The sequence below is a fragment of the Lacrimispora amygdalina genome (assembly GCF_003432035.1).
GTDB lineage: Bacteria > Bacillota > Clostridia > Lachnospirales > Lachnospiraceae > Lacrimispora > Lacrimispora amygdalina.
The window spans coordinates 1-57,671 of the sequence record NZ_QOHO01000016.1 but is presented as its reverse complement, the minus strand read 5'-3'; the positions used below and the strand labels follow the sequence as shown (position 1 = coordinate 57,671).

At 40.0% G+C, this 57,671-nt stretch carries 64 protein-coding genes, 1 tRNA gene and 2 pseudogenes (1 of these 67 running past the window's edge); 60 read left to right on the top strand and 7 right to left on the bottom strand.

Translation table 11 applies throughout. The annotated features are described in order from the left end of the window. The 9 genes from DS742_RS05405 to DS742_RS05365 all read left to right on the top strand — a co-directional run. Window positions 1-349 carry the 3' portion of a F0F1 ATP synthase subunit A gene (locus DS742_RS05405; protein ID WP_170313371.1) on the top strand. Its footprint begins 392 nt before the window's first position, so 349 of the gene's 741 nt are visible here — the last part of the coding sequence; its start codon lies beyond the left edge, outside the window; it ends in the stop codon at window positions 347-349. Window positions 350-377: 28 nt separating this feature from the next. Beyond that, window positions 378-596: an ATP synthase F0 subunit C gene (atpE, locus tag DS742_RS05400; RefSeq protein ID WP_097005478.1), complete on the top strand. Its 219-nt coding sequence runs from the start codon at window positions 378-380 to the stop codon at window positions 594-596. A 54-nt stretch (window positions 597-650) separates the two neighbouring features. After that, window positions 651-1,151, top strand: a complete 501-nt coding sequence (gene atpF, locus DS742_RS05395; protein WP_117415994.1) for a F0F1 ATP synthase subunit B — start codon at window positions 651-653, stop codon at window positions 1,149-1,151. Beyond that, a complete protein-coding gene (atpH, locus tag DS742_RS05390) occupies window positions 1,132-1,635 on the top strand; it encodes an ATP synthase F1 subunit delta (protein WP_117415993.1) in 504 nt (167 codons plus the stop codon). The genes atpF and atpH overlap by 20 nt, the downstream gene beginning before the upstream one ends. Window positions 1,636-1,640: 5 nt before the next feature. Then, on the top strand, window positions 1,641-3,149 hold the full coding sequence (atpA, locus tag DS742_RS05385; protein ID WP_117415992.1) for a F0F1 ATP synthase subunit alpha: 1,509 nt from the start codon (window positions 1,641-1,643) through the stop codon (window positions 3,147-3,149). A gap of 3 nt (window positions 3,150-3,152) precedes the next feature. Further along, window positions 3,153-4,049: an ATP synthase F1 subunit gamma gene (gene atpG / locus DS742_RS05380; RefSeq protein ID WP_117415991.1), complete on the top strand. Its 897-nt coding sequence runs from the start codon at window positions 3,153-3,155 to the stop codon at window positions 4,047-4,049. Between the two features lie 61 nt (window positions 4,050-4,110). Beyond that, window positions 4,111-5,505 carry a F0F1 ATP synthase subunit beta gene (atpD, locus tag DS742_RS05375; RefSeq protein WP_117415990.1) on the top strand — a complete coding sequence of 465 codons (1,395 nt, stop codon included), beginning with the start codon at window positions 4,111-4,113 and terminating at the stop codon, window positions 5,503-5,505. A gap of 16 nt (window positions 5,506-5,521) precedes the next feature. Next, window positions 5,522-5,941 carry an ATP synthase F1 subunit epsilon gene (atpC, locus tag DS742_RS05370; protein WP_117415989.1) on the top strand — a complete coding sequence of 140 codons (420 nt, stop codon included), beginning with the start codon at window positions 5,522-5,524 and terminating at the stop codon, window positions 5,939-5,941. A 251-nt stretch (window positions 5,942-6,192) separates the two neighbouring features. Continuing rightward, window positions 6,193-7,914 (top strand): methyl-accepting chemotaxis protein, encoded by a 1,722-nt coding sequence (locus tag DS742_RS05365; RefSeq protein WP_117415988.1) that lies wholly within the window; start codon window positions 6,193-6,195, stop codon window positions 7,912-7,914. 52 nt (window positions 7,915-7,966) lie between these two features. On the opposite strand, the gene DS742_RS05360 is transcribed toward DS742_RS05365, so the two are convergent. Continuing rightward, the gene (locus DS742_RS05360; protein ID WP_117415987.1) at window positions 7,967-8,773 is read right to left on the bottom strand and encodes a ZIP family metal transporter; all 807 of its coding nucleotides are present in this window, start codon (window positions 8,771-8,773) and stop codon (window positions 7,967-7,969) included. Window positions 8,774-8,937: 164 nt separating this feature from the next. On the opposite strand from DS742_RS05360, the gene DS742_RS05355 reads away from it, so the two are divergent. Next, complete coding sequence (locus DS742_RS05355) at window positions 8,938-10,470, top strand: C40 family peptidase (protein ID WP_117415986.1); 1,533 nt, start codon at window positions 8,938-8,940, stop codon at window positions 10,468-10,470. A 15-nt stretch (window positions 10,471-10,485) separates the two neighbouring features. Next, the gene (locus DS742_RS05350) at window positions 10,486-11,847 is read left to right on the top strand and encodes an MATE family efflux transporter (RefSeq protein ID WP_117415985.1); all 1,362 of its coding nucleotides are present in this window, start codon (window positions 10,486-10,488) and stop codon (window positions 11,845-11,847) included. Here the strand turns inward: DS742_RS05350 and DS742_RS05345 are convergent. After that, complete coding sequence (locus tag DS742_RS05345; protein WP_117415984.1) at window positions 11,837-14,107, bottom strand: sensor histidine kinase; 2,271 nt, start codon at window positions 14,105-14,107, stop codon at window positions 11,837-11,839. The genes DS742_RS05350 and DS742_RS05345 overlap by 11 nt on opposite strands. 8 nt (window positions 14,108-14,115) lie before the next feature. Further along, the gene (locus DS742_RS05340) at window positions 14,116-14,811 is read right to left on the bottom strand and encodes a response regulator transcription factor (RefSeq protein ID WP_117415983.1); all 696 of its coding nucleotides are present in this window, start codon (window positions 14,809-14,811) and stop codon (window positions 14,116-14,118) included. Window positions 14,812-14,960: 149 nt separating this feature from the next. Between DS742_RS05340 and DS742_RS05335 the strand changes: the two are divergent. Then, window positions 14,961-15,686 (top strand): annotated as a pseudogene (locus DS742_RS05335) (LysM peptidoglycan-binding domain-containing protein); the annotation flags it as partial. 42 nt (window positions 15,687-15,728) lie between these two features. Here the strand turns inward: DS742_RS05335 and DS742_RS05330 are convergent. The 4 genes from DS742_RS05330 to DS742_RS05315 all read right to left on the bottom strand — a co-directional run bounded on the left by DS742_RS05330 (window position 15,729) and on the right by DS742_RS05315 (window position 19,290). After that, on the bottom strand, window positions 15,729-17,312 hold the full coding sequence (locus DS742_RS05330; RefSeq protein WP_117415981.1) for a recombinase family protein: 1,584 nt from the start codon (window positions 17,310-17,312) through the stop codon (window positions 15,729-15,731). 211 nt (window positions 17,313-17,523) lie between these two features. After that, window positions 17,524-17,964: a DUF3862 domain-containing protein gene (locus tag DS742_RS29175; RefSeq protein ID WP_205692733.1), complete on the bottom strand. Its 441-nt coding sequence runs from the start codon at window positions 17,962-17,964 to the stop codon at window positions 17,524-17,526. Between the two features lie 20 nt (window positions 17,965-17,984). Beyond that, window positions 17,985-18,467 (bottom strand): hypothetical protein, encoded by a 483-nt coding sequence (locus DS742_RS05320; RefSeq protein ID WP_117415980.1) that lies wholly within the window; start codon window positions 18,465-18,467, stop codon window positions 17,985-17,987. A gap of 445 nt (window positions 18,468-18,912) precedes the next feature. After that, a complete protein-coding gene (locus DS742_RS05315) occupies window positions 18,913-19,290 on the bottom strand; it encodes a helix-turn-helix domain-containing protein (protein ID WP_117415979.1) in 378 nt (125 codons plus the stop codon). Window positions 19,291-19,437: 147 nt separating this feature from the next. Between DS742_RS05315 and DS742_RS05310 the strand changes: the two genes are divergently transcribed. The 48 genes and pseudogenes from DS742_RS05310 (at window position 19,438) to DS742_RS05090 (ending at window position 57,577) form a co-directional block, all read left to right on the top strand. After that, window positions 19,438-19,617, top strand: coding sequence for a hypothetical protein (locus DS742_RS05310; RefSeq protein WP_117415978.1), 180 nt, complete (start codon window positions 19,438-19,440; stop codon window positions 19,615-19,617). Window positions 19,618-19,707: 90 nt separating this feature from the next. Beyond that, the gene (locus DS742_RS28740; protein WP_170313370.1) at window positions 19,708-19,875 is read left to right on the top strand and encodes a hypothetical protein; all 168 of its coding nucleotides are present in this window, start codon (window positions 19,708-19,710) and stop codon (window positions 19,873-19,875) included. A gap of 257 nt (window positions 19,876-20,132) precedes the next feature. Continuing rightward, a complete protein-coding gene (locus tag DS742_RS05305) occupies window positions 20,133-20,924 on the top strand; it encodes a rolling circle replication-associated protein (RefSeq protein ID WP_117415977.1) in 792 nt (263 codons plus the stop codon). A 15-nt stretch (window positions 20,925-20,939) separates the two neighbouring features. Next, window positions 20,940-21,158, top strand: a complete 219-nt coding sequence (locus DS742_RS05300; protein WP_117415976.1) for a hypothetical protein — start codon at window positions 20,940-20,942, stop codon at window positions 21,156-21,158. Window positions 21,159-21,326: 168 nt separating this feature from the next. Then, window positions 21,327-22,553, top strand: a complete 1,227-nt coding sequence (locus tag DS742_RS05295; protein WP_117415975.1) for an SEC-C domain-containing protein — start codon at window positions 21,327-21,329, stop codon at window positions 22,551-22,553. 202 nt (window positions 22,554-22,755) lie between these two features. Further along, entirely contained in the window at window positions 22,756-23,172 is a 417-nt protein-coding gene (locus tag DS742_RS05290) for a VRR-NUC domain-containing protein (RefSeq protein ID WP_117415974.1), read from the top strand. A 45-nt stretch (window positions 23,173-23,217) separates the two neighbouring features. Then, the gene (locus DS742_RS05285) at window positions 23,218-23,679 is read left to right on the top strand and encodes a Cas9 inhibitor AcrIIA9 family protein (protein ID WP_117415973.1); all 462 of its coding nucleotides are present in this window, start codon (window positions 23,218-23,220) and stop codon (window positions 23,677-23,679) included. Then, window positions 23,676-25,583, top strand: coding sequence for a PcfJ domain-containing protein (locus DS742_RS05280; RefSeq protein ID WP_117415972.1), 1,908 nt, complete (start codon window positions 23,676-23,678; stop codon window positions 25,581-25,583). The genes DS742_RS05285 and DS742_RS05280 overlap by 4 nt, the downstream gene beginning before the upstream one ends. Before the next feature lie 11 nt (window positions 25,584-25,594). After that, the gene (locus DS742_RS05275) at window positions 25,595-26,923 is read left to right on the top strand and encodes a hypothetical protein (protein WP_117415971.1); all 1,329 of its coding nucleotides are present in this window, start codon (window positions 25,595-25,597) and stop codon (window positions 26,921-26,923) included. A gap of 842 nt (window positions 26,924-27,765) precedes the next feature. Further along, on the top strand, window positions 27,766-28,218 hold the full coding sequence (locus DS742_RS05270) for a hypothetical protein (RefSeq protein ID WP_117415970.1): 453 nt from the start codon (window positions 27,766-27,768) through the stop codon (window positions 28,216-28,218). Window positions 28,219-28,351: 133 nt separating this feature from the next. Continuing rightward, window positions 28,352-29,107 carry a DNA adenine methylase gene (locus DS742_RS05265; RefSeq protein WP_117415969.1) on the top strand — a complete coding sequence of 252 codons (756 nt, stop codon included), beginning with the start codon at window positions 28,352-28,354 and terminating at the stop codon, window positions 29,105-29,107. A 162-nt stretch (window positions 29,108-29,269) separates the two neighbouring features. Beyond that, a complete protein-coding gene (locus tag DS742_RS05260; RefSeq protein WP_117415968.1) occupies window positions 29,270-30,193 on the top strand; it encodes a hypothetical protein in 924 nt (307 codons plus the stop codon). A gap of 222 nt (window positions 30,194-30,415) precedes the next feature. Then, a tRNA-Arg gene (locus DS742_RS05255) sits at window positions 30,416-30,489 on the top strand. Window positions 30,490-30,505: 16 nt separating this feature from the next. Continuing rightward, complete coding sequence (locus tag DS742_RS28590; RefSeq protein ID WP_147325722.1) at window positions 30,506-30,889, top strand: HNH endonuclease; 384 nt, start codon at window positions 30,506-30,508, stop codon at window positions 30,887-30,889. Window positions 30,890-31,057: 168 nt separating this feature from the next. After that, window positions 31,058-31,474 (top strand): phage terminase small subunit P27 family, encoded by a 417-nt coding sequence (locus DS742_RS05245; RefSeq protein ID WP_117415966.1) that lies wholly within the window; start codon window positions 31,058-31,060, stop codon window positions 31,472-31,474. Further along, window positions 31,474-33,228 (top strand): terminase large subunit, encoded by a 1,755-nt coding sequence (locus tag DS742_RS05240; RefSeq protein ID WP_117415965.1) that lies wholly within the window; start codon window positions 31,474-31,476, stop codon window positions 33,226-33,228. Before DS742_RS05245 ends, DS742_RS05240 begins: the two co-directional genes overlap by 1 nt. Continuing rightward, complete coding sequence (locus tag DS742_RS05235; RefSeq protein ID WP_205692735.1) at window positions 33,186-34,478, top strand: phage portal protein; 1,293 nt, start codon at window positions 33,186-33,188, stop codon at window positions 34,476-34,478. The genes DS742_RS05240 and DS742_RS05235 overlap by 43 nt, the downstream gene beginning before the upstream one ends. Then, entirely contained in the window at window positions 34,479-35,144 is a 666-nt protein-coding gene (locus DS742_RS05230; protein WP_117415963.1) for a head maturation protease, ClpP-related, read from the top strand. A gap of 12 nt (window positions 35,145-35,156) precedes the next feature. Continuing rightward, window positions 35,157-36,329, top strand: a complete 1,173-nt coding sequence (locus tag DS742_RS05225) for a phage major capsid protein (RefSeq protein WP_117415962.1) — start codon at window positions 35,157-35,159, stop codon at window positions 36,327-36,329. 20 nt (window positions 36,330-36,349) lie between these two features. Beyond that, window positions 36,350-36,640 (top strand): head-tail connector protein, encoded by a 291-nt coding sequence (locus DS742_RS05220; protein WP_117415961.1) that lies wholly within the window; start codon window positions 36,350-36,352, stop codon window positions 36,638-36,640. Beyond that, window positions 36,637-36,987 (top strand): phage head closure protein, encoded by a 351-nt coding sequence (locus tag DS742_RS05215; RefSeq protein WP_341457612.1) that lies wholly within the window; start codon window positions 36,637-36,639, stop codon window positions 36,985-36,987. Before DS742_RS05220 ends, DS742_RS05215 begins: the two co-directional genes overlap by 4 nt. Beyond that, a complete protein-coding gene (locus DS742_RS05210; RefSeq protein WP_117415959.1) occupies window positions 36,977-37,390 on the top strand; it encodes an HK97 gp10 family phage protein in 414 nt (137 codons plus the stop codon). Before DS742_RS05215 ends, DS742_RS05210 begins: the two co-directional genes overlap by 11 nt. Further along, window positions 37,387-37,830 carry a phage tail terminator family protein gene (locus tag DS742_RS05205; protein ID WP_117415958.1) on the top strand — a complete coding sequence of 148 codons (444 nt, stop codon included), beginning with the start codon at window positions 37,387-37,389 and terminating at the stop codon, window positions 37,828-37,830. The genes DS742_RS05210 and DS742_RS05205 overlap by 4 nt, the downstream gene beginning before the upstream one ends. A 50-nt stretch (window positions 37,831-37,880) precedes the next feature. Continuing rightward, window positions 37,881-38,894, top strand: a complete 1,014-nt coding sequence (locus tag DS742_RS05200; protein ID WP_117415957.1) for a phage tail sheath C-terminal domain-containing protein — start codon at window positions 37,881-37,883, stop codon at window positions 38,892-38,894. 17 nt (window positions 38,895-38,911) lie between these two features. Then, entirely contained in the window at window positions 38,912-39,340 is a 429-nt protein-coding gene (locus tag DS742_RS05195) for a phage tail tube protein (RefSeq protein ID WP_117415956.1), read from the top strand. A 12-nt stretch (window positions 39,341-39,352) separates the two neighbouring features. Beyond that, window positions 39,353-39,757, top strand: coding sequence for a phage tail assembly chaperone (locus tag DS742_RS05190; RefSeq protein WP_117415955.1), 405 nt, complete (start codon window positions 39,353-39,355; stop codon window positions 39,755-39,757). Between the two features lie 23 nt (window positions 39,758-39,780). Beyond that, window positions 39,781-39,927, top strand: a complete 147-nt coding sequence (locus tag DS742_RS28735) for a hypothetical protein (protein WP_170313369.1) — start codon at window positions 39,781-39,783, stop codon at window positions 39,925-39,927. A gap of 67 nt (window positions 39,928-39,994) precedes the next feature. Continuing rightward, on the top strand, window positions 39,995-42,115 hold the full coding sequence (locus tag DS742_RS05185) for a phage tail tape measure protein (RefSeq protein ID WP_117415954.1): 2,121 nt from the start codon (window positions 39,995-39,997) through the stop codon (window positions 42,113-42,115). 2 nt (window positions 42,116-42,117) lie between these two features. Beyond that, window positions 42,118-42,735 carry a LysM peptidoglycan-binding domain-containing protein gene (locus DS742_RS05180; RefSeq protein ID WP_117415953.1) on the top strand — a complete coding sequence of 206 codons (618 nt, stop codon included), beginning with the start codon at window positions 42,118-42,120 and terminating at the stop codon, window positions 42,733-42,735. Then, window positions 42,732-43,712, top strand: coding sequence for an XkdQ/YqbQ family protein (locus DS742_RS05175; protein WP_117415952.1), 981 nt, complete (start codon window positions 42,732-42,734; stop codon window positions 43,710-43,712). Before DS742_RS05180 ends, DS742_RS05175 begins: the two co-directional genes overlap by 4 nt. 23 nt (window positions 43,713-43,735) lie before the next feature. After that, window positions 43,736-44,011, top strand: coding sequence for a DUF2577 family protein (locus DS742_RS05170; protein WP_117415951.1), 276 nt, complete (start codon window positions 43,736-43,738; stop codon window positions 44,009-44,011). Continuing rightward, window positions 44,008-44,418 (top strand): DUF2634 domain-containing protein, encoded by a 411-nt coding sequence (locus tag DS742_RS05165; protein WP_117415950.1) that lies wholly within the window; start codon window positions 44,008-44,010, stop codon window positions 44,416-44,418. Before DS742_RS05170 ends, DS742_RS05165 begins: the two co-directional genes overlap by 4 nt. After that, window positions 44,390-45,466 (top strand): baseplate J/gp47 family protein, encoded by a 1,077-nt coding sequence (locus DS742_RS05160; RefSeq protein WP_341457611.1) that lies wholly within the window; start codon window positions 44,390-44,392, stop codon window positions 45,464-45,466. The genes DS742_RS05165 and DS742_RS05160 overlap by 29 nt, the downstream gene beginning before the upstream one ends. Beyond that, window positions 45,459-46,376: a putative phage tail protein gene (locus DS742_RS05155; RefSeq protein ID WP_117415948.1), complete on the top strand. Its 918-nt coding sequence runs from the start codon at window positions 45,459-45,461 to the stop codon at window positions 46,374-46,376. The genes DS742_RS05160 and DS742_RS05155 overlap by 8 nt, the downstream gene beginning before the upstream one ends. A gap of 15 nt (window positions 46,377-46,391) precedes the next feature. Next, on the top strand, window positions 46,392-46,787 hold the full coding sequence (locus DS742_RS05150) for a phage tail-collar fiber domain-containing protein (RefSeq protein ID WP_117415947.1): 396 nt from the start codon (window positions 46,392-46,394) through the stop codon (window positions 46,785-46,787). Window positions 46,788-46,799: 12 nt separating this feature from the next. Continuing rightward, window positions 46,800-47,234 carry a hypothetical protein gene (locus tag DS742_RS05145; protein ID WP_117415946.1) on the top strand — a complete coding sequence of 145 codons (435 nt, stop codon included), beginning with the start codon at window positions 46,800-46,802 and terminating at the stop codon, window positions 47,232-47,234. Next, complete coding sequence (locus DS742_RS05140) at window positions 47,227-48,252, top strand: hypothetical protein (RefSeq protein WP_117415945.1); 1,026 nt, start codon at window positions 47,227-47,229, stop codon at window positions 48,250-48,252. Before DS742_RS05145 ends, DS742_RS05140 begins: the two co-directional genes overlap by 8 nt. A gap of 11 nt (window positions 48,253-48,263) precedes the next feature. Then, on the top strand, window positions 48,264-48,656 hold the full coding sequence (locus DS742_RS05135) for a hypothetical protein (protein WP_117415944.1): 393 nt from the start codon (window positions 48,264-48,266) through the stop codon (window positions 48,654-48,656). Between the two features lie 3 nt (window positions 48,657-48,659). Beyond that, on the top strand, window positions 48,660-48,800 hold the full coding sequence (locus DS742_RS05130; protein WP_117415943.1) for an XkdX family protein: 141 nt from the start codon (window positions 48,660-48,662) through the stop codon (window positions 48,798-48,800). An 11-nt stretch (window positions 48,801-48,811) separates the two neighbouring features. Then, a complete protein-coding gene (locus DS742_RS05125; RefSeq protein WP_117415942.1) occupies window positions 48,812-49,231 on the top strand; it encodes a phage holin family protein in 420 nt (139 codons plus the stop codon). An 87-nt stretch (window positions 49,232-49,318) separates the two neighbouring features. Then, window positions 49,319-50,305, top strand: coding sequence for an endolysin-like domain-containing protein (locus DS742_RS29390; protein ID WP_117415941.1), 987 nt, complete (start codon window positions 49,319-49,321; stop codon window positions 50,303-50,305). A 235-nt stretch (window positions 50,306-50,540) separates the two neighbouring features. Next, entirely contained in the window at window positions 50,541-51,029 is a 489-nt protein-coding gene (locus DS742_RS05115; protein ID WP_117415940.1) for a Kelch repeat-containing protein, read from the top strand. Between the two features lie 21 nt (window positions 51,030-51,050). Continuing rightward, window positions 51,051-51,104: pseudogene (locus tag DS742_RS29880) on the top strand (Kelch repeat-containing protein); the annotation flags it as partial. Further along, window positions 51,102-52,352, top strand: a complete 1,251-nt coding sequence (locus DS742_RS05110; RefSeq protein ID WP_117415939.1) for an Ig-like domain-containing protein — start codon at window positions 51,102-51,104, stop codon at window positions 52,350-52,352. The pseudogene DS742_RS29880 and the gene DS742_RS05110, both read left to right, overlap by 3 nt. Before the next feature lie 365 nt (window positions 52,353-52,717). Next, entirely contained in the window at window positions 52,718-54,043 is a 1,326-nt protein-coding gene (locus tag DS742_RS05105) for a LamG-like jellyroll fold domain-containing protein (RefSeq protein WP_117415938.1), read from the top strand. Window positions 54,044-54,412: 369 nt separating this feature from the next. After that, window positions 54,413-55,165, top strand: a complete 753-nt coding sequence (locus tag DS742_RS05100) for an HNH endonuclease (RefSeq protein WP_117415937.1) — start codon at window positions 54,413-54,415, stop codon at window positions 55,163-55,165. 84 nt (window positions 55,166-55,249) lie between these two features. Continuing rightward, on the top strand, window positions 55,250-56,728 hold the full coding sequence (locus tag DS742_RS05095; RefSeq protein ID WP_117415936.1) for a hypothetical protein: 1,479 nt from the start codon (window positions 55,250-55,252) through the stop codon (window positions 56,726-56,728). Between the two features lie 15 nt (window positions 56,729-56,743). Beyond that, window positions 56,744-57,577 carry a DNA adenine methylase gene (locus DS742_RS05090; protein WP_117415935.1) on the top strand — a complete coding sequence of 278 codons (834 nt, stop codon included), beginning with the start codon at window positions 56,744-56,746 and terminating at the stop codon, window positions 57,575-57,577. Window positions 57,578-57,671: the final 94 nt, after the last annotated feature.

Here is a 57,671-nt window from a genome sequence, read left to right as displayed (position 1 = left end):
CAAGGATTTAAATGCCACTGCTGCACTTGCGGTTATGAGCATTGTGCTGATAGAATATTCCGGTTTTCATAAAAAAGGGGGAAAAGGTTTTTTTAAGGCATTTGCAGAGCCTATGCCGTTATTAACCCCAATGAATATCATGGAACTGTTTATCAGACCTTTGTCCCTGTGCATGCGGTTATTCGGTAATGTTTTGGGATCATTCGTAGTAATGGAGCTGATCAAGCAGGTGGCGGGTTTCATTGTACCAATTCCGTTTACCATGTATTTTGACATTTTTGACGGATTGATTCAGGCGTATGTATTTGTATTTTTAACAGGTCTATTTATGAAAGAAGCATTAGAATAAAATTTTTGATGAAAAAGGAGAAATAATTATGTTTGCAGCAATTGGAGCAGGAATAGCAGTATTTACAGGTTTAGGAGCAGGAATCGGTATTGGTATCGCAACATCAAAAGCAACAGACGCTATTGCAAGACAGCCGGAAGCAGAAGGCAAGATCAGCAAAATGCTGTTACTTGGCTGTGCACTTGCAGAGGCAACAGCTATTTATGGTTTCGTTGTAGCCATTCTTATCATTTTATTCCTTAAATAATTTATACCGACAGGATGTACATGGAAAAAAATAATAGAAAGGCAGGCGATACAGATGCTTAGACTGGATATGAACTTTGTGTGGAATATCGTGAATCTCATCGTCCTGTATTTTCTGCTGAGGCATTTCCTGATTCAGCCGGTTATGAATGTTATAAATAAACGGCAATCGATGATTGAGCAGAGCATTGGCAATGCAAGGTCTTCTGAAGGGCAGGCAGCAGTTTTGAAAAAGCAGTATGAAGAGAAGCTGGCCGCTTCGGCAGAAGAGGGCGCAAGGCTGATTGAGGAAGCAAAAATTCAGGCGAAAGCCCAGTATGACAGAATCTTAAAGGATGCACAGGAAGATGCGGGGCGCGTGATCAGTGAAGCCCGGAAGAAGACGGAAGCTGATCAGGAAAAAGCAATGCGTGAAGCAAAAGCCCAAATTGCAGGTCTGGTGATTGCGGCAGCAGCCAAGGTAGTTGGTCAGGAAACAAACGCGAAAGCAAATCAGGCGCTTTATGATTCATTTTTAGCAGAAGCAGGTGATTCCCATGACGCAGGCAGCAATTAATTACGGGCAGGTGCTGTATGAGCTCTCTCTTCCCGCGCAGGTGATAGAGGATGCGGCTCTGGCGCTTAAAACAGTGCCGGAGCTTAAGCGTGTGTTAAACAGCCCTGTGGTTCCCAAAACCAGCAAGCACCGGATTATTGACCGGGTATTTGACGAATCTGTCAGAATCTTTTTAAAGGTACTGGTTGATCGCCGTGATATAGATCTTGCAGATGAAATATTTGAGGCGTGGCGTTCCAGGGTATGTAAGGAAGCGGGGATTTTAGAAGCATCGCTTTTTTATGTGACGGAACCGGATGAAGAACAGATCCGTGAGATTAAGGCCATGCTCTGCAGGAAATATGGGAAAAAGGAAGTAAGACTCTGCATGATCGAAGACCCCGGTTTAATCGGTGGTTTCATCCTCCGTGTGGGAGATGTGGAGACTGACTGGAGTTTAAAGGGACGTCTGAGACAATTAGAACAAAATATAATGCGGAGGTGAAAAACGTGGCTTCCATCAATTCAGATGAAATTATTTCTATATTGAGAAGTGAAATTAAGGATTATGACGCTCATGCCAGAGACCAGGAAGTGGGAACTGTCTTAAGCGTAGGCGACGGAATTGCAACGGTTTACGGTATTGACCATGCAATGTACGGCGAAATTGTTATATTTGATAACGGTGTCAAGGGAATGGTTCAGGATATCAGAAGAGAAGATATCGGCTGTATTCTCTTTGGCTCAGACCGCGATATAAAGGAAGGCTGCAAGGTTACAAGGACAAAGAGACGAGCCGGAATTCCGGTTGGAGATCAGTTTGTGGGCAGAGTAGTGAATGCACTGGGAGCTCCCATTGACGGAAAAGGAGAGATTCCTTCGGATGATTTCCGCCCAATTGAAAATGAGGCACCCGGTATCATCGACAGAAAGAGTGTATCTGTTCCCATGGAAACCGGTATTCTTGCAATAGACTCCATGTTTCCCATTGGACGTGGACAGAGAGAGTTAATTATCGGAGACCGCCAGACTGGTAAAACTTCGATTGCAGTAGATGCAATCTTAAACCAGAAAGGGAAAGATGTTATCTGTGTATACGTAGCAGTCGGCCAGAAAGCGTCAACAGTTGCCAAGCTTGTAAATACCCTGACTCATTACGGCGCCCTGGATTACACCATTGTAGTATCCTCCACAGCAAGTGAACCGGCTCCTCTGCAGTATATAGCACCCTATTCTGGAACAGCACTTGCTGAATATTTCATGTATAAAGGGAAAGACGTACTGATCGTATATGATGATCTTTCCAAGCATGCAGTAGCATACCGTGCGTTATCCCTGCTTCTGGAACGTTCTCCGGGACGAGAGGCATACCCGGGTGATGTTTTCTATCTCCATTCAAGGCTTCTGGAACGTTCCAGCCGTTTAAAGGAGGAACTGGGAGGCGGTTCCATCACAGCGCTTCCTATCATCGAGACACAGGCTGGAGACGTATCTGCCTATATCCCAACAAACGTTATTTCTATTACAGACGGACAGATCTTTTTAGAGAGTGACCTCTTTTTCTCCGGTATGAGACCTGCAGTAAACGTTGGTTTGTCCGTATCCCGTGTAGGCGGTGCAGCTCAGACAAAAGCGATGAAAAAAGCAGCAGGAAGCATTCGTATCGATCTGGCCCAGTGCCGTGAGATGGAGGTATTTACCCAGTTCAGTTCTGATCTTGATGCGGCAACCAAGGAGCAGATTCAGTTCGGAAGAGGTTTGACGGAACTGTTAAAGCAGCCATTATGCCATCCATTAAGCCTTCATGAACAGGTGATCAGCCTGATTACAGCCAATAACCGCCTCTTACTTGATGTGGAAGTTCCCAAAATGAAAGAATTTCAGAGAAATTTACTTGATTTCTTTGAAAGCGTTCATCCGGAAATTGTCAAAGAGATTGAGGAAACAAAGGTATTGTCTGATGAACTGAAGCAGAAGATCCTTGATGGGGTAGCAGAATTTAAACAGAAACGGGTGTAAGATATGGCAAATGCGAGAGAGATACAAAGCAGGATGAACAGCATTAAAAGTACCATGAAAATAACCAATGCGATGTATACCATTTCCTCGTCAAAGTTAAAAAGGGCCAGAAAAGCACTGACTGATACGGAGCCTTATTTTTACGGGCTGCAGAGAACTATTGACAGAATCATAAGGCATACGCCCGACATTGATGACCCGTATTTAGATACCCGGCCGGAAATTAAAAAAGAGGACCGTAAAATCGGATATATCGTAGTAACAGCGGATAAAGGTCTTGCAGGTGCTTATAATCACAATGTTTTTAAACTGGCTCAGGAACAGATTGATAAGGGAGGAAACCCAACTCTGTTTGTAGTTGGTGATTTGGGACAGCAGTATTTTTCCAAAAAAGGAATTCCGGTGGAACAGGATTTTCGCTATACAGTGCAGAAACCCAACATGAGCCGTGCAAGAATTATTGAAGAGAAAATCGTTGATTATTTTCTGTCAGGGAAACTTGATGAAGTGTATATGATCTACACCAGAATGGTCAATGCGATGAAAATGGAAGCGGAAATACAGCAGCTTCTGCCTATTCCCAAGAACCGTCCGGGACAGAGTGTTCCTTTAAATGTTCATTTAGAGGAAATTACAATGAAGCCATCTCCACAGGCTGTGATTGACGCGATTGTGCCGAACTATATTGCGGGATTTATTTATGGAGGGCTGGTGGAATCTTATTCCAGTGAGCAGAACTCCAGAATGATGGCAATGCAGGCAGCTACAAAAAGTGCCCAGGAAATGCTTGATAGTCTTGCGATTACCTATAACCGGGTACGGCAGGCCGCGATTACCCAGGAGATAACCGAGGTAATCAGCGGAGCGAAGGCTCAGAAGAAGAAGCAGAAGAAGGCTTAAGTTTATCGTATTTTCCATAAATTGAGAGAGGAGGAGTCCTCACGACTGTGAGTAACAGATTATGAATAAAGGCAAAATTGTTCAGGTCTTAGGACCTGTAGTAGATGTGGAATTTTTAGAGGGCAGCGACCTTCCCCGCATCAAGGACGCCCTTGAGGTGGATAATGACGGGAAACGCTGCGTAATGGAAGTTGCCCAGCATATGGGCAACAGCACAGTCCGTTGTATTATGCTGGCTTCCAGTGAAGGTTTGTGTAAGGATATGGAAGTAACTGCTACGGGAGAAGGTATTAAAGTTCCTGTCGGGGAGCAGACTTTAGGACGTTTATTTAATGTCCTTGGTGATACCATTGATAACGGAGAAGAGTTAAAGGAAGGGCCGAAATGGGTCATTCACAGAGATCCGCCTCCATTTGAAGAGCAGAGTCCGGTTGCAGAAATTCTGGAGACAGGTATTAAGGTAATCGACCTTCTTGCTCCTTATGCAAAGGGAGGCAAGGTAGGTTTGTTCGGAGGTGCCGGTGTTGGTAAGACTGTTTTAATTCAGGAGCTGATTCATAACATCGCGACGGAGCATGGCGGATATTCCATTTTTACCGGTGTCGGAGAGCGTTCCCGTGAAGGAAATGATTTATGGACCGAAATGGGAGAGTCCGGAGTAATTGCAAAAACTGCGCTGGTATTCGGCCAGATGAACGAGCCCCCGGGCGCACGTATGCGTGTAGCTGAAACAGGACTGACCATGGCGGAATATTTCCGTGATGAGGAGCATAAAAATGTGCTTTTATTCATTGATAATATTTTCCGTTTTACACAGGCAGGTTCCGAGGTTTCTGCCCTTCTTGGACGTATGCCGTCAGCGGTCGGATATCAGCCGACTCTGGCAACTGAGATGGGGGAACTGCAGGAAAGAATTACATCAACAAGAAATGGTTCTGTTACATCTGTTCAGGCTGTTTATGTGCCTGCTGATGACCTGACTGATCCAGCTCCCGCAACTACGTTTGCTCATCTGGATGCGACTACGGTATTATCCAGAAAGATTGTGGAACAGGGTATTTATCCGGCTGTTGATCCTCTGGAATCCAACTCCCGTATCTTAGAGCCTGATGTAGTAGGGGAAGAGCATTATGAAGTGGCGCGGAAAGTACAGGAGCTTCTTCAGAAATACAAAGAGCTTCAGGATATCATAGCAATTCTTGGTATGGAAGAATTGGGTGATGACGATAAGACGACAGTATACCGTGCAAGAAAGATACAGAAGTTTTTATCCCAGCCTTTCTCCGTTGCAGAGAACTTTACCGGAATCGCCGGAAAGTATGTTCCTTTAAAGGAGACTGTACGTGGATTTAAAGCAATCGTCGACGGTGAAATGGATCAGTATCCGGAAGCTGCATTCTTTAATGTAGGAACTATTGACGAAGTAATAGAAAAGGCCCGGACATTACAGGCTTAACTTGGAGGTGCAGCCAGTGAGTACAAGTACATTTTTCCTTCAGGTGCTTGCAAGTGATAAGGTTTTTTACAAAGGACTGTGTCAGAAGTTAATCATTCCTCTGGAAGATGGTGAAAAGGCAGTTCTGCCCCATCATGAAGATATGGTAATTGCCGTTGCAGTGGGAGAAATGAGACTGATGAATGATAACGGAGAATGGATCCATGCTGTGGTAGGAAGGGGATTTGTTCAGATTATCAACAACCGTGTGACTCTGCTGGTGGATACGGCAGAACTTCCTGAGGACATTGATGAACGTCGTGCAGAAGAAGCCAGGGAAAGGGCAGAGGAACAGTTAAGACAGGGTAAGAGCCTTCAGGAGCATTCTCATTTTGAGGCATCCTTAGCCAGATCTCTGGCCAGACTGCGCACCAAGCATAAATATGAGATCCGATAGGAAATTAATAATATAATAAAGATACCCGAAAAAAGCAGTATGAAGTGACCCTTATAAGTCAGACCAAACATCTAACATATAGGAGGTCACATCAGTATTCTGCTGACAGGGTATCTTTTTTTGTATAAAAAATAATTAATTTATATGATTTTTATTGGAAGTGCTGCGGTTGACGGTGTAATTGATTGGTGCTATAGTAAACAGTACAAAGCCTGTATACAACAGGGAAAATAGATCATGGAGGAGTTATTGTGTTTAAGAATCTAAAGATAAGAGCAAAAGTATTTGCTGCTTTTGGCATGATTATTGTATTTGGAATTATTGCTTTTTCAGGTCTTTTAATGGGCATGAAAAAGATTGCAGGAAATGCACAGGATTTATACGACAAGCCATATTCTGCCGCACAGAGCACTTGGGAAATCCGCCGCGGAATTTTGGAGAGTCAGATGGCACTTTACCGGCTGACCAGTGCGAAAAAAACGGAATTAAGTTCAGCTACTGAGGAAGCAAAGGCAGTTATGGATCAGGACAGCCAGGATATCCAAAAAGCAGTGGCAGACTTAAACCTGAAGGTAAGAACTCAGGAAGAAAAGGATGTTCTGGGAAAGATACAGACCGGGATCTCAGAGACGGCTCAGATAAGAGAAAATGTGCTCAGTCTTACTTCAGACGGTAAGCTCGATGAAGCGCGGAATCTTGTAAAAAGCGCGTATGAGCCCAAGATTGAAGAGGTCAGAACCCAGGCGGTAAATTTGGGGGACCTTGTGGCAAAAGATGCCCAGGGGTTTGTCCAGTCAGCGAATAAGTCAAGTGATCTGTATTTATTTGCAGGTGTGATAATTATGGTACTGACTATTGTTTTATGTGCTGTTACTGCTGTTCTTTTCTCCAAGTCCATTTTAAAGCCTTTAAAGGAACTGGATCTGGCAGCAAAGGAGATGGCAAACGGAGATTTAAAGGCAGTCCGCTATATTACATATCAATCGGGTGATGAGCTTGGCGGTTTGGCAGAGAACCTCCGTCTTACCATGAAAACACTTGATGCCTATATTTCAGAGATTTCTTCTGTGCTTTTACGGCTTTCTAAGGGAGATTTAACGGTACCGAGAGATCAGATCACTGATTTTGTAGGTGATTTTTCAGAGATAAAGAGCTCTTTTGTTACCATTTTAAAGAGCTTTAACAGTACACTTGGAGATATTCATGAAGCAAGTGCCCAGGTGGATGTCAGTTCTGATCAGGTTTCTGATGCGGCACAGATGCTGTCACAGGGAGCCACTGAACAGGCAACAGCATTGGAGGATTTAACAGAAGCCATTTCCCATATCTCTGAACAGATCCGGGATAATGCAGATCATGCAAAGAAAGCCAATACTCTTACGGAACAGGCACAGGCAGAGGTAGAAGAAAGCAATCATCATATGGTATCCATGAACGATGCCATGAGAGAGATCAGCCAGTCTTCCCAGGAGATTGGAAAGATTATGAAGGCAATCGAGGATATTGCATTTCAGACCAATATTCTTGCCCTGAATGCTGCGGTGGAAGCTGCAAGAGCAGGCGAAGCCGGAAAAGGGTTTGCTGTGGTTGCAGATGAAGTAAGAAACTTAGCAGGAAAGAGTGCGGAAGCAAGCAAGAATACGGCCATTTTAATTGAAAACTCCGTGAGTACAGTAGAAAAGGGTATGGGCATCGCAGAACAGACTTCTCATTCTCTTAATGTGGTAAGAGAAACCATGGATCAGGTGGTAGATACCGTGAATCAGATTACCCGCGCATCAGAAAAACAGGCGGAGTCGGTGGAGAATGTATCCGGCAGAGTCAATCAGATCGCAGCAGTCGTTCATACCAATTCTGCTACTGCTGAGGAAAGTGCAGCTGCCAGTGAGGAACTATCCAGTCAGGCCGCATATTTAGAGCAGCTTGTAAAGCGGTTTCAGCTGTATAATAACAGAAAAGAAACAGAAGATTAAAGTAAATAGGACGGGCCCTGGACAGTGAAAAACATCTGCCGGGGCCCGCTTTTCAGCCTAAAGAAACATCCAGTATCATCATGATAAGAAAACCTGTCATGACTCCTAAAGTTCCTATATTGGAATGCTCACCTAAGTGAGCCTCAGGGATCAGCTCCTCAACTACCACATACATCATGGCGCCCGCTGCAAATGACAAAAGCCAGGGCATTAACGGTGCAATTCCTCCTGCAGCCATGACTGTCAGTATACCAAATACAGGTTCTACAATTCCGGATAAGCTCCCCTTTATAAATGCTTTGCGTGCTGAAAGACCTTCCTGTCTGAGGGGAAGGGATATGGCAGCGCCTTCCGGAAAGTTCTGAATACCAATTCCGATGGCAAGAGCCATGGCTGAGGTATAAAGTGCTGGGTCTCCTCCATGCTGTGCTGCAAGGGCAAAAGCCAGACCTACGGCCATACCTTCCGGTATGTTATGTAGTGTAACTGCCATGACTAACAATGTGGTGCGCTTCCAGGAAGACGAAATGCCTTCTGCTTTATTAAGTCCGGGACTGCTCATATCTGGATGAAGATGGGGCAGACAGGTATCCAGTACAATTAAAAATAAAACTCCCAGTAAAAATCCTCCGGCAGCAGGAATCCAGCCAATTCCCCCCTTTGCTTCAGCTTCTTCTATGGCCGGTATCAGCAGTGACCAGACGGATGCTGCAATCATAACGCCTGCCGCAAATCCCAGAAAAACTCTCTGGACAGATTGGTTTACTTCCCTTCGGAAGAAAAATACAACCGAAGCTCCCAGTGTTGTCATTAAAAATGTAAAACCGGTTCCTCCGGCAGCCCATAATATTGGTGTCATAAGTTTCCTCCTTTCTATAGAAATGTTAGCGTTTCCTAACTTGCATTTCTTACCTTTACTATATCATATCCTGGGAAATGTAGCAATGAAATAAATTCCCTTTCCATTTCCGACAAAATTGTGTTAAAATAGACCTGATTTTACATAGGAAAGGAAATTGATTGATGAACATAGATAAAGACTGGAACAGACGTTTTGCAGGACCGGTTTTACTGGCCGCAGTGACTGCAGCCTGCCTGTCTGCCTGCAATAGTGAAAGCGGAAATCCTAAGGAAACAGGGGCTGCCACACCAGCCGCCGCTGTTGTTTCTGAGACAAAGAAAGAGCAGCCCATTAACATTTTGACACCTGGAGGATTTTTGCTGCCAGGCCTTGATGATGTTCCGGAACTGACGGAAAATCCCATACCTGAGTTTTTAAGAAACGGTGTGGAGCATCCGGTAGTGGCAAGTCTTCAGGAACGGCTGATGAATCTCGGATTTATGGACAATGATGAACCTACCAATTATTTTGGAAACGTGACAGAGGCGGCAGTAAAAACCTACCAGAGGCAGAATGGGCTGGTTCAGGATGGAATTGTTGGACCGGAGACCTTAAATTCCATTATGTCTCCTTCCGCCAAATACTATGCGGTTGCCAAGGGCGTTCAGGGGGATGACATCACCAGGATACAGAATCGTCTTTATGAATTGGGTTATCTTGCAAATGCAGGGCAGGTTTCAGGAACCTTTGGTGATGAGACGGAGATTGCGGTACAAAAGCTCCAGGAAGTCAATGGTCTGAATGTTGACGGAAAGGTAGGACGCCAGACAATCAATCTGCTTTACAGTGAGGAGATCCGTCCTAACTATCTTACCTATGGAGAAAAGAGCGACGTAGTGCTGGCCAGCCAGCAGCGTTTAAAAGCTCTGGGGTATTTGATCACAGAACCGGATGGTGCTTATGGAAATGATACGGTGACAGCTGTTAAACAGTTCCAGTCACGAAATGACCTTGTAGTAGACGGGTATCTGGGACCATCAACAAGAATTGCATTAAACAGTTCTGAAGCCCAGCCCAATGGTATGGGACTTGGTGAGCAGGGAGATTCTGTCACCAGAATCCAGCAGCTCTTAAATAAATACGGATATCTTGCAAAAGGAAATATAACAGGCTATTACGGCGAAGCTACAGAAAAGGCTGTAAAAGCATTCCAGAGCAGAAACGGTCTTTCATCTGATGGTGCCGTAGGCCAGATGACCATGAATAAATTAACTGGGAGCGGTGTAAAATCAGCTGGGGCTTCCGGCGGTTCGGGAAGTGATTCCGGCAAAGGCGGCACTGTAAAAGGCGGTTCCGGTGTCAGCGGACTCCTTTCAATTGCAAGATCCAAGCTTGGGAGTCCCTATGTATGGGGAGCAAAAGGATCAGGTTCCTTTGACTGCTCCGGCTTTATATACTGGTCCTTAAATCAGGCAGGTGTACGTCAGAGTTATCTGACCTCTTCCGGTTGGAGAAATGTCGGGAAATACACAAAGATTTCAAGCTTCGGCAGTCTGCAGGCGGGAGATATTATTGTTGTCAGCGGCCATGTGGGAATTGTGGCAGGCGGCGGCAAGGTAATCGATGCTTCCTCAAGTAACGGACGTGTGGTAGAACGTGCCTTAAGCTCCTGGTGGAGCAACAACTTTATCTGTGGGTGGCGTATATTTGGATAGGAACGGTTCAGAATAATGGATATGAAAAAACAGAAAAAAGAAATTAACATGATCACGGATACGCCGGGAAGGTCACTCCTTCTTTTTGCACTTCCCATGATCCTGGGCAATTTATTTCAGCAGTTTTATAATATTATCGATTCTGTTGTTGTGGGACGTTTTGTTGGAGAAGAAGCCCTTGCTTCAGTGGGGGCATCTTTCTCTATTACCAATGTGTTTATCGCCATAGCTGTAGGCGGAGGAATCGGTAGCTCTGTGGTGGTATCACAGTTTCTTGGAGCGAAGCAGACGGGTAATATGAAAACAGCGATTTCTACCACACTGTTAAATTTCCTGACTATAGGTGTGGTATTGGGCGGACTTGGTCTTATTTTTAATGACCGGATTCTCCTTCTTATGAATACGCCATCCAATGTCTTTGAACAGGCATCGGTTTATTTAAGCATTTATTTTATGGGACTGCCTTTTTTGTTTATGTATAATGTTCAGGCAGCTGTGTTTCAGTCTCTTGGAGATTCTAAAACGCCATTGTATCTTCTGGTTTTCTCCTCTCTGTTAAATATCGTGCTGGATCTTTTGTTTGTTACACAGTTTCACAAAGGAGTATCCGGTGTGGCAGTAGCCACTTTAATTGCCCAGGGGCTGTCAGCAGTTTTATCGTTTCTCATCCTGGTCAGGAGGCTTAGATCGTATGAAACCACAGAATTATTCCATATTTACGACTGGAGGATGACGGTTCACATGATGAGGGTAGCCATTCCCTCCACACTTCAGCAGTCCATCGTACACATTGGAATGCTTTTGGTACAGTCAGTTGTTAACGGGTTCGGGTCTGCCGTCATGGCAGGTTTTGCAGCAGGTACCAGGATTGAATCCATCTGCATTGTACCAATGCTTGCGCTTGGGAATGCCATGTCAACGTACACTGCCCAGAATATGGGGGCTAAAAGAACGGACCGTGTCAGGAAGGGATATGGAGTCTGCTGTATGATGGCAGCGGTGTTCGCAGTGTTAATCTGCGCCATAATGGAGAGTCTTGGAGAAGTGTTTATAAGAAGCTTTTTAAATGAGAGCAGTGCACAGGAAGCGTTTGCGACCGGAATCAGCTATGTGAGGTTCATTTCATTCTTCTTTATCTTTATAGGCTTAAAGGCAATTACTGACGGGCTTTTACGAGGAGCAGGAGATGTGGTGGTATTTACAGCAGCCAATCTGGTGAATCTGGCAATCCGTGTGTCGGGAGCAGCTTTGCTTGCGCCTGTAATCGGGGTCCAGGCCGTCTGGTTTGCAGTGCCAGTCGGCTGGACCGCTAATTACATCATCTCTCTGACCCGTTATCTAACCGGCAAATGGGAAAGAATCCGTCTTATTTCTTAAGAGGAAACGCGAGAGTCGCCTTAAACAAATCTCCGTCAATGTAAAGCCGCAGCTCTCCGCCCTGAAGCTCTGTCAGGCTCTTTGCAATAGAGATGCCCAAACCGCTTCCTTCGGTAGTTCTGGCTACATCTCCGCGGACGAACCGCTCTGTCAGTTCGTCCGCGCGGATATTTAACGGATTTTCTGAAATGTTCTTAATGGTAAATAATATGTTTTTATCTTCTTTTACAATATCTACATAGACGCGGCTGTGCTCCATCGCATATTTAAACGCATTGTTGTAAAGGTTCTCAAGCACTCTCCATAAATATCGTCCATCTGCCTCAATTAACAGTGCTTCATCTGGAAGCTCAGATACCAGTTCCAAATGGCGGAGTGAAAATTTTTCTTCGAATTCACCGTTTGTCTGATGGATCAGTTCAACAAAATCTATGCTTGCCATATCTAACTTTAAGTTGCCGGAGCTGGCCTTGGAAGCTTCTACTAAGTCTTCTGTCAATGTCTTTAAACGCTGGGATTTCTGTTCCAGAACATCCAGATAACCCTGAATCCGCGGGTCCTGAATTTTCTCCCTTTTAATTAAATCCACATAGTTAATGATAGATGTAAGCGGAGTTTTTATGTCGTGGGATACGTTTGTAATAAGATCAGCCTTAAGCCGTTCACTGCGTACCTTTTCCTGAAGTGCAGTTTCAAGTCCTGAGCTTATATGGTTGATATTCTCTGCAAGTTCCCGTTCTTTTCCATAAAACTTTTTAATATCGATCTTATATGTGGTATTTCCATTGGATATGTTTAATAGTGCCTGGTTAATCTGATCGGTCTGCCATGCATTTTTGTACATCTGGTGAAATACCCAAAGATCCAGCATACAGAACAGAACAACCACCGCTCCCATAAGAACTCTGGATTCCAGATCACTGTAGGTGAACAGTAAAAATGCAAATGCCATAATCATTACGACATTAAAAACCAGAAACAGGGAATAGGTTATCATGATTCTTGTAGTAAAACGGTGATCTTTGAAATAGAGGCCGAGAGCCATTAAGCCTTTATGAAAAAGGCTGTTTTTCCATAGTCTTCCGGACTTATACTGCTTTAAAAGGTTTAAGGCCGCAGAGACTCCTGCAGCATAAAAGATCAGGATTTTTAATACCAGTTCTCCATAATACCATTTCTCAGAAGCAAGGAACAGATGAATAATTTTATATATAATCAGGTTAGAAATCACCAGGGCAAAGCCGGCAGCAGCCAGATACAGGACCAGACTGATCTCTGCGGGCAGCTGATCGATTCTCTGAACTATCAGAGACGGGCTCTGTTCTTCCGCCAAACCTGTAAAAAGGACCAGCATATAAAGGGTTGCAGCACATCCTAAGATTCCAAGTGCAAGGCATATCATTCCAAAGATGAAAAGAAGACGCATCTGATCAAAGGATTCAGCTGCCTGATAATAGGCATCATTATACGGGTAGGAGGTATTGACTGCAACAGTCATATGATAATTGCCATTATTATAGGGATTCATCTTCTCAAGCTCAGAGGACACGTTCTTTGGAACGGCTGTTAAGTTGGAGTCTACATAGAGCGCCTCACCCGTTACGTATAAATATTTCCCCATGGATTTAAACTCATCAATGGTTTTTCCTGGGAAATTAGTGTAGAGTTTATAATCGTCTGCTGTATTCTGGTACCGGATTTCGAACTTTAAGTTTCCCGGATTCTGGATAAACCGGTAATAAAACCGGTAATAGTTGCCTAAATGGGAAAGAACCTCATAGGAGAGCTGGTCAATGGACTGAAAGGAGTCTCCCGGCTCAACCGCTTTGAAGTCAGGCTCGTATGCGCGGTAAAGCACCTGGTAATTCATATCTTCACTGGAGCTTTCCTTGGGATGCCCTCCGCTGACCTTAAACTGTTCATTCAGATAATATCCCTGGGACTTGGCGTGCCGGATCATCTCATCTAACGTGTAATCTTTTGTGGTCCCCGGACCGTCAGCTACACGGACGATAAATTTGGAGTAATCCAGTTTTCCGTTTGTTTCAAATACTTCCTTATATTTGACATAATTAAATATATCATCAATGTCAGATTTTAACTGACCTGCAAATTCGGGAGTGTCTTCATAGGTTTCGTCGGCAATCCAGCTGATTCCTTCCCCATAGTGGGTGTTGTTGTACATGATAGTGACGCCGATCACTACCAGAAGGGAGAACAGGAGATTGGCCAGTACAGCCTTTTCTTTTCTTTTTTTCATAATGGCTCCTATTGCTTTTCGATCTTATACCCGACACCCCAGACTACCTTTAAATACCGTGGCTCTCTGGGATTAATCTCAATTTTTTCCCGGATATGACGGATATGAACGGCAACGGTATTGTCAGCACCAATGGCCTCCTCGTTCCAGATCTGTTCATATATTTCATCAATGGAAAACACTTTCCCTGCATTCTTAACCAGAAGTAAAAGGATATTATATTCAATGGGAGTGAGCTTTATAATCTCCTCATCAACCGTAACTTCCTTATTATCATCGTTGATGGCAAGACCGCCGCATTTGTAGATCTGACCGGCAGGCTGCTGGTTCATATTTCCAAGCTGGGTGTAACGGCGCATCTGTGATTTCACTCTGGCTACCAGCTCCAGCGGGTTAAACGGTTTGGTAATATAGTCATCTGCTCCGATATTCAGACCCAGAATTTTATCGGTGTCTTCAGACTTGGCTGAAAGAATGATGATAGGAATGCTGCTGGTCTCCCTTACTTTTAATGTGGTGCGGATTCCATCCAGACCAGGCATCATTACATCCAGAATCATTAAGTCAACTTCATTTTCCTCCAGGAGTTCCAGAGCTTCAAATCCGTCATAGGCTTTAATAATGTGAAATCCTTCTCCGGTTAAATATATATCAATGGCTTCAACAATTTGCTTATCATCGTCACATACTAAGATATTTTGCATTTGATAACCTCCTTTTTTCAATATTATACAACGAAGGCAGTAAAAAAGCACATTACTTTTTTATGAAGAAAAGGAAAATGAACGGGTTTCTATCATGTTTCCACCTGCTTTTTCATATGCTTTACCAATTCAGGTAAAAGGGTGCTGGTATGAACATTTATGTAGTACAGCCGGGAGACAGTGTAGATTCCATTGCCGCGTCCCAAAACGTTTCGGTAGAAGCTTTGACATATGACAATCAGATTTATCCTCCATACCGCCTGGCTGTCGGTCAGGCACTTTATATCAGAGGAGGCAGTCCTCCCGAAGACAGGATTCCACTTTACGTATTTGGTTATGCATACCCCTTCATAGATCCGGATAATCTGGATGAGACACTTCCATTTCTCACGGATCTTTATGTTTTTTCCTATGGAATTACGTTGGAGGGGGATCTGGTTCCGCCTCAGAGTCCAGATGACTGGATGATTGACCGGGCGCTGGAAGCGGGGGTGCGCCCCGTTCTGACCTTAACGCCTTTTGGACCTGATGGAAGGTTTAATAATAGCCTGGTTACAAATTTGGTGCATAATCCTCAGATCCAGCAGCGTCTGATGTGGAATCTGGGCAGAACCATGCAGGAGAAGCGGTTTGGTGGTCTGGATATTGACTTTGAGTACATTCTGGCAGATGACCGTCAGGCTTATGCAGATTTTGTGAAACGAACCACACAGATTATGAATCAGTTCGGCTATCAGGTAACCGTAGCTCTGGCGCCCAAGACATCGGCTGGTCAGGTGGGACTTTTGTATGAGGGTGTGGATTACAGGCTTCTTGGAGAAGCGGCAAACAGGGTTTTGCTTATGACTTATGAATGGGGATATACATATGAGCCGACAAGATATAGGTAATTATTAATCCTTTAAAAACCCAGTATTTTAGCGGTTTTCCGGGATCCTTGGGAAAATGTTTAATGTGAAGTTTGCCGTATTTCCGGCGCCTTTTTTATTTCTTTCAGTCTTTAAGTAGTCTATATGGTCTATCACATTTCTTAACATAAAGTTCCTTGTCATGATATCATCAACTTCCCAATACGCTTCAATCAGATGCTCGATCGCTGGAATAAAGTCGCGGCGGGCCTGCTCTATGGATATGATTCTATTCCGCTCTGTTTCTATGCGGGTGAGTTCTTCCTCCAGTTCGGCTTTTTGCGTATCTAATGTTACGCGGCGATCCTGAAAGGTTTCAAGGTTATAAATTCCTTGCTCCAGAAGGTCAAAGGTTTTATTAAGCTGTTTTATTGTCTGATTTAATTTTTCTTTTATATTGCCTATGGAGTTTTCAAGTACTGTAAGCGTTGTTTCTCCTTCATGTTCTGATTGCTCTGGCCATTCTACGTCATACTCTGGGATCCATTCTTTTAAGCTTTCAATAACCTGTTCTTCAATTAAAGAGAGTGGAGAGGATATATTGCTGCACTTACTGTTTGCACAGCGTAGAACAGCGTAGCGGAGCCGGGTATTGCTGGGCTGCCTGGTCATTAGGTTTCCGCACTTTGCACAGTAGACTAATCCGGAAAGTGGGTTCTGCAGAGCTGTGCTTGTATTAATGGGGAGTGGTTTACCGGCTTTGATCTTTTGTGCCAGGTTAAAGGTATCTTCTGAAATTATAGGATCAAATCGTCCACGAACTTTCTCACAATCTGCATCCTTTGGCCGGGATTCAATAATTTTGCCACCAACCATTTGTTTCTGGACTTTCCGCCATTGCCATCTTTGGTACCCACAATAGGTCGGGTTATTAAGTATATCAACGATGGAGGATGCAGACCAGGGCTTTTCACTTCGAGATGGAATGCTCAGCTCATTAAGCCGATCTCGGATCTGGTAGGATCCAAACTGAGCATAACTACCATCCTCCTGGGGTTCACCGGCGGTGTAGAGCTCAAAGATATATTTGATAATTTTAGCTTCTTCTGGCACGATCTGAAGTGTGTACCCTTTATCGCCTTTATGCTTAACCTTTTCGTATCCGTAGGGTGCTGTTCCGGCTATGTACCAGCCGTCACGAAAAGCTGCGATACGGCCGCGCTGGATCCGTCGATTAATGGTCTTATATTCCCGCCGGCTCATAAATAGATTGAATTCAAAATATTCCTCGTCGAATTCATCAGACGGGTCATATGTTTTCATCGGGGTTATGATACGGGTATTACTAAACTTAAAGGCTTCGGCAACGGTTCCCTGGTCCTTGGTGTCCCCTCTGGCCAGACGTTCCACTTCCATTACAAGGACGCCTTCCCACATGCCCTGCATGACTTCTACAAGGAGCTGCTGCATTTTGGGACGGGCGGATATTGTTTCTCCAGAGACCAGTTCTTTGTAGACGGCACCGATTTCAAGATCCATTTTTACGGATAATTCTGTCAGCAGCAGTTCGTGACGGGCCAGGGTTTCGCCTTCGCCACGGGATTCTGCTTCTTTATCAGCCCGGCTTTTTCTGAGATACATGAGATATGACATAGGTGCCTCCTTTCTTAAATCTATTTTATGGAAATAGTATATACTTAATTCTGTTTTGAGCGTTAATAATATGTTTCCTTATAAGGGTGATGCGAAAATAATGTAATTATATTTAATCTCTTTCCATAATCCCTGTAGGTAAGCTTTTTGAAAAGCCGCTCGGTGTTTTGAAGGCACCGGGCGGTCTTATATAATTAATAAAGGTCCAATTCTATTTAAGTCCAACTTGCGCTTTTGCAGTAGCGGAATCATTTGTAAATGTTACATTGGCATTTGAGCCAGCTGTTCCGTTTCCGTACCAGGTCACTATAATGATTTTGTAACCATTAGATTCAACCTGAGAAGATATAGTGCCAGCGCTGCCAACTATTTTTTGTACTTCTTCATATGTCATTCCTGTATCTATCTGGTTATACTCATCCAGGGTTATGTACTCGCTTTTGTCAGCTACTCCTGAAACTTCTTTTTGTATGCCGCCGTTCATTACAGTGCCGATAACTAAAATGCCAGCAATGACAATTATAAATGAAAAAATTCCTGCTAAACATCCGTGTGATTTCAAATTCCTTTTGCATACAGGGCATACTTTTGCCTTTGAGTTAATTTCAGATTGACAGAATTTGCATTTCTTTGTTTTTGCTTCTTTTCCCATATCTTTTCCCCTTTTGATTTTTATTTCATATCAGCCAGTCCAAATCTGTTTTTTACAGGTTCAGGAGCAACGTCATGGTCATAAACCACAGTTTCCTGATATGCATTGGGGTCACTCCAATAACGATTATTGTAGTAAACCACGCTTCCATTTGCCAGATCACGTGCAGTAGCCTCAGCACTTCCACTGTATTCAATCCAACCCTCATGAGGTCCACCTATTGGCATAAGGGTGTTGTAATCACAGGGATTCATGCAAGCGCCACTATCTGTGAATCCGAACCAGCCGTTTTGGAATTGGTACCATCCTGTTTTCATATAACCGGTTTTATCAAAGTAATACCAGCTATGATCAATTTCTTTTAATCCATTCATGGGATAGGTACCGTTATCGTTTTGATACCACCAGCCGGTGTTATCCTGTTTCCATTCTCCTGCGAATGCGGTAATTCCTAAGGTCATAGATAGTACAGCTGTTGCAAATAACAATTTTAACTTCTTCATGCTCATTCCTCCACTTTAGTGATAAATTATATTAACGACTTTAAGTCGTGATGAAATACCATAAGTATCGTATCTATAATGTTGCATTTTAGTCTGGTATGGTTTATAATGTAATAGAACCGAACATACATTCGATTAAACAAATTGCATACATTGTCTATGATCAGTCCAGAAACAGTAATAAGTATCCCACTATGTTACATTATACCACCTTTCCCTGGTATTTTATGTTTCAGCTTTTAATTCTTTCTGGAAGATTGATGCTATGCAATAAGATTAGAACTTCAAATTAGCAATCTTATTTACCCAACGGGAAAGGGGATGTACTTATGTCAGAGTATGAATATTATTACAATCTTATTATTGCCCGATTAAAAAAGGTTAATGAAAAACGGATAAAAGCCCTTTATTATATAATCGATGGTTTTCTGGGGGATAGCTGATGCTATTCCTCTTTTTTTTCTTCAAATTTCTTAAACTCTTTATATATATAGTCCCAATATTCGTCTGGGAGTCCCATCATCATATTTAGATAGAATTTCTTGAATTCATTCTTTTCATTTCCCAGCTTCCCAACATTTTGAAAATACTGCATATCATCAGGAATAAACATGTTTTCCTCGCCGCCAGCGCCGGTTCGGAGCCAGTCTTCATTTATATTGAATTCTCTGCAAATATCATCAATTAACCTCTCGCTTGGAGTACCTGTTGTAGTAAGTTTAGAAATGTATTGTTGCGAAACTTTTAGCCTCTTGGCAATTGCTGTTTTAGTCATTCCTAATTTTTCTATAATTAAAGCCACTCTGTAGTTTATAGATTCCAAATAAGTCACCCCCTTTTAACTGAAGTATATCATTCAATAAAACTACTGTCAATTAAAAACACAACTAAGTTGTGAAAATACATTGACATCACTATTTAGTTGTGTTATATTACAATTAAGTTGTGATAAAGAAAGGGAGGCGAGAATATGAAAACAGGTTATGCTGAAATTAGCCCTGATAGCATTCAGGAACGTTTAACGCAAGCAGAGGAAATGTCTCAGATCTGGGATAAAAGCCCAGAGGCAGTGCAGATGTATTTAAAAGGTTGTATGGCCACAGCGGCAGCTTTGGCAGGACAGCAGTGTGAGCCAAGAAAAGCAGGGTAATAAATATCGGCTGAAAGTAAAGAAGATTATAGCAATATGGAAAGGTGTACAAACCGTTCGACATAAGATCAAATAGGAAGGGGTGAGGCTATGGCTATAGTTAAAGAGGTAAAAAAAGGAGATACAACTTTCATTTTCCACGATGACTATTGCAAGAACACAACACCAGAAGAGGTAGAAGCTATTAGTAAGCAACTCGGAAAGATTGCATATCCTGCCCTCAGGGCAGCTTACTTACGGAAAGAGGGAACCGCCTGATGGCGGGTATGGTGGACAAGCTATTATTTGTCTTTGGTGAATTATGTAAACTAGAAAGAGCCCATTTATGAACAATGAAAAAATAAAGAAAAAGCACCTGCCATTATTACCAGTAATGACAGGTGCAAACTTTAATGCACAGCTATAAATCTCATAAATTTATTATAAGCTGTGCAGTCCAAAAAGTCAATAAAAACGGGAGTTTTAGCCTACATTTTTGACTTGATAAAAGGATTAAACTTAGAGGATGAGTACATATGCACAGGTATAAACAAATAGAGTTCAAGGCAGGTATTACCATTGAGGTTATAAAGTGTATTCCTAGAGGGTGTAGGGGTAGTGGATATGGGATACCGATTAAGAAAAAGACCTCTGAGGAAATGGCAGAGGCGAATATGAGACAAGCAGCCAGGAAGTTGGCAAGAAAGATAAATGCGAATTTTAAGCCGGGAGACTGGCACGCGGTTCTGACATACCGTAAAGAGACCAGACCAGATCCAGATACTGCACATAAGACCATAAAGAAATTGATTGATGGATTAAGAGGTAGATACAGAAAAAATGGTTTTGATATGAAATATATTCTCGTCACTGAATACAAGAATAAAGCAATCCATCACCATCTCATAATTAACAATGTGAATGATGGGAAAAAGACAACGTCAGATTACATAAGGGAACTATGGAAAGGGAATGGCAATCCAAAGTTTGTATCTCTTTACGACAATGGAGATTATCGAAAGTTAGCGGATTATTTCATTAAGGAGACTGAAAAGACTTTCCGGGAGGGCGATAGTCCAGTAAGACAGAGGTATTCATGTTCTCGTAACCTGATTACTCCAAAACCACATAGCCGTATCCGGAAAACAAAGAGCTTATGGAATATGGATCCGAAGCCCAGGCCGGGATACTACATAGATCAGGACAGCCTTTATAACGGAACGGACAAGCTAGGGTACCCATATCAACGGTATATCTTGATTAAGATAAATCCAACGGACAAGGACTGGGAGCCATGCAATGGTTTTCCGCCTGACATTGGAGAATAAGGAGAGTGAGAAGAAATGGTAATGCCAGAAAAATTAACATCAGAATTAGAAGAAGCCTTGGGAAAAGCATGGTCATGCAGTGAAAAGCCGCCAGGGAAATATATAGGTTCTATAACAAAAGGCAGCAGGACGTTTTATTTTTATAAAAATGGTCTGGAGTATTTTTATGAAACTGGCTTTGATAGAGAGATGAGGGAAAAGCTGAGAGCTAGGAAGAGACAGAGAAGGTATTAGCTTGTAGACTCAGTTTCCATGGAATATTTATTTCTAATTAAAATTTGAACAATTCAGTACATTGAAAACTTAATATTGATAGTTAGTAAGTTGGGTGTTATTCTATTATCAGACTATTTAAAGAATGCGAATAACAATGTATAAAAAAGTTGAGATTAGGAGGGGGCAATGAAACTGGAATTGGATTTAAATGAAATGACAAATTTTATTAGTAAATATGGTGTTGATCCATATGAATTATGCCCTTGTGGTTCTGGAAAAAAGTATAAGTGGTGCTGTAAAACAAAAATTATAAAAATAAAAAATGGTAGTGAGTTAAAAGCGTTATACCATAATTTAAAAAATCAGACTTGGAATCGTAGAAAATGGAAAACACAAATTTGTCATTGGGCAGGGTGTACAGAAGAAACTCAACATTGCCACTCAATTCAAAACAATAGATTTCTTAATCAAATATGTGGTGTAAATAAAGAGGTGTATCATTTTATTCCAATGGGAACAATGGAAAATGAAAAAATAGAATTAAAAGAGGAAACTATATCTTTAGCAAGTACATTTAATGGTTTTTGTAATTCTCATGACAAGGATTTATTCGCAATAGTTGAGCGAAATAACGAAATAACATTTTCCTTAGAACAACAGTATGTACTTGTATACAGGAATTTATTCTATATGCTATGTAAAATTGAGATTACCCAGCAAATAGTAATTAGCATGTCCTTAAGAGGAACTCCAAATTACTACAGCAAAAAATTTCAGCCAAGGACACTTGATGAAGCCAAAACTGCAATGGATTTAATATTAGAACTTAGAAAAAAACAAGTAACATATCAAGAGTATTTAGAATTAATTAAAGATATTGAGTCAAATTACGATACTTCCACTCATACTTGGATTATACATAATCCTACATTAATTTTAAGTAAAGTTCGAACCTTATCTGTAACTAATGCAAACTTTTGCTTTCAAACAGTAAGAGAATATTTGTCAGAAATTGAAGTAGAAAAAAAATATACAAACCCTGTATTAGATAATTTTGAAGATAAACGATATAACTATATTTCTACTATAATATTACCCAATGTTGAAATGAGCCAAATTACAATCTTTTTTGCTATTAGTAAAAAACATACAACAGAATCACCATTAAAATTTATAGAATATATTAATAATTGCACTGATAAAGAACTGGTTAATATTCTGAATAACATTATTATAGATGCATATGAAGAGTTGTATTTATCAAAAAGCAAATTGTATGATGTCTTTCCTCCAGAGCAGCAACGCGTTATTAAAGAAATTCTTACTCAACAAACATATAACGGTGATGCCCCCTTCTTGTTGGATGATATTTTATTAAATCCAAAATTCAATTTTATTAGTATACCACATTAAATTGGCTGAAATAGGTATTAATAAATAATGCGTAGTAAGAAAAGTGAATATTAAAACCATTAACTATCAGTGTTGAGCTGGTAGTTTTTTATTTCTCAAAATGCAAAAAAGGTATCTATAACAGTTTAATACGTGCAAGAAAAATTTAGGATAAACTAAAAATTATAGGGCTGGTTTGAATAGTAGAATGGAGTTATAAGTCATGAGTAACAAATACAGGTTAAGAAGCGAATCAACGGAGCAGGAGAACGTGATTTCATGGTGCTTTCATCATGAGAGAATATATCCGGAGCTTCACTGGATTCATCACTGTCCGAACGGAGGCAGCAGGCAGAAAGCAGAAGCAATCCGCTTGAAAGCCCAGGGAGTAAAGCCAGGGGTTCCCGATCTGTATCTTCCCATCCGAAAAGGGAAATATATTGGACTGTACATAGAAATGAAGTATGACAACGGGACACTGCAGAAAACTCAAAAAGAATGGTTATTAGCCATGAAGGCAGCAGGACATTTCGCGTGTGTGTGTTATGGATATGAAAATGCTGTTAATGTGATTGAAGAATATGTACAGCTTTTACCAGAACAGGAAATGAAGATAGAGAATGGTGTGATTTTAAAGTAATTCATTTCCTTATCCATTTTAGAAAGATATAAGGAGGACCGAAATATGTTTGATATATTTGGAGAGTTTGATTCAGTAGAAGAACTGAATAAGGCAGCAGAAGGGTTATTCAATGAAAATGACATGAATAATATATTAGTTCTGGCCAAAGAAAATGGAATACCAGAAGATTTTGCTAATCTTTATATAGCAGGGGATATACCGGAGCTGTCAGATGTCACCATGGCGGCCATGGGAAAGATCGACATGGAACTTCCAGAAGCTGTTAAGGCATATGGGGACACAGCAGATTGTGTGGCGGATTATATCAAGAGTCTTTGTGACAGGGAGCAATTTGCTTCCATGGTTCGAAGAAAAAGCAGAACCCTTATTAAATGTCTGGATAACATGAAAACAGAAGCTGAGAAGCAGATAAAAACCAGAAGTGGATGTCAGTGTGCCTGTATCCCACCTTCAACTGGATACAGAATGATTCGTGAATATTACGAAGGAGGTCAGGACCAATGAAACGAAAAGCCATTGAAACGGTACCAATGCTGGAACGGGAGTTAAAACAAACGAAAGAGGATTATACCGTGTTTTCACAGCTCCTTGAAATAAAAGGAGAAAAAATCTTAATACTGGATCTCTATAAGACCAGATGTATTTCAAAAAAGAGTAAGCTTATTCCAGAAAAACGGTATGTAACAGACCGGAAGGATTTTGAGACTTATAATCCGGAAAATATGAAGCCATGGGGGAAAGCTGGTCTGGAAACCTCATGGTATAGTATGCCAGATCTTTATTTCCCTGCAGGTGCAGCAGCTGCTGTATATGAGTTTCTTCCTCCCGCAAGTTGGGGAGACAGTGCAGAAAAAAGGCTGCAGGAGAATGAAAGAGATATAAAAAGTGAGACAGCTCAAAAGAAAAAGGAGTATCACCAGAATGCTATAGACAGACGGATCTCTTTGGTAAAGGACTTTCCGAAAGGTGCAGTGCAATGGTTTCATCAGCTGTTTGAAAAAGAACATTTTATATTCTATGAAACACAAACAAAGGTAAAGGCAGCAGGTGTCTGTTCTCATTGTCAGAAAGAAATAAAATACGACCGGAGAACAGAAAAGCCAATGCATAATATGCCTTGTAAATGCCCTTACTGTGGAATCGAAGGACTTTATAAAGTAAAGGGAAAACAGGATCAAGTTCATGTTCACAAAAAAGCAATTATCATGCAAAAGATAGAAGGCGGATTTGTAAGCCGTTTCCTTGAATTAAAATATCGTGCTTCTCCATTGGGTGAAAGTATAGATTTTGATCATGTGGAAGTTGCAAGATCGACTTACAATGGAAAACGAAGATACGATGATTATTCATACTATCGATATTATACTGATGAAATCGCCTGGACAGATTCCAATGTAAATAACATTAATAAAGGAATTGGATATCTATACCTGGATAACCTGGAACAGGTGCTTGATAGAACACCATTTAAATATTGTGCCATAGGGGAGCTTCAAAAACATACTAACGGTCCTATTCATCACACAGCACTTCTTGAGAACTATGAGCGGATGCCGTACATAGAGTATATGATCAAAATGGGGCTATATAGGCTGACAGAAGAATATCTGGAGCACCCATACACTTCTACAATTAATTATAAAGAAAAAAGGCCAGACAAGATATTAAACCTGCCCAAAGACAAGATAAAAGAGTTAATTGCGGAAAATGGTGGTCTGGATATGCTTAAGCGGTTGCAGGTTGAAGTTATCCTGAACCGGTCATTTACAGAAGAGGAAGTAAATATCATTCAAAGACATAAGGTGAATGTAGAGCAGCTTGCAGGGGTAATGGAGTATACAGGAATGACCAGATTTCTAAGGTATATGAGTAAGAGTTTAGGCAGTAGGCAAGAGGCAGGAAATTTCATACTGGATTGGAAAGATTATATCAGGATGCAGCAAACATCAGGCCTACAGCTTACTACAGCTAATCTGTTTCCGAGGAGTTTAAAAGCAGAACACGATAAAATGTTAAAGACCATTAAGGACATGGAAGATCTGGAAAAAAATAAGAAATATCAGGATATTAAAGGTCAGTATGTAGAACGCTATACATTTGAGTATAAAGACTTAGTAATTATAATACCAGAAACACTACAGGATATCGTGAAAGAAGGAAATAAGCAGCATCATTGTGTGGCCACTTATGTAGACCGGGTGGCAGCAGGTCAGACATGTATTCTTTTCTTACGAAAGAAAGAAGATCCAGATCAGCCATTTTACACCATGGAGATCCAGGGGACAGAAATCATTCAGTGCAGAGGGAAATGTAATGCAGATCAGACCACAGAGGTAAAGAGTTTTCTCAAGGCATTTAAAACATGTATAGAGAAACAGAAAATTGAAGCTGACCGGATACCGGCTTAAAGGAGGCAGATATGCAGGAATTAATGAATTATCGAGATAGAAAAGAAGAAATCAGGAAACGGCTCCGGGAAACAGCTGAAAACTTTGTTTATATTGGATATCAATTAAAGCAGGTCAGGGAAAGCCGGGAATATGAACAGGATGGATACACAGACATTTTAGAATTTGCTCAGAAAGAATACGGCCTACAAAAAGATGATACATACCGATTTATCCGGATTAATGACAAGTATTCCATAGATGGAGATTCCCCGGAGCTGGCCGATCGCTTCAAGGGGCTTGCGCAGACAAAACTCTCTGAAATGCTGAATTTGCCAGATGATGATGTAGATCTGATCACACCGGAAACAACCAGGGAAGATATAAGGGAGTTAAAGCGTTTTAATAATCAGCCACCGGAAGATGTACCGGAAAAAGAGGGGAGTGATATACAGAATATTATCCTGGAATTTTTCCGTCCAGCAGCAGGACGGCTAGCAAAAGGCCTTCACGAACTGCTCCTTGATCTTCTGGTTATTGTAACTGGTGAACGGACAGACCCGGTACTTACTTGTGAGGAACAGATTCAGGAATGTATAAATCCAAAAGGAAACGCAGTATTTCGGGCAGGGAGATATATGGTATTCCTCTATGATGCTCCACATGGAATGAAGTATAAGGTTTTTGGAGATAACGCAAACCATTCTATCAGTTATATGACCTTTGCAAAGACTGCCCATCTGATATTTACAAGCCGGAATCAAGATAGTGAACTGGATCCATGGGAGAATGTTTACGGTCCAGAACTTGAACCAGAAATAATTCCGGAGCCGGTTGAGCAGCAGGACAAGCTGGAAATCAAAAAAGAGCCTTATAAGGAAGCACCAAAAGAACCGGAAACAAAAGACATTGTGGATAATTTAGAAGATCAGGTGAATAGAGAAGAAAAAGGAGAAAATTATCCACAAAAAAATACAGAAAACAGTGAAAAAGCGCCGGCGCAACTGGAAGTAAATGAAAAGCAGGAAGTTCCAGTCTTTACTGGGGGTTCTGAACTTGGCGAGATTCTTGAAAAAGAGTCTATACAGGAAACCGATCAGATGGAATTCATAAGACAATTGGATATGGAGGATTATCCGGAAACTTTACCGGAGGGATATATAAAATGTCATGACGGAAGTGAGGTACAGGAAACTGAGACATGGAAGGCATGGAAAGATATTCAGAGCATTACGAATAACTTATATGACCAGATATGTAGTCAGGGAGAACCGGATATTGAGACTTGCCAAAAATTAAAAGCAGGTGTGGAAACTATGAAAATGATTCTGGAGGAAATGATACAGTTAATGGGGCAGTAGGCAGCAGGAAGATGTTGTGGAAGTAATACGAGAGTGGAGAAATAGAAAGGAGGAATCTTGGCGATTCCTCCCTGACCTACTATTCAATATACATCCATTGAGAATATAATGGAAAAAATAATACCTAGGCATATGAAAATAATTTTTTTCATATTTGACTCCTTTATAAGGAGCTGAAATGTAATATAAACCTCTCCTATCAAGCTTACGACTAATCAAAATATCATCAGTCGTAAACCCATTCTCCTATCAAACATACGACCAATCAAAAACGACCATCAGTCGTAAAAACACACACCTATCAAACTTACGATCAATCAGAATACTATCAGTCGTAAACCCATTCTCCTATCAAACATACGACCAATCAAAAACGTACCATCAGTCGTAACAAACACTCGCCTATCAAACTTACGACTAATCAAAAACGACCATCAGTCGTAACACACGCACTCCTGTCAAACATACGGCCTATCTAAATGTACCATCAGCCGTAAACACACTCACCTGTCAAATATATTACATAACAGCTAACTGTGGGTTACAGGATTATTATATTATAAACAAGAAAAACTGTAAAGGAAAAAGTAAACTAATTTATGAAAATGTTATTGACGAATAATTCAAGAAAAGTGGCTAGTCTCCCATTATGGAGAAAGAAAAATAAGAGAAAAAGACACTTCACAAGATGTGATGCTTTAGAAGCAGTTAGTGCTTTTTTAGATTATTGCAACAATTAAAATGGTATTTAAAAGAACTGTTGATTCTTGACTTTAGAAAATTTAACTAACCATTTTGTCAATGATGTCAAAATGGTTAGGCAGCAGGAGGTGATATTTATTTTGACAGCTAAGGAGTATTTATCCCAATTAGATGAACTTAATAAAAAAATATGGCATAAGAAGCAAGAACTTATAGAAGCTAAAAGTAATCGAGGTATATCGTTTTGCTATGATGGAATGGAATCTGAAAGGGTTCAGACTTCATTTATTGGTTCTAGTGGGAAACCGACTGAATCACAGGCATTGCGTATTGTGTCCTTGGAAGAGGACATTGAAAATAAAATCATTGAATACATGGAATTCCGACATAAGTTAATAGATCAGATACATGATTTAAATGATGGTCTATATATAGATATCTTATATCGACGTTATGTTAGGAACGAAAAGAATTTTACCCAAATTGCTTATGACATGGGATATTCATATAAATATATAATTAATAAGCATGGGGAGGCCTTAATAGCCTTTGAAAAGATACATCAAGAATTGTTTAGAAACAAGAGTGCCTAAATGAGGAAAAGGGATGGAAAATATTTAGAAAAGACCTGCTATACTATTAATGTGCAAAAAGGGCTTCCAGATAGGAGGCCCTTTTTAAATCCCGACAAGATTTCGTTACCATCATATGAGAGGAGATGGTAACATGAATAGTTTTATTAGTTGGATTGGTGGCAAGAAGCTACTAAGAAAAAAGATTTTAGAGCAATTTCCGGAGCAGGAATCCTTTAATCGATATATAGAGGTATTTGGAGGAGCCGGGTGGGTATTATTTTCACGTGATAAGCACGCACCTATGGAGGTATTTAACGATGTAAACGGTGAGTTGATTAATTTATATAGGGTTGTAAAATATCACCCAGAAGCTCTGCAGAATGAATTGGAATGGCTGCTTATGTCTAGGGAGCAATTTTTTGACGAACTAAACAGAAATACCAGAGGCATGACAGATATTCAGAGAGCAGCCAGGTTCTTTTGTATAATAAAAGAGAGCTTTGGGACTAATCTTCATACATTTGGAGTTTGTTCAAAAGATATACGCAAGGCAGTTGATTATCTTAAAGAGGTATCGGATCGATTGAACAGGGTGGTAATTGAGAATCAGGATTTTGAGCAATTAATCAAAACTTATGATCGCCCTGATGCTCTATTCTACCTAGACCCACCATACTATGAAGCAGAGAAGTATTATCCAGATCGATTTAACCCGGAAGATCACGAACGGCTGCGGAAATGCCTGGGCAATATTAAGGGAAAGTTTGTATTGTCTTATAATGACTGTCAACAGATTCGGGATCTGTATGAGGGATATACGATAATTGAAGTAGACCGGATAGACAATCTCGTTATTAAGAATGTTAGTCGAAAATATAAAGAACTTATTATAAAAAATTTTGAATAGTTTTATCTCCTTACGGTTGCCGGGTGTGACAGCCCGGTGGCCGATTAATTCCTGATATTCTCCTTTTTGAAGACGCCTGTCGATTTTTGGTCGATGGGTGTTTTCTTTTGGAAAATTATGTTATATAATAATCCCATGATATTTTTTGGGGAGGAAAGAAGTATGAGGCTCTATAGTATGTATTTTATTTGTAAAAATAATATTGAAATCATTAGAAATTTTAAATTAGATACCTTAAGTAACGGTACCGGACAAATTAATCGTGTAAAAGGCTGGACTGATATAATTATATCATTAAATAAATTGGCAAATGTCCCAGGAATAAAAAAATATTCTGAAAAGCTATATGAGAGCGTACCTGTCATGGTTCGAGAACGTGATGGCTTTGATTTGAGCATAGACGTTGGCGGTAAGGTTGAATCAGCAAGAAAGGAATTATTGTGCAGTATTAGTACCATTATAGACATGTATGAGCAAATGGGGCTTGCACAGAGTACGGATACGGGATTTGATATAAGACTTCCTCAGTTTTATTCAATAAAGGATTTTTCTAATTGCATTAAAGATCTGGAATTTATTATAAACCAATGCCCATTTTTAAACGTTCCAGATGGTGAAATTAAATTTAAATCGGCAGATGTTGGTTCATTTTGGATTACTTTTTTTGTTGTAGGAACTGCAGCTAGTCAGATATTATTTAATTTTAGCAAATTAGTTGACGCGGCAGTGAAAATACAATCTCATATTGTAACAGTAAAGCAACAAGAAGAGCAATTTCGATCTATGCAACAAAAAAACGAATTAACTTCTGATTTGATTGATGCATTTAGAAAAGTGAATAAATCCTTGGTTGTTAGTGCCGTTCATGAGCTAGAACCGGGTTTAGGATCTTTAGAAGATGGAGAAGAAGTTGATAAAGTAGGTAGGAGCATTGAAAAGTTGGCTGATTGGATGAACAAAGGGTTAAAAATTTATTCAACAATAGATGCGCCTAAAGAGGTGAGAGATTTATTTCCTCCCCAAGAAGAACAACTGTTATTAAATGATGATGTTATTAAGTTAATTGAACAAAAGGAAAAAAAATAAACAATAAAACATTAAGGCTGATACAATCCCACTTAAGTAGACAGATGAAATAATTAAATTCATCTGTCTACTTAAGTGGGATTTTTCATGTCAAAATCAAAATTCTCAAAAGAACAATGAATACAGGCTCGCCACAGCCTATAAGTACATTATAGATCTGGAGGAATATGGAAGCAATAAAAGTTTTATAGACATCTGTTAGTGCAGGTGTCTATTTATTATAGCGGAGTAGAGCAGTCTGGTAGCTCGCCAGCCTCCTTAGCTGGAAGTCAGAGGTTCAAATCCTCTCTCCGCAATTATTTGGAGGTAATTATGATTTATAAAAGATGTCCACATTGTGGAAAAAGAATCCAATCAGGAACAACCTGCAAATGCCGTAAGCGTGAGTACCAACCGCCATCAGGTATATACAAGCTTTATCATACACAGAGATGGAGAGATTTACGATCTGTAGTTATGGCAAAGTATAACGGTATAGATTTATGGGCCCTTCATCAACATGGGAGATTGGAGTATGCAGAGACAGTGCACCACATTGTTCCGACTTCAGATGATGAAAACCTTTTCTTTATATTCAGCAACCTGATCCCGGTATCCAGAGCCAGTCATGATGAAATACACATGCTCTATAAGACAGATAAACAGGCAACGCAAAAGATATTGATGGCAATATTATCTCAGGAAGGCATAGGGTAGGGGGGTATGAAAAAAGTTTCGGCAAATTACCCAAGACCGCAGCCCCTCCTTTCTTCACACAAAACTCCAAATAAGAAATTTTGAAATGTAGGTGATAAAAGGTCAAAAAATAGAAAGCCATTAGATCAGCAATCCGGCAACCTCACAAATGAGGAAAAGGATAGGAAAATACTGGAAGAACAGGCGATTCTAACAGGTGATGAAGATATACAAAAACCGCCTGCCTGGCTAATTGATTCAGTTGCAAAATCAGAGTATAAAAGGGTCATAAAAGACCTAAAAAACATAAAAATTATAGGCAATTTAGACCTGTCAAATCTGTGTGGATACTGTAATGCATACTCCATGTACCGAAAGGCTACAAAGGATTTAAGCAAGGGTGATTTAATAGTCAAAAAGATCTCTGCCAGCGGATCAGAATACGATGCAGAAAATCCGCTAATCATGATACAGAAAAAATATGCGGAAGAGATGCGTAAGTTTGCTTCACTGTGCGGGCTTACCATAGACAGCAGATTGAAAGCAGCAACTATAAAGATAGATAAGGTTGAAAATGAGATTGAGGATGAGTTCGGTGATATTTAATGACAATAAAGGAAGAACTGATACGATATTCCAGAGATTGCCTGGAGGATAGGATACCTTCTGGGAAGAAGCATCAATGGGCTTGTGCCAGATTTTTAAAAGACCTGAATAGAATAGATTCAGATGGATTCCCGTACATATGGTCTGAGGAAAAGGCAGAAAGAATTGTAAAATGGTTTTCATACCTGAGACACTCCAAGGGTGAGCTTGCTAAGAAGCCGATCATCTTGACTACATGGCAGAAATTCTTTTTATGTCAGATTTATGGCTGGCGGCATAAGGAGACTGGGTATAAGCGTTTCAAAAAGTCATTTGTAGAAGTAGCAAGAAAAAACGCAAAGTCACAGATGGAGGCGGGAGTTGCCCTCAATGAAATATCAGAACAGGCAACAAGAAATGGTGAGGTATATGAATATTATACTGCTGGAGTAAAGAGACAACAGTCAAAAGTTATTTTCGATGAATGTGAGTTAATGCTGATAGGTTCACCACTAAAAACAAAATTCAGAATAACAAGAGATATTATAAAGCATAAGAAAACTGGTAGTTTCATCCGCCCGCTTAATAAAGAAGATGGAAAATCGGGGGATGGAACAAATCCGGCAGGTCTTATCCTTGATGAATACCATCAGCACCCGACCACTGATTTTTACGATTTAGGTCTTGGTTCTGCAACGAAAGAACCGCTGTTAATGATTATAACAACAGCGGGAAAGGATTTAACATATCCATGCTATACAGAAGAATATTCCTACTGCTCAAAACTTCTGGATACTGGTAGCGATGTAGAAAACGATGAATACTTTGTTGATATATGCGAAGCTGATGAAAACGATGACCCGGACGACATCAATACCTTAAAAAAAGCAAATCCGATTAGAGCCTTTTTTCCTGCTGGACTTGAAAAACTCCAAAGTGAATGGAAGATTGCCAAAGATATTCCTGAAAAGTTAATTGCTTTCATGACTAAATGTCTAAACATTTGGATGCAGGCAAAAGAAAACAGCTACATGGATATGTCCAAGTGGAAGGCCTGCGAGGTAGAAGATCTACCCCTTGATATAAATGGTCGCCCTGTTTATGTAGGATTTGATATGTCAGCAAAGACAGACCTTACGTCAGTAGCTTTTATAATTCCCTTCCAGAGTGGTGAAGTAGATGCACATGGGAAAGAGATTATTAAATATATCGTATTTTCTCACAGTTTTATTCCTACAAGAGAAAAGCTGCGAGAGCATATTTTGAAAGATAAAGTACCGTATGATTCCTGGGAACAGCGTGGGTATCTTACAGTAACAGAAACACCCATTGTAGATCAGGGAGCAGTAATGGAATATGTTCTAACCGAATGTAAAAAGCATGACTGGAAAATCCAGACCCTTTGCTTTGATCCGGCCAACGCCTCAAAGCTAATGATGGATCTATCTAATGAAGGATTCGACGTAGAAGAGGTCTTCCAATCACAGAAAAGCCTTAATGAGTCAACCCAGGGCTTCCGGGAGCAGGTATATTGTAAAAATATTTTTTATATGCACAACCCTCTTCTTAATTACGCAATGAGTAATGCGGTCATTCGTCAGAATAATGGACTGATTAAAATAGATAAAGATGCAACCACTAAGCGCATTGATCCGGTAGACGCCGTTCTGTGTGCTTTTAAATTGGCGTTATATCATGAGTTTGGTGAGGATTACGCAGATTATTTAAATAGATTTTTAAAGGAGATGCGAGAAGGGACTTTAGGAGCAGAATAAAAGGAGCTGTAAATGCGTTAAAAGGTAGTACGACCGTATCTTTAGGTGATCCTGATTTACTACAATGGTTGGGAATTGATAAACACGGAAGCAAAAAGTCAATAAATGAAGCAACCTATTTTACTTGTTTAAAGATGCTTTCAGAGACTATGGGAAAATTACCGCTAAAATATTATAAAGTGGAAGGAGACGGAAGGACAAGAGCTGCGCCTGATGATACTGCAAAGCTTTTGATGAACCGACCAAATCCAATTATGACTCCAGCCACGTTCTGGGGAACCATTGAAGCAAACTGCCAGCATTACGGGAATGCATTTGTATGGCTCCAAACGGTATTTATAAGAAAAGGAAAGTATGGAGGAGAATATAAGATAAAGGCCTTTTGGCCGATGCAGTCTAACTATACCAGTGTTCTTATGGATGATGCAGGAATTTTTGGCTGTGCCGGTAAACTATATTACCGTTACAGTGATCCGAAAACAGGAAAAACCTATACATTTCCGCAGGAGAGTGTCATGCACTTTAAAACCTGGTGCAGTTTTGACGGCATAATGGGGGCTTCGGTGCAAGATATTTTAAAATCCACGGTTGGAGGTTTGGGAGAAGCACAAACCTATTTGAACAACTTATATACCCAGGGGCTGACTGCTTCAATGGCGTTACAGTATACAGGGGATTTAGACAAAGGGATGCGCGCGGCTTTGGAAAAGGAGTATAACTCTTTACTGACAGGGGCAAAAAATGCAGGAAAGGTTGTAGCTATTCCGATTGGAATGACATTACAGCCATTAAATATAAAGCTTACAGATGCCCAGTTCTACGAGTTAAAGAAATACACAGCTCTGCAGATAGCCGCAGCCTTTGGAATAAAACCCAACCAGATCAATGATTATGAAAAATCAAGCTATGCAAACAGCGAGTCTCAACAGCTCGCTTTTTTGGTAGATACCATGCTTTACCGTCTCACGCAATATGAGCAGGAGATTAACTATAAATGCCAGACTGAGCAGCAGATTGTAGAAGGTCTGTTTTACAAATTCAATGAGAAAGTAATCTTAAGAACGGATTCAAAGTCTCAGATGGATCAAATTATATCGGCGGTAAAAAACGGCATTTATACATCTAATGAGGGACGTAATCAGTTAGATCTGCCGCCAAAAGAAGGAGGAGATGTACTTGTAGTGAATGGAAATTGTGTTCCGCTCACAGAAGTGGGAGCAGCATATCGCAAAAAGGGAGGTGAAGGTTAAGTGGCATCAATAGATATAAAAGGTGATATTGTAAGCAATGATGATAAGTGGATGTATGACTGGCTGGGCTGGGAAGCTACAAGCCCGGGTGATATTAAAACTGCTCTGTCAGAATGTAAGCCAGGTGAGATATTAACCGTACATATCAATTCTGGAGGCGGTTCGGTCATGGCCGGACAGGAGATATTCTCCATGCTTTATGGACGGAATGATGTGGAAATTAAGATCCAGTCGTTAGCCGGATCCGCAGCATCCGTCATAGCAATGGCCAACCGGTCAGAAATAAGTCCGGTGGCAATGATTATGATTCACAATGTATCCATGTGGGGAGCCAGCGGAGATTATCATGATATGCAAAAAAACGCTGAGATCCTGAAGAACATGAATGCAGCTCTGGCAGCAGCCTACACAGCAAAGACGGGTAAGTCACAAGAAGAGATCCTTAAACTGATGGACAAGGAAACATGGCTTACGGCGAATCAGGCACTGGAAATGGGATTTGTGGATTCGATTGCGAAGGACTCCGCAGTATTTACAAATAATGTCTCTGGACTCCGGCTAACTGATGAAATCCGCCAGAAGGTACTTGCTGATAGAGCGCATAAAGACCAGATTGAAAATGAAAAAAGTGAATTATTATGTGATATAGACCTGTATGGGGTCTAGGAAAGAGAGGCTATAAGGAACAAGAAACTTTTAGAATTATTAAACAGCATTAATGCAAAGAAAACAGAGGTTATCGACCTGAGCAATGAGGGAAAGATTGAAGAGGCAAAAGCGGCAAAAGAAGAACTTAAGAATCTCCAGGAGCAGTTTGATTTATTAAAAGACGTAATTGATCCCGATGGAGACGGCCAGTTATCAGAACCCCAGGCACAGGGAGCAGTACCTGTCCAGAAAAAAGATTCCACCTCAGAGTTTGCCAATGCTGCCAGAAGTGGATTTAAGAATGTAACCATGACAGAGGGTTCACCTGCAGATGGAGGGTATACAGTACCAGAAGATATCCAGACAAAGGTAAATGAATACCGTTCTGCAAAGAAATCCTTAATAGACCTTGTTGACGTAGAGAATGTAACAAAACCGAAAGGTTCCAGAACGTTTAAGAAACGCAGTCAGCAGACAGGATTTGTTAAGGTCGGGGAAGGTAAGAAAATCGGAGCAAAGACTACCCCACAGTTTGAAAGAATGTCTTATGAAATTTCAAAGTATGCCGGTTATCTGCCTGTTACGAATGAGCTTCTTTCCGATTCAGATACTAATATAACCGGGACTTTGATTTCCTGGCTGGGTGATGAGAGCCGGGTAACACGAAACAACATTATCCTTGATACTGTAAAGACGCAGAAAAAACAGGCTATTACAGGGCTGGACGATATCAAGAAGATTCTTAATGTAACGCTGGGTCAGGCGTTTAAATCTACATCAAAAATTACCACTAATGATGATGGTCTCCAGTGGCTTGATACGCTGAAAAACAGTAAGGATGAGTATTTGCTGCAGCCAGATCCAGCCAATCCCATGCAGTTAAGAATATGCGCAGGTGCAACCATTATCCCGGTATTTATCGTACCAAATGAAGATATGCCTTCCGACGTTTCAACTGAAGGACACAGAAAGGTTCCATTTATTATCGGTGATTTAAAAGAAGGTGTAAAATTCTTTGACCGTAATCTTATGTCTATTATGACCTCTGAGATTGCAGCTATTGGTGATCTCAATGCATTTGAAGAGGATCTTACGATTTTCCGGGCTATTGAAAGAGAAGATTGTAAGATTAAGGACAGTGCAGCCTTTGTATATGCAGAATTTGACCTGGCTGATCTAACGGTAAAGGCAAGCAAGGCGTAACACAATAAATCTGGAGGTTCATGATGAAGCTTGAAGAAGTAAAAAGTTTTTTAAGAGTGGACTTTGAAGATGATGATAACCTGATTAAATGTATCATGGAGGCGGCTGAACTGTATATCAAAGATACGGTAGGAGAGTATGACAAAAACAATCCTAAAGCCAATCTTCTTTTTATGGCACTGGTGCAGGATCTGTATGATAATAGGGAGCTTATGGTTACAGAGCAAAAGAAAAAGCGCATGTCGTATACCTATGCTTCCATTATTCTCCAACTGCAGTACAGCATTAAGGAGGTGGCAGAAGGGGAATAAATCCGGGCAGACTGAAAAAAAGAGTTACCATTATGCGGTATAAGGATACCCCTAACGAATTAGGCAATACAGTCAGCACACTTCAAAGATACAAAACTGTATTTGCAGAGATAAGACCCATAAGAGGTCGTGAATATCTGGAATATTACAAGGACAGTAATAGCCTGGAGTATAAGATCACGATTCGGTATATACCGGATTTACTCTCATCAGATGTATTGGAATATCACGGCCGGCAGTTCCTCATCAACAGTATCATTAATGTAGAGGAACAGGGATATATTCAGGAAGTCATGTGTACAGAAAAAATCCATGAAAAGAAACCGGAGGCAGAGAATGGCGTTTGAAATTAGGGGACTGGAAGATCTTCAACGAGATATTGAAAACGTAGTAGTAAAACACCCCGATGAAGTTAATAAAAAAATGAGGTCATTGGGAAATCAATTTAAAAATGATTGTAATGCCAAGATGCCAGCAGATTATCAATCAGGGAAACGTGCTATCCCCAAATCCTGGGAGGTCCGGTCAGAGCAGCAGGCTCACGTTGTTACGGAAGTGCAGATCAGAAACAAAGCTCCTCATTTTCATCTGGTAGAAAACGGTCATGAAAAGTACATTCGGGGGAAGTCAACAGGTGGTTTTGTTCCAGGGAAGCATTATGCTGAAAGAACCAGACAGGAATATGAAGATAAGTTCCCAGATGAAATCGAAGAATTTTTAGATAAGATTCTAAGGGGGAATAATCTGTGACCGAATACCAGGAATTAATTTGTGCATTGAATGGCCTTCTGGGAAATAAATTTCCTGCTATACAAAAATACGGAAATGATACAACGGAAGGATGGAAAAAGCCATACTTTTTTATTGAGTGCGTACCAGGGGCAACTGCTTATGAAACAATTAATTTTGCTAAAAGATCCTGTGTATTGAAAGTTACCTATTACCAGGAAACAGTAAATGAACCGGATCAGCTTCATAAGGTAGAAGAAATTCGGAAATTAATTGGGATGAAGTTCTGTGTTGGCAGCAGGAAGCTGGACGTAAGAAGTTACAACCATGATTATGTAGGAGAATATAATAACATTCTGCAAATATCTGTGGAATTGGACTGGTATGAAAATCTTTGCCAGCCGCCAGCCGCTGAACTAATTGATAACGTTGATGTGGCATTAAAGAAAGGAGAACGATAAGGGGAGCACCTTCGATTAATATTATATTCATAGAAAAAGGAGTTACTGCAATGGAACGTGGAGAACGTGGTGTAGTAGCTCTTGTTTTAAAAGATAAGACAAAACAGAAAAAAGTCATTTATTCAGTTTCAGACATTCCAAAAGAGTTAAGTGACGAAAATAAGGAACTTGTGGAAATGGCACTGAGAGGATATCAGAAAACACCGCAAAAGGTTATTTTGTATATCATGAGTTCGAAACCGGAAGACATGGAAGCAGAATATCAGGAAATGGAAAAATACTTTGAAATCACTGTCTTTAATTGGCTGTCCATTCCTTCAGTAGAAACCGATAAGAAGACAGAAGAAATCGCTGCATGGATCAAAGCACAGAGGAAAGCTAAACGGACCGTAAAGGTGGTCCTTCCCAATGTTGAGGCAGATTCAGAGGGAATCGTAAATGTGATTTCCAGTCTCTATAAGAATGAGACAGAATACAAGCCGGAAAAAGTCACAGCAAGGGTGGCCGGGCTCATTGCCGGTACTCCTATGACCATTGCCTGTACCTATGCTCCATTAACTGATTTTACAGACTGTACACGTCTGACAGCAGAGGAACTTGATTCCGCTGTGAATGCCGGAAAGTTCGTGTTCCTGTGGGACGGGGAGAAAGTAAAGGCCTGCAGGGGGATCAATAGTGTTGTAACCGTTGGTAATGGAAAAGGAGACAGCTTTAAAAAGATCAAGATTGTAGAGGCAATGGATATGATTCAGGACGATATCCGGATGACGGTTCAGGACAACTACATTGGTAAGTTTGCAAATACTTACGATAATAAGTGCCTGCTCATAACTGCAATCAATGGTTATTTTTCAGAGCTTATTCGGGAGGGCATTATCGAATCTGGTACATGCGAGATAGACATTGATTCTCAGAGAAGCTATCTGCAGACAAATAAAATTGCTGTGGAAGATATGAGTGAGCAGGAAATTAAAGAAGCCAATGTAGGCTCTCATGTGTTCTTGAAGGCAAAGGTATCTATTCTTGATGCAATCGAGGATATTGACTTGAATATCTACATTTAGGCAGGAGGTGAAACGAAATGAGAGGTTTTAATCCAGATAACGTCATAAATGGTACCTATGGGGAACTGTGGTTTGATGGAGATTATATGGCTGAGGTGCTTTCCTGCAAGGGAGAACTGAACATTAAATATACATCAATTACAAGAGTAGGGCATTTGATTGACGGACAAAAGATGACCGGACTTGAAGGTAAGGGAGAATTCAAGCTACATAAGGTTTCTTCCACAGTAATGGGGAAAGTGTCAGATTCATTAAAAAAGGGAAAAACTCCATCGTTTACGATTATATCAAAGGTAGCTGATCCGGATGCTTTAGGTGCGGAAAGAGTTGCCTTTTATAATTGTAAGCTGGACAAAGCCGTTCTGGCCGATTGGGAAGCGCAGAAAAATGGAGAAGAATCCTATTCTTTTACTTTTGAGGATTGGGAAATTTTAGACAGGATATAAGGAGGAGATAGAATGAATTTAGCAGAAAAATTAATGAAACTGGACCGGAAGAAATTAGAGGAAGTACCGACCGGTGAGATAGAAATTAAGAGACTATCACAATTAACTGGAGAACCGTTCACTGTAAAGTGCAGAGCCATTCCAGGGGAACGCTATACAGAAATCGGCTCTGTTATGACAGATCATAAAGGAAAACTTGATCTTGGAAAGGTATATAGAGTAAATACGCTGCTTGCCGTTGAAGGAGTTGTGGAGCCGGATCTAAGAGACGCAAAGCTTCAGGAACACTTTAGCTGTAAGACACCAAAGGATTTGGCAGAAGTCCTTTTTCAGGGCGGCGAGATGTCGAAGGTGGGAGACCTTATTACGGAGCTTAGTGGATTTGGAGAAGAATCGGATAATGAAATAAAAAACTGATTGATACCGATTCAGAGGTTCAAATGATGTATCTTCTGTTTCGGTATAAGAGCTGGAGTCCATCTGAGTATTTTGATATGCTGGAGAGTGATAAGCGAATTGTTCGATTGTTTATGGCCAGGGAAATCGTAGAGCGGAATAAGGAAATAGAGGAGATGAAGAAGGGCTAGAGTAATAGATGCAGTTTTAAGACTGCGGGATGAATTCAGTGGTAATTTGAGAAGATCTGTAACTTCTATGACCAACATGTCAAACAGTGCTATAAAAATGTCCCGTGATATTGAAAAAGCAGGAAAGTCCATTTCAAATACCGGGAAAAAACTTACCGGTGCTGTAACAATGCCTATTGTGGGGCTGGGAGTGGCTTCTACAAAGATGGCACTGGATTTTGAAAATGGTCTGGCTAAGGTTTCTACCATAGCAGATACAACGGCCATGAGCATGAATGAAATTAGAAATCAGACCGTTAGCCTATCGAATCAGATGGGGATTGGCGTTACAGAAATTTCCGAGGCACAATACCAAGCGATTTCTGCCGGAGCCAAAACCGCAGATTCCCTTGACCTGGTCAAGACAGCAGCCATGGCAGCAAAAGCAGGTTTTACAGATACAGCGACATCTATAGATGGTCTGACTACCGTATTTAACTCCTACCAGGGAGCCGTAGACTATTCAGCCATTGCTGATCAGATGATGATGACTCAGAATTATGGTAAGACCACCTTTGGGGAACTGGCTTCCAGCATGGGTCAGGTGACCCCTATAGCCAATTCGTTAAATGTATCCTCAAAAGACCTGTTTTCCTCTATTGCGGTTCTTACAAAAAATGGTATAGCGACCTCACAGGCAGTAACAGGCATGAAGGCAGCTTATTCCAATATATTAAAGCCCACATCAGATGCACAAAAAGAAGCCCAAAAGCTGGGGATTGAATTTAATGCAGCCCATTTAAAATCAGTGGGCTGGGCTCAATTCATGGCAGAAATTAAAGATAAGACAAACGGAAATACGCAGTCTATGGCAAAGCTTTTCGGTTCGGTGGAGGCGCTTAATTCCATGACCGTCCTTGCAGGTGCAGGGTTTGGGGATTTTACAGAAGCCCTGAACCAGATGGACGGTGCGGTCGGACTGACCCAAAAGTCCTATGAAAAGATGCTGACACCTACAGAGAGGTGGAACATAGCGCTTAATAAGGTAAAGAATGCCGGAATAAAGGTAGGGGAAAAGCTCCTGCCTTTTTTTGAAAAGATAACGGAGGTGGTAAGCCGGGCTGCAGACCGCTTTAATGGACTATCCGATTCGCAGGTAAATATGATTATTAAACTTGCGGGAATTGCAGCTGCAGCAGGGCCGGCTCTCATGATATTTGGAAAGCTAGTAAGCGGTGTAGGAAAAGGATTGATGATCTTTAATAAACTTGGTAAAGCCATTAAATTTGCAAAAGGTGTTATTCCTCTTCTTACATCTCCTATTGGACTGGTCATCATAGGCCTTGTGGCGCTCATTGCAGTTATTATATTAGTAATAAAGAATTTTGATAAAGTAAAAGCTGCAGTGAAAAAATTCGCTTCCCATTTTAAGGGAGAGATATCCACGGTAAAAACCACCATTGAAAAGGTGAAATCCGCTTTTTCTTCTGTAGCTCCGCAATTTAAGTCTGTAGTTGATAAAATTGGCCCTATGATTCAAAGCATAAAGACAGCACTGCAGCCGGTCATCACGTTTATTGCTTCTGTATTTTTAGCCAGATTGAAGATTGGCTTCTCTGCTTTAACTGGCTTCGTATCTGGTTTTGTCACTCAGCTGGAGCCTATCTTACATGGAGTAATCACAATATTTGATGGAATCATCACTTTTATAACAGGTGTCTTTTCCGGAAACTGGTCAATGGCATGGGAAGGAATAAAATCTATTTTTTCTGGCATATTTGAATCCATCGTAGGCATTGCCAAAGGTGTAATAAACGGAGTAGCTTCTGCTATTAACAGCGTAGTTAAGACAATCAATGGAATGGGTATTAAAATACCGGATTGGGTACCAGGGCTTGGAGGAAAAGCATTTAGTCTGAATATCCCTACCATACCAATGCTTGCCAAAGGAACGGATTCCTGGAAAGGTGGAATCGCTCAGGTCCATGAGCGTGGCGGTGAGATTATAGATCTGCCGCATGGCAGCAGGGTATATCCTCATGATGAATCTGTGTCCATGGCCAGAAAAGAAGGAATCTCTTCAGGAGGAATCACGATAGCCAAGCTGGCCGATCAGATCATTGTTCGGGAAGATGCAGATATAGATAAGATAACCAATGCTCTTGTCAGAAAACTACAGAAAGCACGTGTAAATATGGGAGGAACTTAATCATGGAGATATGGTTAAAACAAGGTGAAAATTGCTTAAGAATACCAGTACTGCCTTCATCCTATCAGGTAAGTACTTCTCAAAATAACACAACAGTAAATATTAATGGATTGGGAGAGATCAATCTTCTGGGGAAAAGAGGACTTACCGCGGTAAGCTTCTCTTCTTTTTTTCCCTGCCATTACGAGAGCTTTTGTTCAACCATTATTAAGCGTCCAAAGGAATATATCAGTCTGTTAGAAAAAATGAAGAGGAACGGGGCAATGAGGCTCCATATAACTGGAATCCTATCATTGAAAGTAGCAATAGAGACTTTGGATTATGAAGAGAATGATGGAACCAGGGACATTACCTATACATTAGGTCTGAAGGAATATCGGCATTTAAGCATTCCAGAGTCATCACTTACGAGCCAGACACAGGAGACTGTTACAGTAAGAGAAAGTCCGGTTCCTAAAGCGGGCAGGACACATACGGTTGTGAAAGGGGAATGCCTGATAAGCATTGTCCGTAAGGAGACAGGATCTACGGACTGGAAGCCTGTTTACGAAGCCAATAAAAGTACCATAGGGAGCAATCCCAACAAAATAGATCCAGGGCAGGTGTTGATAATACCATGATTATAAAGCTTAGGAAACAAAGTGATAATAAAATCTATGATGTCACTCAAATGGTTGAAAGCGTGGATTGGTCTGGCTCTACGGAATCCGTGGCACGTACCGCCGATATTACTATTATAAATGCACCTTATGATGAGAATATTTCTTTCCTTCCTCGTCCAGCTACCGGAGATTTTATCTCGTTGATAGAGGAAAAAGAACTGTTTTTTGGCAGGGTGTATGGAATAGAGAAGACATCAGAAATTGGAACGGTAACGGTCAATTGTATTGATAACCTTCAGTATCTCTTGAAATCCAAATGGAATTATAATTTTAAGAATAAGACAGCAGAAGCTATAGCAGCCCAGGTCCTTGCTGATTTACAGTTTCCTGTTCGCACCCTGGAACCTACTGGGATTAATATAAAATCTATGCTCTGTCAGGGAGAAACCATTTATGACATTATCATGCAGGCTTATACCATAGCACACAAAGTGAATCAGAAGCTTTATATGTGCTTACTGGAAAACAATAAACTATCCGTGGTAGAGAAGGGAATCATTGTAGCCAATTATAAATTATCTGAAGGGTTGAATATAACAAAATCCTCATTTACAGAATCCACGGAAAGCATTATCAATAAAGTAAAGATCTATGATGATAAGGGAAACCAGGTAGGAGAAGTCACCGATGTAGAATCAATAAAACAGTATGGACTTTTTCAGGAACTGTACACGGTAGAAGAGGGAGTCAATCAGACTACAGCAGCCAATCTGATGCTGACACAGCCAGAACAGACACTATCCGTTGAAGCTATAGGTGATATAAACTGCCTTTCAGGATATGGGGTCACTGTAGAGGACCGTGTAACAGGCATGAAGGGCTTATATTGGATCAAGTCAGATAAACACAGTTTCAAAGATGGGGTACATACCATGGAGCTGGAGCTGAGTTTCAAGAATCTCATGGATAAAAAGGAAAGTCAGGAGGAGAGTTAAGGGTAGAAGATCTTGTGAGAATTATGCAGGAGGAAGGAGCAAAAAACAATCCTCCAACCATAGAATTTGCAACAATGACAGGACCAAAAAGCTGTAAGATAGGTGATCTTCTTTTGGTAGAGGAGGATCTTATATTTTCCGAACATCTTTTGAACCGGTTGACCATAATGGTATCTGTCAGCGAATCGCATTCTGATCAGAGCCAGTACATACAGCCTCTGCAGGTAGGAGATGAAGTGGCAGTTATTAGAGTAAGCCAAACAAGATATCTGGTTCTGGATAGGGTGGTGGGATTATGAGTCTGCTCCCTACCTTTGCCTTGGATAAGATAACAGCCCAGTCTGGGGGATATACGGAACCTGTGGAGTATGAAGTCAATTTAGAGACCGGACAGCTTACCGGCCGAAAGGTTAAAGGAAAAGAAGCTGTCAGGATGTGGATATGGCTGTGTTTGCATACAGAACGGTTCCGCCATCCGATATACTCCTGGAACTATGGTACAGAACTTGAACAGTATATAGGCCAGACTTTGACACAGGAGTTTCTGGAAACGGATTGCCAGGCATCGGTGGAAGAGGCTCTTATGATAAATCCATATATAAATGAAATCAGAGACTTTCAGGTAACAATAGAAGAAAATAAGCTTTTGATTAGTTTTACAGCAGTCACAAAATTTGGTGAAGTGGAGGTGGAAACGAAGGTTTGAAGATAAGACCTATGAGGTTATCTTAAAACAGATGTTAGACCAGGTACCGGCAGGTATGGATAAGAGAGAGGGGTCCATCATTTATACCGCTCTTGCCCCAGCTTCCATGGAACTTGCTGCCACGTATATGGAACTTGATACGGTATTAAAAGAAATGTTTGCAGACACAGCAGACAGAGAGTATTTAATCCGGAGAGCAGCGGAGCGAGGGGTAATTCCAAAAGGAGCTTCCTATGCAGAGCTTAAGGGAGAATTTAATATGGATATTCCGATAGGCAGCCGTTTTTCTCTTGACGAGCTTAACTACATCGCCATAGAACGGTTGGAAAATGGTGAGTACCGGATGCAGTGTGAAACCCCAGGAACCGCCGGAAACAATAACTTTGGTACATTGATCCCAATTGAGTATATCAAAGGGCTTACCAAGGCAGAACTGACCGAAGTCTTAATACCTGGAGAAGATGAGGAAGAAACAGAACATTTCCGAAAGCGGTATTTTGAAAGCTTAAACTCTCAGGCATTTGGTGGGAACATAGCTGACTATAAGAAAAAGGTATCTGCGATTTCCGGAGTGGGAGGCGTTAAGGTTCTTCCTGCCTGGAATGGTGGAGGAACCGTAAAACTGGTCATTGTTGATTCCTCTTATAATATTCCAACTGCCGATCTGATCCAGACAGTGCAGGATACCATTGATCCGGATCCTAACCGTGGAAAAGGCTATGGGCTGGCTCCAATCGGTCATGTGGTCACGGTAACCGGAGCGGAAGCAGAAAAGGTATCCGTTACTACCAATATAACCTATCAGACCGGGTATGATAAAAGTCAGTGCATGGAAGATATCAGCAGAGTGATAGATGAGTATCTGACTGAATTAAATCGTTCCTGGCAGGAGGTTAATGAAATTGTGGTAAGGGTATCCCGGATTGAAAGCAGACTCCTTGATGTAGCAGGAATCCTTGACGTACTGGATACGAGTATCAATGGAGTCAGCGGAAATTATTTAATTCCTTCTGAACGGATTGCAGTAAGGGGTGATATCCATGTCTGACCATAGAGAAATCAATCTGAATTATTATTTACCGGATCCTTTTAAGAACATGAATGAGTTTGATAAGATAACCAACCTGGAATCAACAGAAATAAGAAACTTATCAGAAAAATGCATGGAACTATGGAACGATGGATTTGTATTAACAGCAGACTATCAAGGGTTAAAGAAATGGGAGTCTCTACTGGGTATCCGGCCAGATCCCAAACGTTCCTTAGAAGAGAGACGAGCAGCTGTCTTTGCTGGTTGTAGTAAACAACTCCCCTATACTGAACAGAAGCTGAGAGAGCAGCTTATGGCCATGCTTGGAAGTGATTATGAATTATATATCAGGAATTCCACCTATGAATTAAAACTTGTGGTGATAGAGCGACCTCAGTCTGTTGTAAAAAGCATTCAGAAAATGGTTCAGGAAATGATACCGGCCAATCTAAATGCCGGTTTCTTTAGCAAATACCAAGGTAATTACGAAGTTCCGGTTTCTGTAAGAGATTCTATACATTTCCGTACAGCATTTTATCCCCGTTATAACCTGCCGCATTTATATCTGGACAATATCTGGATACTAGATGGCAGCCGTAAGTTAAATGGATATGACAGCGGAGATTTCATTGATTTTTACCCGGTAAAGTTCAAGTTCCGGGCTGAGGTCCCGGCAGCTGTCCATGAGGCAGAAAAGATTAGATCCGCTATGTATGCTGCGGAACGGATCAGGCTCTCTGCAGAGGTATTTAAGTTTGAAACAGGAGTAGAGGAAAATATTAAAAACATTGAGAGTATAGCTATTGCATCTGGAATTACAGAGCAGACAACGGCAGGTCCAGTCCGTGTTATGAATAGGAATGTGATGGGCAATAACTGGAAATTAGATGGCGACCGCAGGTTAAATGGCGGTTTATCAATTTTATAAGAAAGGATGAGAATTATGGCAGACACAACAAATGGAGTTATTACCGTAACCGTTAGGAAAAAGTTCTGTAAGGCCCACGCCGGGGATATGACGCTTTCGGTGATTACGCACATGGCCTGGGGAGATGGAGGCGTGGACGAAAATGGCCAGCCCAAAGCAACGACCGGTAATGAAATTGGACTTTACAGCGAATTGTTAAAAAAGCCGATAGAGACCCACTCCTATGCAAATAAAGAGGAAACCACCTGCCGATATACAGCTACCCTGGAAAAAGGGGAGCTTACTGGAAAAGAAATATCGGAAATGGGACTTTTTGATTCAGATGGAGATCTGGTTGCATATCGGACATTCATGCGCAAAGGGAAAGATGCCGATATTCCCCAGATTTATGATATGGATGAAATCTTTTAAGGAGGTTTACTAATGGTGTTTTGTAATATAAAAAATCCACCGGAATATTCCACGGAAATTCGGAAGTGGGATAGAGAGACGCTTGCCGATGGCCAAGAGATGGCGGTTGAAATAGAACAGCTTTTCAACAATACCTTTTATAACAAAATGGTGCAGGAGCAGCATGAACAGCTTATCGAGATAAGTATTCCTGCTTCTGGGTGGAGCAATACGGCTCCCTATAGCCAGAGAGTAGCAGTAGCAGGGATTAAAGCAACTGAGAATCCTGTATTAAGCACTTGCACACCTAAAAATCTGGAACCTGCAACGGTAAAACTTAGAAGAAAGATGACTGGTATGATAACTGATGGGGAAACAGAAGATGGATATGTCACCTTTTATTGTGGAGAAAAAAAGCCAACCGAAGATTTTTGCGTATATCTGAGAGGAGTGAGTGCAAATGGGTAAAGTGAGTATTGCCAGTGCTGGCGGTATCGGGGTAGGGTCTGATGAATGTACAGCTCTTAAAGATGATGTATTAAAAGGTATGCGGGCGGTAACAGCCGATTCAGATGATGAGGTTGTGGAAGGAGCCTTAGAGCTTACTGGAGACGCAGCGGACAGTCAGGTACTAGCCGGTAAAACCTATTATAATACGAACCCTAAAATTAAGAGAACAGGAAGTATGGTGAATCAGGGAGCTGTAAGTCAGGCTTTAAATGCCGGTGGGAGTTATACCGTCCCTAGCGGATATCATAATGGTTCCGGAAAGGTTACAGCCAATAGCCTGGCAAGTCAGACACCGGGAAATGCAGGTCCTGGTGCTATTTTAACTGGATATAACGCATGGGTAAATGGAAATAAAGTACCAGGTTCTATACCGATTCAAGGAGCAGACGAAGCTGCGGACAGAGCGTGGGCCACAAATTGGTCAACTTGGGGAGGTGGAGAAATTTTCCTAGGTGTTCGTAACGGACATTACTTGAACGGTGTAAACTGGATACGATATAATCTAACAAATTTTGTTGCCGGAAACATTAAAAAAGGAGTCAATATTGGTGGTTTAGTCGGTACATTTGAGGGGTATGTCCCAACTCCTACTGATCTATATTTGAGAGGGAATAATGTAAGCGGGTGGTATAGTGGTACAGCAACCTTTGACACCGGACAAATTAGTCTACCACGAATACCAAGCAGTCAGGGTTACCTAAATCATATATTTGCCAACAACATTAATCTTACTGGACAAAACTGGTTAAATATACAGGGGTATGCTAACAACGGTGCAAACACTATAAAAAAAATATATCTATATAGTAAACCCGAACAAAATAATTTTATTTCACTTGGCGTATTGGACGTAACACAATATGCCGCTGGACTATATACTTATGGATTTGATCTAACGGCACATCAAATAGCGGCTAACCTAGAATTACAACTTTATCAAATGGAAGGAGCAATCTATCGTATTTGGTTAAGTTAAATGGAGGAAAAATGAAAATATATGTAAACGAGCAATACGAAATTATATCGTTGGATAAAGAAATAGATGGCTACAAACACGTCTTCAATACAGACCAAACCAGATCTGATCTTTTCGGAAACCTGTGTGATACATGTGTTCGTGGTTATAAATACGAGCCCTTATATGAGATGTTATTTAATGAAGATGGGAGCAATCAGAGAGATGAAAATACTGGAGAAATTCTCTGCAAAGTGGACGAACATGGGAATAAGATTACACATGGTTTCTCTTGTCATCCTTTTGTTCCCTATCAGACCCTAATGCTTATCCAAAAGCAGTATGAAGATTCTCAAAAGCAGATCAACGACTTAAATGCTCAGGTAGCCTACCTGCAGATGATGTCCATTAAAGAGGAGGTATAGATCATGAGTAAAAACTATGAAAAGGTGAAACAGTTTTATGATACTGAATCTTGGCCGTTAAATTGGGTGCAGGATGCAGTGAACCGCTGGATCACGGCGGCTGAGTACCAGGAGATCACAGGAAAAGAATATGAGAAAGAGTGAGGTATTTGAAAATGAAAAATTCAATATGTACAGCAGTGGGAGTGGTAGGAAGTTTTATAGCATCTCTATTTGGAGGCTGGGATACCGGGATTGGTACCCTGGTCCTTTTTATGGGTATTGATTTCTTTTCGGGTCTTGCAGTTGCCGGGATATTTAAAAAGAGTACCAAAACAGAAACTGGAGCGCTGGAATCAAAAGCTGGCTTTAAAGGATTATGCCGCAAGTGCATGACCCTCCTGTTTGTCCTGATTGCTTACCGTCTGGATCTGGCCATTGGGACCAATTACATAAGAGATGCTGTGATTATCGGCTTCATGGCAAACGAGCTGATCTCCATTGTGGAGAATGCTGGGCTTATGGGAATACCCATGCTCCCCGTTATTAAAGAAGCCATTGATTTATTAAAGAAGAAAGCAGACATAACTGAATAATTTGTTGCGACCGTCGCAACGGTTGTGACATTACAACTTTATGGACCTGGGTGATCCTGGGTCCTTTTTCGATTGGAGGAAAATAACTTGATTAGTAATTGTGGTCACGATGAAAACGGAAAATACACAGGCGGCAAAGTAGGGGATCAGACTGGTGGAGAGTATACGGTAATTAACTGGTACAACCGTCCTTGGGCTTGTGTATTACGATATCCAGATATCAATGTAGGGTTAAAGACCGCAGAGGTTGCAAAGGCTGCGGCAATTAATAATAACGTAGGATATGATCAAGGACAGAGACTTACATATTATAACTGCTTACGAGCTGTAAATTGGGATCCTGCTAAGATCATAACTCCATGTGAGGGTGACTGTAGTGCAACAACGGCGGCAAATGTTATTGCTGCCGGAAATTTATTAGGAATCAGTAAGTTAAAATCTATCAATCCATCAAACACTACATCGACATTGCGTAAGGCTCTTGTTTCAGTAGGATTTGAACTTTTGACAGACAGCAAGTACCTTACAAGTGATAAATATTTGCTTCCGGGAGATATTTTGCTTTATGATGGGCACCACGTAGCAGTTAATCTCGATTATGGTTCCTGCATTGCATCACAGCCGGAATATACTCCAGGCTGGAACCATGATGAAAATGGTTGGTACTTTGCAGACACGAAGACCACTTACTATAAATCCTGTTTTAAAACCATTGAGGATCATAAGTATTACTTTGGATCTGATGGATACGCTTATCAGTCCAGGTGGCTGCAGTCAGGCAGTGACTATTACTATTTTGACACGGACTGCTATATGGTCGCAGACAAGTGGGAAGAAGTGGGTGGTAAGTGGTATTGGTTTGATGCTTCTGGAAAGATGGTCACAAATGTATGGTATGAGTATAGCGGTGCATGGTATTACCTGGGACCAGACGGGGCTATGTGTCAGTCGCAGCTTGTTGCAAACTCTGAGAAAATCTATGCAGTAGACGCTGACGGAAAAATGATAACAGAGCCGGTGACGCTCACCCCAGATCAGGATGGGGCACTGCAGTATCCGGGATTAGTGAAATAGTGCTAAATTTGTTTGGTAAGGTTACCGATTGTCCGAATTGAAACTAGATGATAATATACAAGCATTCTAAAACATAAATCAAATGCTGAAATCCCAGAATACTATAATCGATTATATTAAAAATTTATAAGTCATTTGTTAAACTCAGATGGCTTTCTTTTCTGCACTTTATTTATTGATTTAGAATGCTTATAACAACAGTAATTACAAAAGATAAATTTTGGAGGTAAAATGTATGAGTAAAAAAGCATTGCTTAAAATAAGAATAGCTATTTGTTTTATGGTTAGTGTGTTGTTTTTGTATCCGATTCCTACCTTTGCGGATACAAAGGAGACTAATAAAATTGCATTAGCAGATAATGTTAAAGAGAATTGGACAAATTTAGCTCCTATGTCTGTTGCTAGGGATTGCTTCCAAACAGAAGTAATAAATGGTAAAATATATGCTATTGGTGGTTCTAATCTGAAATCAACAGAGGTATATGATCCTAATACCAATAGCTGGACAAAATTAGCTTCTATGTCTGATGCTAGGAATTATTTTCAAACAGAAGTAATAGATGGTAAAATATATGCTATTGGTGGTGTTGGGCAATCATCAATAGAAGTATATGATCCAACTACCGATAGCTGGACAAAATTAGCTTCTATGTCAACAAGAAGGTTTGGATTTCAAACAGAAGTAATTGATGGAAAAATATATGCTATTGGTGGAAGTATGTAATCTAATTATGAGGTTCAATCATCAACAGAGGTATATGATCCAACTACCAATAGCTGGACAAAATTAGCTTCTATGTCTACAGCTAGGCTGTTATTTCAAACAGAAGTAATTGATGGAAAAATTTATGCTATTGGTGGATTAAATGAAAATGATCTAACATCAACAGAGGTATATGATCCAACTACCAATAGCTGGACAAAATTAGCTCCTATGTCTGATGCTAGGGAAGTCTTCCAAACAGAAGTAATAGATGGTAAAATATATGCTATGGGTGGTTCTAATCTAAAATCAACAGAGGTATATGATCCAACTACCAATAGCTGGATAAAATTAGCTTCTATGTCTGATGCTAGGTATAATTTTCAAACAGAAGCAATAGATGGTAAAATATATGTTATTGGTGGTGTTGGGCAATCATCAACAGAAGTATATGAACCAACTACCGATAGCTGGACAGAATTAGCTTCTATGTCAACAAGAAGGTTTGGATTTCAAACAGAAGTAATTGATGGAAAAATATATGCTATTGGTGGTGTTAAGAATTCTTCCATGGAAGTTTATGCAATATCGCCAAACTCAGGATCATCATCAAACTTAAAAGCCTCAGGAGGAAATTCCAAAGTAGATTTAACCTGGGACGCAGTAGATAAAGCTACAAGCTATACCATTAAACGTTCAACAACTGCAGGAGGGCCATACACAACTATTGCTTCTGATATAACAGATACTTCTTATACAGATACAAACGTAGCAAGCGGCACAACCTATTATTATATTGTAAGTGCCACTAATAACGGCACAGAAATAAGTGATTCCAATGAAGCTTTCGCAGAACCTATCGCGGATCAAACCCCTCCTGCAACTGAAGCTAAATTAAAAGTTGTATTAGAGGTTGCCGAATCACTCCGATTAAGTGTAGATGATGACTTAAATGTTAATACACAAATGTCTTGGTCTTCTTCAGATCAAACAGTAGCCACGGTAAATGAAAAAGGCATAGTGACAGCTCTGACTCCTGGTAATACTATAATAACAGTAAAGAGCGTAGATGGCGCCTACACAGATTACATAAACGTATTAGTTGTAGAGAATGCAGACGATTACAGACTTGCAATTGATTTGAAAGTTGGAGAGACAGCCAGATTAACAGCGGATGATTTTACTAACACAGCAAATATCACATGGGCTCCTATGGATTCATCAATAGCAAATGTAACCAGCAAAGGAAAAGTCACAGCACTGAGTAAAGGATTAGTTTTAATCACTGCAAAGGATGCAGAAGGAAACATCATTGGCCGTGTTTATGTAAGAGTAAGAGAATAATTTGATTAAAGGCGGGTCCGGTATTCCGAGCCCGTTTTTTTCCTATTGCTTTTATGGTACTGAAAAAAATAGCGGTAACAATCACGCTGGAACAGGACGGGCGCTACAGTATCCTGGATTAGTGAAATAGTGCTAAATTTGTTTAGCAAGGTTACCAATTGTCCAGATTGATTCGAGATGATATTATTAATGCATTCTAAAACATAAATCAAATGCCGAATTCCCAGAATACTATAATCGATTATATTTAAAAATTATATGTCATTTGTTACATTCGAATGTCTTTCTTTTCTGCACTTTATTTTTTGATTTAGAATGCTTATAACAACAATAATTACAAAAGATAAATTTTTGGAGGTATATGTATGAGTAAGAAAGCATTGCAAAGATTGGCAACGAGTATTTGTTTTACACTTTGTGTACTGTTTTTAGGACATATCACTGTTTTAGCTGATGAGGTTAAGCCTGTACATGAGTATACTTTTGATAATGATCCGGTAGATAAAATAGCTACTCCAAATGGTTACCCAGCTGAATATGAATATTTTTACGAAGATTCAGGTATAGAAGGTGGGGCTAGTGGGTGTAGGGCTGGTACTTATAATATGTCTTTTGTGACAGGTTATAATGGTAAAGGAAAAGCAGCTCATTTTGACAATACAACTAAAATGTACTTAGGCTATAAGGCAATGCCAAAAGGAGCAAAGTCGATTAGATTTAAAATAAAAAAAGATGCAGCATCTGTAAATAATGAAATAACGGAACCTATTTTGTCTACTATTACAGATAAGTATAATGGATATTATATAGGTATTGGAGCATTAAATAATGATTCAGAACCCGGAAGTCTATTTATTTTAAATCAAGATAATAACAATAAGATAAATTTTGAAATACATACGTCTGAAAGTATATGTGATGGGCGGTGGCACGATGTTCTATTCACTTGGGATGGGACAACAAACTCAAATTCTATCAAGTTATATGTCGATAATATGACAGTACCTGTTTCACAGTTAACACCTGTTTCAACTGAAAATTATACCACTACAGCTTTTGGAGTAGGCTTTCAAAATTATAGTTTAATAGAAAAAAATAAATTATCAGCTAATAAATATTTTTGGGGAGACTTAGATGAACTTCAATTTTATGCTTCAGCAATAACTCCAAGCTCAGAGACGTCATCCAACTTAAAAGCCACTGGCGGAGATTCCAGAGTAGACTTAACCTGGAATCCTGTAACCGATGCAACAAGCTACACCGTTAAGCGCTCCACGACTGCAGGAGGTCCATATACAACAATAGTGACAGGTATAACAGGAACTACCTATACAGACACAGGCGTTACAAATGGAACTACATACTATTATGTTGTGACAGCGATAGTCAATGGCAGCGAAGGCTGGAACTCAAATGAAGCCTCAGCCACCCCACAAGCTTCCACCGATCCAAATCAGTCAACTGGAAACAAAGCTCTTCTTGTGATTACAATGGTAACCGGCGAGCGAAAAGAGTACGAAATGACCACAGATAAAATCAATGACTTCATTGCGTGGTATAATAGCAAGGGAGCGTCAGGCCCAACCTATGTGATTGAGAAGGATTATAATAAAGCTTCGTTCACAACTCGAAAAGATTATATTACTTACGAACAGATTTCGAATTTTGAAGTAAATGAATATAATAATTAATTTGATAGCCCTGGGAAACTGGGGCTTTTTATTTTTGGTTAATTCTTTTTAGACTCTGCAATAACATGCTAAATGCTTATCCAGCCATTATCTATCTTAATCCAGTTGGATATGCGGTCACAGCACGAGACATTATTAATGGAAAGTTATTGCTTAGGGCCAAAAGCTAGTATTAATGTGAAGTGCGCACTGAATGTGTCAGATCGGGATTGCATATTGAATATGGGGGAATAGTTGCATATTTTTGGTATTGCATTGATATTTTAATGTTTTTATCAAATAGTATTGCCTTTTATGTTTATATGTGTTGAAATAATAGAGGTTATAATTTTTTGAATAATTTGTCTTATTTGAATATGGAGGGTGAGTATGATTTGGTTAATTCCTGCGAACAGTGAAACATTTAATCATTATGGGGCGTTTGAAAAGTTTGGATCCATTGACTGGACAAAGATATGTAAATATGAAACTGATGATACTGTATATATTTATTGTGCAAAACCAATACAAGCAGTTTGTTATAAGACAGTAGTCACACTTGATAATTTATCTTTTGATGAAACAAATGATATGGAACCTTTTTGGTATGACAAGGAAAAGTATAGGTCTACCCAGAATAATAAATTCGTTAGGCTTAAGCTAATCGCGAAGACCTCAAATGAAAATCTCTCATTAATGAATTTAAGTCAACACGGATTAAACGGTGCTCCGCAAAGACCACAAAGGTTAAATGATGATCTTATAGAATATATAGAAAGTCAATTTGATGATGATATATCTATATCGGTTGATGAGGAGAGTTTCCCAGAAGGACGAAAAAAATATCGTCAACATGTACTACAAGAACGTAATCGTACTTTAATAAATGAGGCTAAACGAATTTTTAAAGAAAAAAATGGAAGATTGTATTGTCAAGTATGTGGTTTTGATTTTTTGGAGACATATGGTAGTCTTGGAGAAGATTTTATAGAAGGTCATCATACTAAGCCTATTTCTGAAATGAAAGCTGAGCAACAAACAAAAATAAAAGATATTGTTATGCTATGTTCAAATTGTCATAGCATGATACATAGAAAAAGACCATGGATTACAAAGGAAAATTTAGAAGCATTGTTAAAATAGTTGGTTTATAAGATCTAATTTAGAAGAATGAAAAATTTTATTTTTCAATTTTAATAACTATAATAATGTTTGAGGAGGTATCACATGGCGAATTATACTTATGAAAAGGTTCATATAAATAATTTACATCCTGATGTCGAAAATTTTAGATTTGACCCAGTAGAAAATGAGCAAGAAGCTATATTAACGATGGTAAACCAAATTCCTACAAAAATATATAATATGATAAAAAGCATATTAGATAATGGTGGAATTGACCCATCTATTCTACCAAATATCATACCATATAAAAAAGGGAGTAAGGAATATATAGTAATGGAAGGTAATAGGCGTATATGTTCCTTAAAAATAATAAAAGATATTTCTATTATAGATAAATCACCTGAGTATCAAAAGTTGAAAAAATTGATGAGTAAGTATGATTTAAAAAAGATACCAGATGAGTATTATTGTACGCTCTATGAAAATATTCAAGATACATATTTTTGGACTTATCTTCGTCATGCTGGAGAGTTAGCTGGAGAGGGTTTAGTAAAATGGGATTCGCTAGCAGTTGATAGATTCAAAATAGGAACTAATCAATCCAAACCCAATATTTCATATTATATTATTAACTATATAAACGGTAATACAGACTATCAAATTAAAAATTCAAGATTCGCAACTACTTTGAAAAGAATTGTAGATTCATCTGCAGGAAAAATGTACTATGATGTCGATGTCATAAATGAAGAGCTTGTATTTAAAAAAGATAAAAATAGTACAATAGAGAGGCTATGTTTATTAATTGATAACCTCGATAATAAGAATATTACTTCACGTAACACTAATACGGTAGCTGAAATACAAAATTGGATTAATCGACTAGATAAAGAGTATAAATTAAATAATAGTAATGTGGAGATCTCTTCGCCTATAATAGCTACACAGCAGACAGCAGTTGCACAGCAGACTATAGAAATGCAGCCGGCAGCAGCAGTACCGCCGGCAACAGTAATATCGCCGACAGCAGCAATACCGCCTAAATCAGTCATGCCAGCGGGTACAATTAACCCCCCGGTAGTATTACCAACCTCATCTACAGTAGGGAAGGTGAAAACAAAAAAATTATTTGAAGATTTGTATATAGGTAATAATTGTTCAAGTGGGATAATAAACCTTGGAAATGAGTTAGTTAAGTTATCGAAGAATGCATCAGGTGGAAACTATGTGACATATCCCATAGCCACTGCTATGCTTTTACGTGCGTATATAGAACAGGCATTTAAATACTACCTTAATAAAAATGAACATTGGGAAAGCCTGTGTGCAAGTAAAAAAAATCCAAATGGAGATCCTGCGTTGGGAGAAATACTTAGTTATTGTAGGAATAATAGAAAAAAGTTATTTGTTGATAAGACGCAATTACGGTTATTTGGAATACTATTTGATAAGGATTCTACAATTAAAGATTTTTTGGACTTAAATATTCACCATCCTAATATTGTTACCGTGTCCAGTATTGAATTGACTATTTTTAGTAATTTGGGTTTGACTAGTTTCTTAAACTATTTAATTCAATAAGAAAGGAAAAAATTTATGCAGTCGCCATCTCCCTTAAGATACCCAGGAGGGAAAACTAAATTATTCCCATATATACAGAATATTTTTGAAGTAAATAATCTAAGAAACACCACATATGTAGAGCCTTTTGCAGGAGGTTGCGGTTTAGCTATAACTCTTCTAAAAAAGAATCTGGTTCATGATATCATTATTAATGATTATGACTATGCTATATATGCCTTTTGGTATTCTATTCTTAATTATACTGAAGAATTCTGTGAACGAATACAGAATATTGATATTAATGTTGATCAGTGGGACATTCAAAAAGATATATATTTGCATCAAAACTTACATTCTATTTTGGAAGTGGGTTTTTCAACGTTTTTTTTGAACCGTACAAATCGTTCAGGAATAATAAATGGAGGTATTATAGGCGGTAGAGAACAAAATAGTAATTATACTATTGATTGCAGGTTTAACAAAACGGCTCTGATAACTAAAATCAGGGATTTATCAAGTTATTCAAATCACATACAATTATATAATTATGATGTATTTGATTTGATAAATGATATAATACTTAATATGCCTATAAATAATACATTTATTTACTTTGATCCACCGTATGTAAAGAAAGGGCATCAGCTTTACCGAAATTTTTTTAATTTTCAGGATCATAAAAACTTAAGGGATTGTATTATAAATCTAAAGCATCATTGGATTACTACCTATGATCATACAGATGAAATTGCTATACTATATCAGAATTGTCAACAAGATGTAATTGATATAAATTATAGTGCGGGTACCAATAAAATTGGAAGAGAACTGGCTATTTTTAGTGATAATTTAAAAATGCCTGAATAAAATGCTTAATAAATATATATATTTATTAAGCCGTTTTAAGTAGTTAATATAATTACCTACACCCTCTCGGCCCATATACATACGGCCCCCCCAT

Excerpts from the sequence above, each read along its gene's own strand:
- DS742_RS05265 (WP_117415969.1), top strand. The coding sequence starts at position 28,352 with ATGAATAGTTTTATTAGTTGGATTGGTGGCAAGAAGCTACTAAGAAAA.
- DS742_RS05275 (WP_117415971.1), top strand. The coding sequence starts at position 25,595 with ATGCAGGAATTAATGAATTATCGAGATAGAAAAGAAGAAATCAGGAAA.
- DS742_RS05285 (WP_117415973.1), top strand. The coding sequence starts at position 23,218 with ATGTTTGATATATTTGGAGAGTTTGATTCAGTAGAAGAACTGAATAAG.
- DS742_RS28740 (WP_170313370.1), top strand. The coding sequence starts at position 19,708 with ATGGCTATAGTTAAAGAGGTAAAAAAAGGAGATACAACTTTCATTTTC.
- DS742_RS28735 (WP_170313369.1), top strand. The coding sequence starts at position 39,781 with ATGATGTATCTTCTGTTTCGGTATAAGAGCTGGAGTCCATCTGAGTAT.
- DS742_RS05345 (WP_117415984.1), bottom strand. The coding sequence starts at position 14,107 with ATGAAAAAAAGAAAAGAAAAGGCTGTACTGGCCAATCTCCTGTTCTCC.
- DS742_RS05175 (WP_117415952.1), top strand. The coding sequence starts at position 42,732 with ATGATTATAAAGCTTAGGAAACAAAGTGATAATAAAATCTATGATGTC.
- DS742_RS29175 (WP_205692733.1), bottom strand. The coding sequence starts at position 17,964 with ATGGGAAAAGAAGCAAAAACAAAGAAATGCAAATTCTGTCAATCTGAA.
- DS742_RS05140 (WP_117415945.1), top strand. The coding sequence starts at position 47,227 with ATGGGTAAAGTGAGTATTGCCAGTGCTGGCGGTATCGGGGTAGGGTCT.
- DS742_RS05360 (WP_117415987.1), bottom strand. The coding sequence starts at position 8,773 with ATGACACCAATATTATGGGCTGCCGGAGGAACCGGTTTTACATTTTTA.
- DS742_RS05155 (WP_117415948.1), top strand. The coding sequence starts at position 45,459 with ATGTCTGACCATAGAGAAATCAATCTGAATTATTATTTACCGGATCCT.
- DS742_RS05185 (WP_117415954.1), top strand. The coding sequence starts at position 39,995 with ATGACCAACATGTCAAACAGTGCTATAAAAATGTCCCGTGATATTGAA.
- DS742_RS05295 (WP_117415975.1), top strand. The coding sequence starts at position 21,327 with ATGAAACTGGAATTGGATTTAAATGAAATGACAAATTTTATTAGTAAA.
- DS742_RS05290 (WP_117415974.1), top strand. The coding sequence starts at position 22,756 with ATGAGTAACAAATACAGGTTAAGAAGCGAATCAACGGAGCAGGAGAAC.
- atpF (WP_117415994.1), top strand. The coding sequence starts at position 651 with ATGCTTAGACTGGATATGAACTTTGTGTGGAATATCGTGAATCTCATC.
- DS742_RS05145 (WP_117415946.1), top strand. The coding sequence starts at position 46,800 with ATGGTGTTTTGTAATATAAAAAATCCACCGGAATATTCCACGGAAATT.
- DS742_RS05165 (WP_117415950.1), top strand. The coding sequence starts at position 44,008 with ATGAGTCTGCTCCCTACCTTTGCCTTGGATAAGATAACAGCCCAGTCT.
- DS742_RS28590 (WP_147325722.1), top strand. The coding sequence starts at position 30,506 with ATGATTTATAAAAGATGTCCACATTGTGGAAAAAGAATCCAATCAGGA.
- DS742_RS05340 (WP_117415983.1), bottom strand. The coding sequence starts at position 14,811 with ATGCAAAATATCTTAGTATGTGACGATGATAAGCAAATTGTTGAAGCC.
- DS742_RS05220 (WP_117415961.1), top strand. The coding sequence starts at position 36,350 with ATGATGAAGCTTGAAGAAGTAAAAAGTTTTTTAAGAGTGGACTTTGAA.
- DS742_RS05300 (WP_117415976.1), top strand. The coding sequence starts at position 20,940 with ATGGTAATGCCAGAAAAATTAACATCAGAATTAGAAGAAGCCTTGGGA.
- DS742_RS05240 (WP_117415965.1), top strand. The coding sequence starts at position 31,474 with ATGACAATAAAGGAAGAACTGATACGATATTCCAGAGATTGCCTGGAG.
- DS742_RS05095 (WP_117415936.1), top strand. The coding sequence starts at position 55,250 with ATGGCGAATTATACTTATGAAAAGGTTCATATAAATAATTTACATCCT.
- DS742_RS05150 (WP_117415947.1), top strand. The coding sequence starts at position 46,392 with ATGGCAGACACAACAAATGGAGTTATTACCGTAACCGTTAGGAAAAAG.
- atpD (WP_117415990.1), top strand. The coding sequence starts at position 4,111 with ATGAATAAAGGCAAAATTGTTCAGGTCTTAGGACCTGTAGTAGATGTG.
- DS742_RS05280 (WP_117415972.1), top strand. The coding sequence starts at position 23,676 with ATGAAACGAAAAGCCATTGAAACGGTACCAATGCTGGAACGGGAGTTA.
- DS742_RS05125 (WP_117415942.1), top strand. The coding sequence starts at position 48,812 with ATGAAAAATTCAATATGTACAGCAGTGGGAGTGGTAGGAAGTTTTATA.
- DS742_RS05190 (WP_117415955.1), top strand. The coding sequence starts at position 39,353 with ATGAATTTAGCAGAAAAATTAATGAAACTGGACCGGAAGAAATTAGAG.
- DS742_RS05210 (WP_117415959.1), top strand. The coding sequence starts at position 36,977 with ATGGCGTTTGAAATTAGGGGACTGGAAGATCTTCAACGAGATATTGAA.
- DS742_RS05135 (WP_117415944.1), top strand. The coding sequence starts at position 48,264 with ATGAAAATATATGTAAACGAGCAATACGAAATTATATCGTTGGATAAA.
- DS742_RS05350 (WP_117415985.1), top strand. The coding sequence starts at position 10,486 with ATGGATATGAAAAAACAGAAAAAAGAAATTAACATGATCACGGATACG.
- DS742_RS05320 (WP_117415980.1), bottom strand. The coding sequence starts at position 18,467 with ATGAAGAAGTTAAAATTGTTATTTGCAACAGCTGTACTATCTATGACC.
- DS742_RS05305 (WP_117415977.1), top strand. The coding sequence starts at position 20,133 with ATGCACAGGTATAAACAAATAGAGTTCAAGGCAGGTATTACCATTGAG.
- atpE (WP_097005478.1), top strand. The coding sequence starts at position 378 with ATGTTTGCAGCAATTGGAGCAGGAATAGCAGTATTTACAGGTTTAGGA.
- DS742_RS05170 (WP_117415951.1), top strand. The coding sequence starts at position 43,736 with ATGCAGGAGGAAGGAGCAAAAAACAATCCTCCAACCATAGAATTTGCA.
- DS742_RS05195 (WP_117415956.1), top strand. The coding sequence starts at position 38,912 with ATGAGAGGTTTTAATCCAGATAACGTCATAAATGGTACCTATGGGGAA.
- DS742_RS05130 (WP_117415943.1), top strand. The coding sequence starts at position 48,660 with ATGAGTAAAAACTATGAAAAGGTGAAACAGTTTTATGATACTGAATCT.
- DS742_RS05090 (WP_117415935.1), top strand. The coding sequence starts at position 56,744 with ATGCAGTCGCCATCTCCCTTAAGATACCCAGGAGGGAAAACTAAATTA.
- DS742_RS05330 (WP_117415981.1), bottom strand. The coding sequence starts at position 17,312 with ATGTCATATCTCATGTATCTCAGAAAAAGCCGGGCTGATAAAGAAGCA.
- DS742_RS05180 (WP_117415953.1), top strand. The coding sequence starts at position 42,118 with ATGGAGATATGGTTAAAACAAGGTGAAAATTGCTTAAGAATACCAGTA.
- atpH (WP_117415993.1), top strand. The coding sequence starts at position 1,132 with ATGACGCAGGCAGCAATTAATTACGGGCAGGTGCTGTATGAGCTCTCT.
- DS742_RS05200 (WP_117415957.1), top strand. The coding sequence starts at position 37,881 with ATGGAACGTGGAGAACGTGGTGTAGTAGCTCTTGTTTTAAAAGATAAG.
- DS742_RS05310 (WP_117415978.1), top strand. The coding sequence starts at position 19,438 with ATGAAAACAGGTTATGCTGAAATTAGCCCTGATAGCATTCAGGAACGT.
- DS742_RS05115 (WP_117415940.1), top strand. The coding sequence starts at position 50,541 with ATGAGTAAAAAAGCATTGCTTAAAATAAGAATAGCTATTTGTTTTATG.
- DS742_RS05105 (WP_117415938.1), top strand. The coding sequence starts at position 52,718 with ATGAGTAAGAAAGCATTGCAAAGATTGGCAACGAGTATTTGTTTTACA.
- DS742_RS05260 (WP_117415968.1), top strand. The coding sequence starts at position 29,270 with ATGAGGCTCTATAGTATGTATTTTATTTGTAAAAATAATATTGAAATC.
- DS742_RS05100 (WP_117415937.1), top strand. The coding sequence starts at position 54,413 with ATGATTTGGTTAATTCCTGCGAACAGTGAAACATTTAATCATTATGGG.
- atpG (WP_117415991.1), top strand. The coding sequence starts at position 3,153 with ATGGCAAATGCGAGAGAGATACAAAGCAGGATGAACAGCATTAAAAGT.
- DS742_RS05110 (WP_117415939.1), top strand. The coding sequence starts at position 51,102 with ATGTCTACAGCTAGGCTGTTATTTCAAACAGAAGTAATTGATGGAAAA.
- DS742_RS05355 (WP_117415986.1), top strand. The coding sequence starts at position 8,938 with ATGAACATAGATAAAGACTGGAACAGACGTTTTGCAGGACCGGTTTTA.